This is a genomic window from Streptomyces sp. NPDC044921 (assembly GCF_056432865.1).
Genome location: NZ_JBWKIF010000002.1, coordinates 410,142 through 465,012 on the forward strand (window position 1 = coordinate 410,142; position 54,871 = coordinate 465,012).

The 54,871-nt window shown below is 73.5% G+C and carries 53 protein-coding genes and 4 pseudogenes (1 of these 57 running past the window's edge); 31 read left to right on the forward strand and 26 right to left on the reverse strand.

Annotated elements, in window-relative coordinates; genetic code table 11:
• The first annotated feature begins 227 nt into the window (after positions 1-227).
• Positions 228-1,193: a YihY/virulence factor BrkB family protein gene (locus tag AC07DA_RS04520; protein ID WP_479124500.1), complete on the forward strand. Its 966-nt coding sequence runs from the start codon at positions 228-230 to the stop codon at positions 1,191-1,193.
• A gap of 37 nt (positions 1,194-1,230) precedes the next feature.
• On the opposite strand, the gene AC07DA_RS04525 is transcribed toward AC07DA_RS04520, so the two are convergent.
• On the reverse strand, positions 1,231-1,656 hold the full coding sequence (locus AC07DA_RS04525) for a DUF6003 family protein (protein ID WP_479124501.1): 426 nt from the start codon (positions 1,654-1,656) through the stop codon (positions 1,231-1,233).
• 67 nt (positions 1,657-1,723) lie between these two features.
• Positions 1,724-2,380 carry a LysE family translocator gene (locus AC07DA_RS04530; protein ID WP_479124503.1) on the reverse strand — a complete coding sequence of 219 codons (657 nt, stop codon included), beginning with the start codon at positions 2,378-2,380 and terminating at the stop codon, positions 1,724-1,726.
• 141 nt (positions 2,381-2,521) lie between these two features.
• On the opposite strand from AC07DA_RS04530, the gene AC07DA_RS04535 reads away from it, so the two are divergent.
• Together AC07DA_RS04535 and AC07DA_RS04540 are read left to right on the forward strand one after the other, a co-directional pair.
• Positions 2,522-3,313 (forward strand): SDR family NAD(P)-dependent oxidoreductase, encoded by a 792-nt coding sequence (locus AC07DA_RS04535; RefSeq protein WP_479124505.1) that lies wholly within the window; start codon positions 2,522-2,524, stop codon positions 3,311-3,313.
• 30 nt (positions 3,314-3,343) lie between these two features.
• Positions 3,344-3,958: a dihydrofolate reductase family protein gene (locus AC07DA_RS04540; RefSeq protein ID WP_479124507.1), complete on the forward strand. Its 615-nt coding sequence runs from the start codon at positions 3,344-3,346 to the stop codon at positions 3,956-3,958.
• Positions 3,959-4,017: 59 nt separating this feature from the next.
• Here AC07DA_RS04540 and AC07DA_RS04545 read toward each other — a convergent pair whose 3' ends face one another.
• Complete coding sequence (locus AC07DA_RS04545) at positions 4,018-4,728, reverse strand: GAF and ANTAR domain-containing protein (protein WP_479124509.1); 711 nt, start codon at positions 4,726-4,728, stop codon at positions 4,018-4,020.
• A 193-nt stretch (positions 4,729-4,921) separates the two neighbouring features.
• Positions 4,922-5,362, reverse strand: coding sequence for a MarR family winged helix-turn-helix transcriptional regulator (locus tag AC07DA_RS04550; protein ID WP_479124511.1), 441 nt, complete (start codon positions 5,360-5,362; stop codon positions 4,922-4,924).
• A gap of 102 nt (positions 5,363-5,464) precedes the next feature.
• Between AC07DA_RS04550 and AC07DA_RS04555 the strand changes: the two genes are divergently transcribed.
• The 4 genes from AC07DA_RS04555 (at position 5,465) to AC07DA_RS04570 (ending at position 10,033) form a co-directional block, all read left to right on the forward strand.
• Positions 5,465-6,121, forward strand: coding sequence for a maleylpyruvate isomerase family mycothiol-dependent enzyme (locus tag AC07DA_RS04555; protein WP_479124513.1), 657 nt, complete (start codon positions 5,465-5,467; stop codon positions 6,119-6,121).
• A 379-nt stretch (positions 6,122-6,500) separates the two neighbouring features.
• Entirely contained in the window at positions 6,501-6,887 is a 387-nt protein-coding gene (locus AC07DA_RS04560) for a nuclear transport factor 2 family protein (RefSeq protein WP_479124515.1), read from the forward strand.
• 210 nt (positions 6,888-7,097) lie between these two features.
• Positions 7,098-9,173: a glycosyltransferase family 2 protein gene (locus AC07DA_RS04565; protein WP_479124516.1), complete on the forward strand. Its 2,076-nt coding sequence runs from the start codon at positions 7,098-7,100 to the stop codon at positions 9,171-9,173.
• 296 nt (positions 9,174-9,469) lie between these two features.
• Positions 9,470-10,033 (forward strand): snapalysin family zinc-dependent metalloprotease, encoded by a 564-nt coding sequence (locus AC07DA_RS04570; protein WP_479124518.1) that lies wholly within the window; start codon positions 9,470-9,472, stop codon positions 10,031-10,033.
• Between the two features lie 38 nt (positions 10,034-10,071).
• Here the strand turns inward: AC07DA_RS04570 and AC07DA_RS04575 are convergent, their stop codons facing one another.
• Positions 10,072-11,619, reverse strand: a complete 1,548-nt coding sequence (locus tag AC07DA_RS04575; protein ID WP_479124520.1) for an extracellular catalytic domain type 1 short-chain-length polyhydroxyalkanoate depolymerase — start codon at positions 11,617-11,619, stop codon at positions 10,072-10,074.
• A 345-nt stretch (positions 11,620-11,964) separates the two neighbouring features.
• Between AC07DA_RS04575 and AC07DA_RS04580 the strand changes: the two genes are divergently transcribed.
• On the forward strand, positions 11,965-13,374 hold the full coding sequence (locus tag AC07DA_RS04580; RefSeq protein ID WP_479124522.1) for a tannase/feruloyl esterase family alpha/beta hydrolase: 1,410 nt from the start codon (positions 11,965-11,967) through the stop codon (positions 13,372-13,374).
• Between the two features lie 15 nt (positions 13,375-13,389).
• Here AC07DA_RS04580 and AC07DA_RS04585 read toward each other — a convergent pair whose 3' ends face one another.
• Positions 13,390-13,719 carry a helix-turn-helix transcriptional regulator gene (locus AC07DA_RS04585; RefSeq protein ID WP_479124524.1) on the reverse strand — a complete coding sequence of 110 codons (330 nt, stop codon included), beginning with the start codon at positions 13,717-13,719 and terminating at the stop codon, positions 13,390-13,392.
• Positions 13,720-13,795: 76 nt separating this feature from the next.
• Here AC07DA_RS04585 and AC07DA_RS04590 point away from each other — a divergent pair, with 76 nt between their 5' ends.
• Both AC07DA_RS04590 and AC07DA_RS04595 read left to right on the forward strand, forming a co-directional pair.
• Positions 13,796-14,227: an STAS domain-containing protein gene (locus AC07DA_RS04590; protein WP_479124526.1), complete on the forward strand. Its 432-nt coding sequence runs from the start codon at positions 13,796-13,798 to the stop codon at positions 14,225-14,227.
• Positions 14,228-14,408: 181 nt separating this feature from the next.
• Positions 14,409-15,641, forward strand: a complete 1,233-nt coding sequence (locus tag AC07DA_RS04595; protein ID WP_479124529.1) for a PP2C family protein-serine/threonine phosphatase — start codon at positions 14,409-14,411, stop codon at positions 15,639-15,641.
• A 76-nt stretch (positions 15,642-15,717) separates the two neighbouring features.
• Here AC07DA_RS04595 and AC07DA_RS04600 read toward each other — a convergent pair whose 3' ends face one another.
• Positions 15,718-17,706, reverse strand: a complete 1,989-nt coding sequence (locus AC07DA_RS04600; RefSeq protein ID WP_479124531.1) for a protein-arginine deiminase domain-containing protein — start codon at positions 17,704-17,706, stop codon at positions 15,718-15,720.
• 139 nt (positions 17,707-17,845) lie between these two features.
• On the opposite strand from AC07DA_RS04600, the gene AC07DA_RS04605 reads away from it, so the two are divergent.
• On the forward strand, positions 17,846-18,112 hold the full coding sequence (locus tag AC07DA_RS04605; RefSeq protein ID WP_479124533.1) for a DUF6199 family natural product biosynthesis protein: 267 nt from the start codon (positions 17,846-17,848) through the stop codon (positions 18,110-18,112).
• A gap of 34 nt (positions 18,113-18,146) precedes the next feature.
• Here the strand turns inward: AC07DA_RS04605 and AC07DA_RS04610 are convergent, their stop codons facing one another.
• Positions 18,147-19,052: an NAD-dependent protein deacetylase gene (locus tag AC07DA_RS04610; protein ID WP_479124535.1), complete on the reverse strand. Its 906-nt coding sequence runs from the start codon at positions 19,050-19,052 to the stop codon at positions 18,147-18,149.
• Between the two features lie 125 nt (positions 19,053-19,177).
• Entirely contained in the window at positions 19,178-19,606 is a 429-nt protein-coding gene (locus tag AC07DA_RS04615; RefSeq protein ID WP_479124536.1) for a hypothetical protein, read from the reverse strand.
• A gap of 83 nt (positions 19,607-19,689) precedes the next feature.
• On the opposite strand from AC07DA_RS04615, the gene AC07DA_RS04620 reads away from it, so the two are divergent.
• From AC07DA_RS04620 to AC07DA_RS04640, 5 genes are all read left to right on the forward strand, one after another.
• Positions 19,690-20,385 carry a helix-turn-helix transcriptional regulator gene (locus tag AC07DA_RS04620; protein WP_479124719.1) on the forward strand — a complete coding sequence of 232 codons (696 nt, stop codon included), beginning with the start codon at positions 19,690-19,692 and terminating at the stop codon, positions 20,383-20,385.
• Between the two features lie 140 nt (positions 20,386-20,525).
• Entirely contained in the window at positions 20,526-21,572 is a 1,047-nt protein-coding gene (locus tag AC07DA_RS04625; protein ID WP_479124538.1) for a glucose 1-dehydrogenase, read from the forward strand.
• Between the two features lie 36 nt (positions 21,573-21,608).
• A complete protein-coding gene (locus AC07DA_RS04630; RefSeq protein ID WP_479124540.1) occupies positions 21,609-22,148 on the forward strand; it encodes a gluconokinase in 540 nt (179 codons plus the stop codon).
• Positions 22,149-22,176: 28 nt separating this feature from the next.
• Positions 22,177-22,938 carry an alpha/beta fold hydrolase gene (locus tag AC07DA_RS04635; protein WP_479124541.1) on the forward strand — a complete coding sequence of 254 codons (762 nt, stop codon included), beginning with the start codon at positions 22,177-22,179 and terminating at the stop codon, positions 22,936-22,938.
• 146 nt (positions 22,939-23,084) lie between these two features.
• Complete coding sequence (locus AC07DA_RS04640) at positions 23,085-23,747, forward strand: SDR family oxidoreductase (protein WP_479124543.1); 663 nt, start codon at positions 23,085-23,087, stop codon at positions 23,745-23,747.
• A 66-nt stretch (positions 23,748-23,813) separates the two neighbouring features.
• Here the strand turns inward: AC07DA_RS04640 and AC07DA_RS04645 are convergent, their stop codons facing one another.
• A complete protein-coding gene (locus AC07DA_RS04645; protein ID WP_479124545.1) occupies positions 23,814-24,575 on the reverse strand; it encodes a DeoR/GlpR family DNA-binding transcription regulator in 762 nt (253 codons plus the stop codon).
• A gap of 88 nt (positions 24,576-24,663) precedes the next feature.
• Here AC07DA_RS04645 and AC07DA_RS04650 point away from each other — a divergent pair, with 88 nt between their 5' ends.
• Positions 24,664-25,848, forward strand: coding sequence for an MFS transporter (locus tag AC07DA_RS04650; RefSeq protein ID WP_479124547.1), 1,185 nt, complete (start codon positions 24,664-24,666; stop codon positions 25,846-25,848).
• Between the two features lie 42 nt (positions 25,849-25,890).
• Here the strand turns inward: AC07DA_RS04650 and AC07DA_RS04655 are convergent, their stop codons facing one another.
• Together AC07DA_RS04655 and AC07DA_RS04660 are read right to left on the reverse strand one after the other, a co-directional pair.
• Entirely contained in the window at positions 25,891-26,547 is a 657-nt protein-coding gene (locus AC07DA_RS04655; RefSeq protein WP_479124548.1) for a TetR/AcrR family transcriptional regulator, read from the reverse strand.
• A gap of 30 nt (positions 26,548-26,577) precedes the next feature.
• The gene (locus tag AC07DA_RS04660; RefSeq protein ID WP_479124550.1) at positions 26,578-26,982 is read right to left on the reverse strand and encodes a PaaI family thioesterase; all 405 of its coding nucleotides are present in this window, start codon (positions 26,980-26,982) and stop codon (positions 26,578-26,580) included.
• 356 nt (positions 26,983-27,338) lie between these two features.
• Here AC07DA_RS04660 and rph point away from each other — a divergent pair, with 356 nt between their 5' ends.
• Positions 27,339-29,936 carry a rifamycin-inactivating phosphotransferase gene (gene rph, locus AC07DA_RS04665; protein ID WP_479124552.1) on the forward strand — a complete coding sequence of 866 codons (2,598 nt, stop codon included), beginning with the start codon at positions 27,339-27,341 and terminating at the stop codon, positions 29,934-29,936.
• 48 nt (positions 29,937-29,984) lie between these two features.
• Here rph and AC07DA_RS04670 read toward each other — a convergent pair whose 3' ends face one another.
• Positions 29,985-30,812, reverse strand: coding sequence for a tat (twin-arginine translocation) pathway signal sequence (locus AC07DA_RS04670; RefSeq protein ID WP_479124554.1), 828 nt, complete (start codon positions 30,810-30,812; stop codon positions 29,985-29,987).
• Positions 30,813-31,152: 340 nt separating this feature from the next.
• Between AC07DA_RS04670 and AC07DA_RS04675 the strand changes: the two genes are divergently transcribed.
• The gene (locus tag AC07DA_RS04675) at positions 31,153-32,232 is read left to right on the forward strand and encodes an enoyl-CoA hydratase/isomerase family protein (RefSeq protein ID WP_479124555.1); all 1,080 of its coding nucleotides are present in this window, start codon (positions 31,153-31,155) and stop codon (positions 32,230-32,232) included.
• A 109-nt stretch (positions 32,233-32,341) separates the two neighbouring features.
• On the opposite strand, the pseudogene AC07DA_RS04680 reads toward AC07DA_RS04675, so the two are convergent.
• A pseudogene (locus AC07DA_RS04680) lies at positions 32,342-33,097 on the reverse strand (VWA domain-containing protein); the annotation flags it as partial.
• A 154-nt stretch (positions 33,098-33,251) separates the two neighbouring features.
• On the opposite strand from AC07DA_RS04680, the gene AC07DA_RS04685 reads away from it, so the two are divergent.
• Positions 33,252-33,530 carry a GlsB/YeaQ/YmgE family stress response membrane protein gene (locus tag AC07DA_RS04685; protein ID WP_479124557.1) on the forward strand — a complete coding sequence of 93 codons (279 nt, stop codon included), beginning with the start codon at positions 33,252-33,254 and terminating at the stop codon, positions 33,528-33,530.
• A 137-nt stretch (positions 33,531-33,667) separates the two neighbouring features.
• On the opposite strand, the gene AC07DA_RS04690 is transcribed toward AC07DA_RS04685, so the two are convergent.
• The gene (locus AC07DA_RS04690; protein ID WP_479124721.1) at positions 33,668-35,563 is read right to left on the reverse strand and encodes a rhamnogalacturonan lyase; all 1,896 of its coding nucleotides are present in this window, start codon (positions 35,561-35,563) and stop codon (positions 33,668-33,670) included.
• Between the two features lie 762 nt (positions 35,564-36,325).
• Between AC07DA_RS04690 and AC07DA_RS04695 the strand changes: the two genes are divergently transcribed.
• The 3 genes from AC07DA_RS04695 (at position 36,326) to AC07DA_RS04705 (ending at position 38,088) form a co-directional block, all read left to right on the forward strand.
• Positions 36,326-36,784: a GDSL-type esterase/lipase family protein gene (locus AC07DA_RS04695; protein ID WP_479124559.1), complete on the forward strand. Its 459-nt coding sequence runs from the start codon at positions 36,326-36,328 to the stop codon at positions 36,782-36,784.
• Between the two features lie 6 nt (positions 36,785-36,790).
• Positions 36,791-37,039 carry a hypothetical protein gene (locus AC07DA_RS04700; RefSeq protein ID WP_479124560.1) on the forward strand — a complete coding sequence of 83 codons (249 nt, stop codon included), beginning with the start codon at positions 36,791-36,793 and terminating at the stop codon, positions 37,037-37,039.
• Between the two features lie 110 nt (positions 37,040-37,149).
• Positions 37,150-38,088, forward strand: a complete 939-nt coding sequence (locus AC07DA_RS04705) for a serine hydrolase domain-containing protein (RefSeq protein ID WP_479124561.1) — start codon at positions 37,150-37,152, stop codon at positions 38,086-38,088.
• Between the two features lie 131 nt (positions 38,089-38,219).
• On the opposite strand, the gene AC07DA_RS04710 is transcribed toward AC07DA_RS04705, so the two are convergent.
• Positions 38,220-38,594: a hypothetical protein gene (locus AC07DA_RS04710; RefSeq protein ID WP_479124562.1), complete on the reverse strand. Its 375-nt coding sequence runs from the start codon at positions 38,592-38,594 to the stop codon at positions 38,220-38,222.
• Positions 38,595-39,063: 469 nt separating this feature from the next.
• Between AC07DA_RS04710 and AC07DA_RS04715 the strand changes: the two genes are divergently transcribed.
• Positions 39,064-39,747, forward strand: coding sequence for an adenosylcobinamide amidohydrolase (locus AC07DA_RS04715; protein ID WP_479124564.1), 684 nt, complete (start codon positions 39,064-39,066; stop codon positions 39,745-39,747).
• 52 nt (positions 39,748-39,799) lie between these two features.
• Here the strand turns inward: AC07DA_RS04715 and AC07DA_RS04720 are convergent.
• A pseudogene (locus tag AC07DA_RS04720) lies at positions 39,800-41,733 on the reverse strand (AfsR/SARP family transcriptional regulator).
• 122 nt (positions 41,734-41,855) lie between these two features.
• Here AC07DA_RS04720 and AC07DA_RS04725 point away from each other — a divergent pair.
• Positions 41,856-42,734, forward strand: coding sequence for an alpha/beta fold hydrolase (locus tag AC07DA_RS04725; RefSeq protein ID WP_479124566.1), 879 nt, complete (start codon positions 41,856-41,858; stop codon positions 42,732-42,734).
• Positions 42,735-42,780: 46 nt separating this feature from the next.
• On the opposite strand, the gene AC07DA_RS04730 is transcribed toward AC07DA_RS04725, so the two are convergent.
• The 3 genes from AC07DA_RS04730 to AC07DA_RS04740 all read right to left on the reverse strand — a co-directional run bounded on the left by AC07DA_RS04730 (position 42,781) and on the right by AC07DA_RS04740 (position 46,655).
• Complete coding sequence (locus AC07DA_RS04730) at positions 42,781-43,719, reverse strand: peptidoglycan-binding domain-containing protein (RefSeq protein WP_479124568.1); 939 nt, start codon at positions 43,717-43,719, stop codon at positions 42,781-42,783.
• A gap of 395 nt (positions 43,720-44,114) precedes the next feature.
• On the reverse strand, positions 44,115-45,359 hold the full coding sequence (locus AC07DA_RS04735) for a serine hydrolase domain-containing protein (RefSeq protein WP_479124570.1): 1,245 nt from the start codon (positions 45,357-45,359) through the stop codon (positions 44,115-44,117).
• Between the two features lie 120 nt (positions 45,360-45,479).
• Complete coding sequence (locus AC07DA_RS04740; protein ID WP_479124572.1) at positions 45,480-46,655, reverse strand: spore photoproduct lyase family protein; 1,176 nt, start codon at positions 46,653-46,655, stop codon at positions 45,480-45,482.
• A gap of 174 nt (positions 46,656-46,829) precedes the next feature.
• On the opposite strand from AC07DA_RS04740, the gene AC07DA_RS04745 reads away from it, so the two are divergent.
• On the forward strand, positions 46,830-47,006 hold the full coding sequence (locus AC07DA_RS04745) for a hypothetical protein (RefSeq protein WP_479124574.1): 177 nt from the start codon (positions 46,830-46,832) through the stop codon (positions 47,004-47,006).
• A gap of 37 nt (positions 47,007-47,043) precedes the next feature.
• Here AC07DA_RS04745 and AC07DA_RS04750 read toward each other — a convergent pair whose 3' ends face one another.
• Positions 47,044-47,679 (reverse strand): hypothetical protein, encoded by a 636-nt coding sequence (locus tag AC07DA_RS04750; RefSeq protein WP_479124575.1) that lies wholly within the window; start codon positions 47,677-47,679, stop codon positions 47,044-47,046.
• Between the two features lie 415 nt (positions 47,680-48,094).
• Between AC07DA_RS04750 and AC07DA_RS04755 the strand changes: the two genes are divergently transcribed.
• Positions 48,095-48,817 carry a tetratricopeptide repeat protein gene (locus tag AC07DA_RS04755; protein WP_479124576.1) on the forward strand — a complete coding sequence of 241 codons (723 nt, stop codon included), beginning with the start codon at positions 48,095-48,097 and terminating at the stop codon, positions 48,815-48,817.
• Here AC07DA_RS04755 and AC07DA_RS04760 read toward each other — a convergent pair.
• The 3 genes and pseudogenes from AC07DA_RS04760 to AC07DA_RS04770 form a co-directional block, all read right to left on the reverse strand.
• A complete protein-coding gene (locus AC07DA_RS04760; protein WP_479124578.1) occupies positions 48,747-49,037 on the reverse strand; it encodes a cysteine hydrolase family protein in 291 nt (96 codons plus the stop codon). The two genes, AC07DA_RS04755 and AC07DA_RS04760, sit on opposite strands and share 71 nt — an antisense overlap.
• Positions 49,038-49,272: 235 nt before the next feature.
• Positions 49,273-49,880: pseudogene (locus tag AC07DA_RS04765) on the reverse strand (SDR family oxidoreductase); the annotation flags it as partial.
• Between the two features lie 166 nt (positions 49,881-50,046).
• Positions 50,047-50,885, reverse strand: a pseudogene (locus AC07DA_RS04770) (SDR family oxidoreductase).
• Between the two features lie 166 nt (positions 50,886-51,051).
• Here AC07DA_RS04770 and AC07DA_RS04775 point away from each other — a divergent pair.
• Both AC07DA_RS04775 and AC07DA_RS04780 read left to right on the forward strand, forming a co-directional pair.
• Positions 51,052-51,528, forward strand: coding sequence for a MarR family winged helix-turn-helix transcriptional regulator (locus AC07DA_RS04775; RefSeq protein WP_479124580.1), 477 nt, complete (start codon positions 51,052-51,054; stop codon positions 51,526-51,528).
• Positions 51,529-51,837: 309 nt separating this feature from the next.
• Positions 51,838-52,113 carry an Atu4866 domain-containing protein gene (locus AC07DA_RS04780; protein WP_479124582.1) on the forward strand — a complete coding sequence of 92 codons (276 nt, stop codon included), beginning with the start codon at positions 51,838-51,840 and terminating at the stop codon, positions 52,111-52,113.
• A gap of 30 nt (positions 52,114-52,143) precedes the next feature.
• Here AC07DA_RS04780 and AC07DA_RS04785 read toward each other — a convergent pair whose 3' ends face one another.
• A complete protein-coding gene (locus tag AC07DA_RS04785; RefSeq protein ID WP_479124583.1) occupies positions 52,144-52,674 on the reverse strand; it encodes an alpha/beta hydrolase fold domain-containing protein in 531 nt (176 codons plus the stop codon).
• A 133-nt stretch (positions 52,675-52,807) separates the two neighbouring features.
• Between AC07DA_RS04785 and AC07DA_RS04790 the strand changes: the two genes are divergently transcribed.
• A complete protein-coding gene (locus AC07DA_RS04790; protein ID WP_479124585.1) occupies positions 52,808-53,125 on the forward strand; it encodes a GNAT family N-acetyltransferase in 318 nt (105 codons plus the stop codon).
• 63 nt (positions 53,126-53,188) lie between these two features.
• On the opposite strand, the gene AC07DA_RS04795 is transcribed toward AC07DA_RS04790, so the two are convergent.
• On the reverse strand, positions 53,189-54,067 hold the full coding sequence (locus AC07DA_RS04795; protein WP_479124587.1) for a helix-turn-helix transcriptional regulator: 879 nt from the start codon (positions 54,065-54,067) through the stop codon (positions 53,189-53,191).
• Positions 54,068-54,184: 117 nt separating this feature from the next.
• Between AC07DA_RS04795 and AC07DA_RS04800 the strand changes: the two genes are divergently transcribed.
• A protein-coding gene (locus AC07DA_RS04800) for a helix-turn-helix transcriptional regulator (protein ID WP_479124589.1) crosses the window boundary here: on the forward strand, positions 54,185-54,871 show its 5' portion. It continues 168 nt past the right edge of the window; only the first 687 of its 855 coding nucleotides appear in the window; its start codon is at positions 54,185-54,187; the stop codon falls past the right edge of the window.

The window sequence follows — 54,871 nt, forward strand, 5'->3', positions numbered from 1 at the left end:
CCTACCCCCCCCCCCCCCCCCCCCCCCCCCCCCCCCCCCCCCCCCCCCCCCCCCCCCCGGGCCCCCCCCCCCCCCCCCCCCCCCCCCCCCCCCCTGCCGGGGGGACACGCGGAACGGGGCGCGTACGGAGTCCGGCCCGTGAGGTGGTGGAAACTCCGAGGTCGCACGGGAAGCCTCACGGGGCAACCGGACAGGGAACAGCCGTACGACGAGGGAGCGTCCACACCATGGGTACAGCCGTCCACGTCCCCCAGACCCGGGACATGATCGGGGAGGAGCTCTCCGGCGACGAGGCGTTCACCGCGCTGCGCCACTACGGGGGACTGCGGCTGCTGACCGACTCCTTCGCCCGCTTCCGTTACGCCGACGGGTTCACCAACGCGCGGGCCCTCGCCTTCCAGGTGGTGCTCGGGCTCGTCCCCTGCACCGTGGCGCTCGTCGGACTCGCCACGTCCGTGCACACCGAGGGCGTGGGCCGGGTCGTCGAACTCACCCTCGGCCGGATCGTGCCGGGCGCCAGCGCGGAGATCGTCCAGGACGCGTTCGACGGGACGCGGCGCACCGCCCACGGCGACGTCTGGGGCACCCTGGCACTCTGGCTCGGCCTCGGCTTCGCCCTGCTCAACCTCGCCTCGGCGATGGCCCAGATCGAGCGCGGAGCCAACCGCATCTACGGCATCGAACGCGACCGGCCCTTCCCGCGCAAGTACGGGCGGGCCGTCCTGCTCGCGCTGGCCGCCGGGCTGCCCCTGGTGCTCGGCTTCGTCGTCCTCGTCGCCGGCGAGGCCGTGGGCGACGCGGTGGCGGACACGGCCGGCTGGAAGGACGGCGGCCTGCCCTGGTGGGGCGTGCTCGACATCCCCGTGGGGCTCGCGCTCGCCTGGATCGCCTCCGCCGTGATCTTCCGCTGGTCCCCCCGCCGCGTCCAGCCCGGCTACACCTGGCTGGCCTTCGGCTCGGCCGTCCACCTGCTGCTGTGGGTGTCGGCCACCTGGCTGCTCGCGCTCTACGTGGAGGAGAGCGGCGCCTTCGGTGCCGTGTACGGGCCGCTCACCGCGTTCATCGCCCTGCTGCTGTGGGCCAACCTCACCGCCGTGGCCCTCTTCCTCGGCATCGCCTTCGCCGCCCAGCTGGAAGCGGCCCGCGCCGGCATCACCTCCGCCGTCCGGCCGGATCCCGGGCCGGGCAGGTGAGAGGCGACCGGCGAGGGCCGCTCGCCGGGCCCCGGCTTCAGCGGCCCGCCGCCGCGGTCACCGTGGCGGGGTCCACGCCGGTCAGCTCGACCACGCGGTGCGGGGGCACTCCGGCGGCCAGCGCCCGCCCGATCAGACCGTCCCGGCCGTCCGCGCAGTCGCGGTAGGCCAGCAGCTCCTCCTCGATCCCGGCGAGCGACTCCGGAGCCATCCGGTGACGTACTCGGCTCAACTCCTCGTCGCTCAGCGGCACGGGCAGCCGCTCCGCCTCCTCGGGCACGGCCGCCGTCTCCTCCGGCGGCAGCAGGCGCAGCTGCGGGGAGGTCGGCACGGCGCCGTGGGCGTCCAGCCAGGCCCGCACCGCCGGCGTCTCCATGCACGCGAGGTCACCGACGGCGGCGGGGGCCACCCCGAGCGGCACGGACGGGTCGTCCAGCAGGAACAGGTAGGCGTCGTCGGTCATCCTCGGCTCCTTCCAACGTAATCTGATCGACGTCCCTTTACCCCGCGGTGCCCGGAATACCGCCCGGTCACGCGGCGGCCACCGACACGCCGATGGCGATGAACAGCCAGCCGGTGCCCAGCTCCCAGCGGTGCCGGACCACCGGCCTGGCGAGCAGCGCGCGCAGGCGCGCGGCGACGAGCACGAGGGCGAACCAGTACCCGACGCCGATCAGCACGTCCAGGACGCCCAGCAGGAAGATCTGGCGCGTCACGGAACCGCCGCCGTCGACGAACTGCGGCAGCACGCTCAGGAAGAACAGCGCGGCCTTGGGGTTGAGCACGTTGGTGAGGAACCCCTGCGCGAAGCCCTCCCGCAGGCGCCCCGGTCCTGCCCCGTCCGCCCGGGCCGCGGCGGACGCCTGCTCCGCAGGCCCGGGCCTCCGGGCGCGCTCCCGTGCGGCACGGCGGGCCGCCAGGACGGCCCGTACGCCGAGGAAGACGAGGTAGGCCGCGCCCAGCAGCCGGATCCCGTCGAACGCCAGTGGCGAGCGCGTGGCGATCGCCGACAGCCCGGCGGCAGCGGCCAGCATGTGCACACACAGCCCCGTCTGGGCACCCAGGGCAGCGGCCCTGCCCTTGGCGGGGTCCTCGGCCGCGGATCTGACGACGACGAGGAAGTCGGGGCCGGGCACCACATAGGCGATCAGCACCACACCGAGGAAACCGACCAGATCGACCGTCATCCGAAGCCTCCGCTCGCCGCCCGTGAGGTGACGGCCCGGCCGGGTACCCCGATGCCGCACTGGGCAGCAAGATGCCGCGCACACCTCCCACGACAGTCCGGACGGTCTCGGGCACCGCACACCGGCTTGTACGGTCGGCGCATGACGGACACCAGGCGTTTCGAGGGGTACGGGGTACTGGTCACCGGTGGGGCCCGCGGCATCGGCGCCGCCACCGCGCGGCGGCTGGCACGGGAGGGAGCGCGGGTCCTGGTGGCCGACCGGGACGCGGCCGAGGCGACGCGGACCGCGCGGGCACTGCGCGAGGCGGGGCTGCACGCCGAGGGGATCGCGTGCGACGTGGCCGACCGGGAGGCCGTCGAGGCCGCCGTCACCCACGCCGTGGACGCCTTCGGCTCACTCGACGCGCTGGTCAACTGCGCCGCCCACTGCTCGCCCGACGCGCCCCTCTTCGAGGACGAACCGGACGAGTCGTGGGCCCGCGACCTGGACGTCACCCTGACCGGCGCGTACCGCTGCTGCCGCGCCGCCCTGCCGCACCTGGCCGCCTCCGGCCGGGGCGCGATCGTCTCCATCGGGTCGGTCAACGGCCTGCAGGACTTCGGCAACCACGCCTACAGCGCGGCCAAGGCCGGTCTGGGCTCCCTCACCCGCACGCTGGCGGGCCACGCCGCCGCCCGTGGCGTCCGTGTCAACCTGGTCGCGCCGGGCACCGTGCGCACCAGTGCCTGGGAGGGCCGTAACGAGGACCTCGAAGCGGTACGCGGGCTGTACCCGCTCGGCCGGGTCGGCGAGCCGGAGGACATCGCGGCGGCCGTCGCGTTCCTCGCCTCGTCCGACGCCTCCTGGATCACCGGCACCACCCTCGTCGTCGACGGCGGCCTCACCGCCGTCAGCACCGGTTTCCACCGGGCGCTGCGGGCTGAGCGATGAGTTCCGGTGGCGGATCGGGTCCGCCCCGGTATGACACGCATCGTCGCCGACATCTCGGTCTCCCTCGACGGTTTCGTCACCGGCCCCGACCCCGGCCCCGGCAACGGCCTGGGCACCGGCGGCGAGGCCCTGCACACCTGGGCGTTCTCCGACGACCCGGACGACCGGCGGGTCCTGAGCGAGGCCACGGCCCGCTCGGGCGCCGTCGTCCTCGGGCGCCGGCTCTTCGACGTGGTCGACGGGCCGCACGGCTGGGACGACACCACCGGCTACGGCGCGGGTGAGGTCGGCCGGCCCGCGTTCGTCGTCGTGACGAGCTCACCGCCTTCGTCCGTGCGGCTGACCGACCTCGACTGGACGTTCGTCACCACCGGCGTGGCCGACGCCGTCGCCGTGGCGCGCCGGCGCGCCGAGGAGGCGTCGTCACGCAGCGGCGAGGACCTCGACGTCGTCGTCATGGGGGGCGCCGCCACGATCGCCGCGGCCCTGCGGTCCGCCCTGGTCGACACGCTGTCCCTGCACCTCGCCCCCGTCGTGCTGGGCGACGGGACGCCCCTGTTCACCGGCATGACCCCCCGCGCCCTGGTGCGGCGCGGCGTCGTCGCGACGACGACGGCCACGCACCTGACCTACGACGTCCTGTGACGGGGAGCGCGCCGCCCGCGAAGCCCCGGCCCGGGCGGCCGGTCCGCACCGCCCACCGCCTACGGCCGACCGGGCGGTTCGCGCAGGATGTCCGTGGTGATGTCCGCCAGCGGCCTGCCGGTGCGGAAGGCCTCGGCGCGCATCAGGGCCAGCGCGTCCTCCTGGCTGATCCCGCGCCGCGTCACCAGGGCGCCGACGGCACGCGCGGTGTCGAACCAGTGCGCGCGGACGACGTCCTGCGGTTCCCAGTCCGGCGCCCGCGAGCCGGTGAGGAGCATCTCGCGGGTCGTCATGAGCGCGGCCGTCACCGCGTCGGCCACCTGGGACGCCTGGGCCAGCGCCTCCTCACCGAGCGCGTGGGGCCGCAGCGCCAGCAGGTCGACGGTGCCGAGCACGTAGTCGCCGAAGAAGAGGGGCAGGGCGTACACGGACGCGACCCGGGGCAGTCTCTCGCGCACGGTCGCCCCGAACAGGGGCCAGGGTGTCAGCTCCCGGCGCAGGTCGTGGACCGCCACGGCTTCGCCGGTGCGTGCGGCGCTGACGCAGGGCCCCTCCAGCAGCGTGAACTGGATGTCCTCCAGTGTCAGAGCGGCCTCGTCGGACGCGGCCAGCAACTGCCGGGACGGGGTGTCGGTGAGCAGCGAGAGGGTGGCCCCGTCCATGCCGAGCCCTTCGCACACCGCCTCGCACACCCGTCGCGGCACCTCTTCGACGGGCGCGTTCGCCGCGGCTTCCGCGACCATCCGTGCCGCCTTGTCCGCGGCCGTCATCCGGTCTCCCCGTGTGCCGGGAACCGCTCGTGCTCATGAAGGACCATGCGAGCGAAGTACCCGCCCCGGGCGGGGGGATGCCGCCGGAACGCCGCACACGGCACCGGGGTGGACGGCCCGCCGCACGGGCGGGCGCCGCCCGGGATCACCGGCCCCGGGCCACCCCGTGCGGGAGGCGACCACCGGCGGACCTCTAGGCCCAGGGGTCCGTGATCTCCCGCAGCAGGGTCAGGGCCTCCCGCAGCTGTCTCATCCGCCGCTTCCCGAGGTGCTCCTCCCACTCCCTCTCCACCTCCGCGACCACCGCGTCGGCGACCTCCTTGGCCGCCCGGGCCTTCTCCGCGCCGCACACCAGCCGGGCCCGCTTGTCGGTCGGGTCGGGCACCCGGGTGACGTACCCCGACTTCTCCAGCTGGTCGACGAGGAAGCCCGCGGTCTGCTTGGTGATCTGGGCCTGCTCGGCCAGCTCGGTGAGGCGTGTGCCGTGGGGGCCGATGCGCTGCATGACCCGGGCCTGGGCGGGCGTGAAGTCGTCGAAACCGGCCTCGGCCAGCGCGGCGAAGACGCGGTTCTCCAGCGCCCGGTAGGGCAGGAACAGGAGCACCCCGGTGTTGAGCTCGCTCTCCGTCACCATGCCCGGCCCACTTCCCGCACCATCGTCGGTTCTCGCCCCGCTTCCTTGACATTGGTCAGATTCCCTGACTACTTTGGTCAGAGAATCTTACCACTTGAGTGGGTGGTCACCGTGGGCGCAGTGCTGGACACCGACGAGCTCTGGCGGATCGTCGACCAGGAGCGGACGAGCCTGGCCGACCTGCTGGAGGGCCTGAGCCCCGACGAGTGGGAGAGGCCCACGCGGTGCGGGGACTGGCGGGTGCGGGACGTGGCCGCGCACCTGACCATCGCGGCGCGTTTCTCGTACGGGCAGGTCGTACGGGAGATGGTGCGGGCGCGCGGGAACTGGAACCGGATGATCCGCGACTCGGCGGTGCGCGAGGCCGCCCGGCCCGTCGCCGAGATCGTCGCCAACCTCCGCTCGATCGTCGGCTCCCGGCGCCTGGCCCCCACCACCTCACCCCACGAACCGCTCCTCGACCTGCTGGTCCACGGCCAGGACATCGCCCTCGCCCTGGGCCGGACGCGCGCCATGCCCCGGGCCGCGGCCCGCGACGCCGCCGACCGGGTGTGGACCATGCGCTTCCCGCCCCGCCCGTGGCCCCTGCCCAAGGCCCGGCTCGTCGCCACCGACATCGACTGGGCGCGCGGGACCGGCCCCGAGATCCGCGGCCCGATCGGGGCCCTGCTCCTGCTGCTCACCGGCCGCCCGGAAGCGGCCCGGGAGTGGGCCGAACGCACCGGGGAGCCGTGGACGGGGGTCGCGACTCCCCGGTGACACGGCCGCCGCCCGGCCCGGTTCCCGGCCGACGCGTCGGTAAGGGCCCGGCCCGGCCGTGGCAGCCGGTTCCCGCTCCCCGCGAGGGCCCGGCCGCCCTCGGCGGGCCGTACGCCGCGTCGAACGCCCGCACGGGACGACGCCGAGCGCGCGAGCGACAGCCCGGTCGCCAGGGCCGAGCGGTGGCCCCGGCGCGGCGCGGGCCGCGGACCGTGTTCTCGTCCCAGGACGGCGATCCACCGGCTGAGCACGGGCTGCGCGAGGGAAGCTCGCGCGCGGCCCGTCCCGAACCCGGCGCCTCGATTCCGCGCTCACAGGCACCGGGGACGCGCTGGAAACCGGGTTGCGGCAGGTGGGTGAACCCGGTGACCATGCGCGCATGGAGCGTGAGACGGACGAGGTGAACCAGGCGATCGCGGCCGAACTGCGGCTCGTCGACCCGCGCGTGCGGGCGTCGCGGTCCCGGGCGGCGGAACTGCTCGACCCGGAGTTCGTCGAGGTCGGCGCCTCCGGCCGGCGCTGGACCCGCGAGCAGCTGCTCGCCGCGCTGCCGGACATGGCGGGCAGCCAGGAGGAGGGTCCCCGGTACCGGCCGTCGGACATCACGGGTGTCTCCCTGGCCCCCGGGCTGGTGCACCTCACGTACGAGACCCTGCTCGACGGCAGGCGGGCGCGCCGGAGTTCGCTGTGGCGCAGGCAGGGTGACGGGACGGACTGGCGGCTGTACTACCACCAGGCCACTCCGGTCCCGCCGCGGGCCGGCTAGCGGAGCCGTCGCGGGGGGCGCCGGCGGGGGTGCCGCGGTGGACCGCCGGGGTCCGGCGCCCGGCACGCCCGAACCGGTGGTTCGCGCCCCCGACGGCGTAACGAGCACCCGCACCCGGGGCGGCGCTCCCACGCCCCGCCGGAGACTCACGGGAGAGCGGCCGGCAGCCGACGGCCCCCACCACCGGAGAGCACCGGCCTGGGAGTGATCATGCTCAGTACCACCCCGCCACGCGTCAGCGTGATCATCCCCGCGTACAACTCCATGCCGGAGCTGACCAGGTGCGTCACCTCCGCCATGGAGCAGACCCTCGGCCTGGAGCGGTTGGAGATCCTCGCGATCGACGACGGCTCCACCGACGGCACCGCGGCCGAACTGGACCGGCTCGCCCGCGCCTGTCCCCGCCTGCACGTGGTGCACCAGCCCAACAGCGGGGGAGCCGGAGGCCCGCGCAACACCGGCCTCGACCTGGCCACCGGCGACTACGTCTTCTTCCTCGACTCCGACGACTACCTGGGACCCGACGCCCTGCGCCGCATGGTCGCCATGGCGGACGAGAACCGTACCGACGTCGTCCTCGGCAAGATGGTGTCCGTGGGCGGGCGGGCCGTACCCACGGCCGTCTTCTCGCACAACCAGCACCGGACCGACGTCTTCTCGTCCCTCGCCTACCGCACCCTGGGCTGCTGGAAGCTGTTCCGGCGCTCCCTGATCGAGCGGCTGGGGCTGCGCTTCCCGCCCTACCGCAACTGCGAGGACAAGCCGTTCACCGCCGCGGCCTACCTCAACGCGAACGGCATCTCCGTGGTCGCCGACTACGACTGCTACTACTCGCGCAACCGGCAGAACGGCAACAACCTCACCCGCACCGCGGCCGACCTCGTCCACCGCATGGACGGCACGCGGCTGTGTTTCGAGACGGTCGCCCGCTACGTCGAACCCGGCCCGCGCCGGGACCGGATCATGCGCCGCCACGTGGAGTGGGAACTGTGCGGGCCGCTGCGGGCCCTGCTGCCCCGGGAGGACGAGCGGGAGGCGCGGGAGCGCTTCTACCCGCAGTTCCGGGACTGGGCCGTGCGCTACGCGACCGACGGGGTGGTCCAGCAGATCGCCCCGCCGGACCGGCTGATCGTCCACCTCCTGCGCGCCGACCGGTACGAGGACCTCATGACGGTGGTCCGGCACGCCAAGCAGGACGAGACGCGCGGGCACCTCGTCGACAAAGGGCACGTCTACTGGCGGCACCCCTTCTTCCGGGACCCCGCGAAAGCGGTCCCGGACACCTGCTTCGACGTCACGGACCGGCTGCCCGTCCGCCACGGCCTGACCGAAGCGGCGTGGACCGGCGACGGCGCCCGGCTCCGCCTGTCCGGCCACGCCCGCATCGATTCCCTCGGGCCCCTGGAGCCCACCACCCGTCTGATCCTGCGGCCACGCGGCTTCCCGCACCCCGACCTGCGCCTGCCCGTGCGCGTCGGCACCGCCGCGCACCGGTCCGCCGCGCAACGGTCCGGCCCGCACAGGGGCGGTGACACGGACCCGGCGGCGGCCTTCACCGCCGTCCTGGACCTCGCCACCGTGGACTCGGGCGCCCCGCTCGGCACGGGAGTGTGGGACCTGCACCTGGAGGTGCGCGCCGACGGAGTCGCCCGGACCGTCAGGGTCCGGCAGGCCCGCACCGACGACCAGGACGGCGGCCGGACGGACCCACCCCCGCGAGAGCTGCACGGCGCCTCCCGGCCCGGAGGGACTCCCACCACCGCACGGCCCTTCCTCACCCCGCACGGCAACCTCTCCCTGGAGATCCGGCCCACGCCCGCCGCACCGCCCTGCCAGGTGACCGAGGTCGCCTGGGACACGTCCGCCCGGGGCACGCTCGTCGTCGGCGGACGCCTGAGCGCCGAGGCCGTCCGCCTCGCCACCGCCATGACGCTCCGAGCGGAGGACGACACCGGTCTGGCGCGGGAGGTGCCCCTGCGCTACACACCGGCCGGCGGTCAGACCGGGTTCACCGCCCGGCTGCCGGTCAGGGAACTGCCCCCGGGCCGGTGGACGTTGACCCTCCGCACGGACCCGACCCGGGGAGCGGGCGACCCGAAGCACCGCCTTCCCGTCCCGCCCCCGCGGACACTCACCGGGACCCGCTGGTTCCGCGCGTCCCGGTTCGGCCGCCCCTACTACGCCAAGCCCCTCCCGCGGGATTCACGAAGCACGCTGGTGCTGCGGGTGGCGCCGGTCCGGCTGACGGCCGCCCTGCGGCGACGCCTGCGCGGACGCCGGGGCTGACACCGCCCGTCCGTCCCTGCCCCGCCGCCCGAACAGCCCCTCGGACCGGTGACTCCGGCCGGGCTGGTTCTTCGCCCACTCCGTCCCGGTGTTCGCGACGGGGGCGACTTCCGCGTCCGGAGCGGCGCGGTCGTCGGTGCCCGCAAGGCCGTCGCGTGCGACGCGCTTCCCGCGCTTCCTGTCCGGCACGCGGCCCCGAAGGCGGTGCGCATTGACGGATTCATCACCGCGCCCACGGGGCAGTCACCCCTGGATGTCATGAGCACGACTGCCCTTCCCCCACGAGGAGGTCGATCATGCACGTGCGTACGCTGACAGGAGGCCTGGCCGCCGCCTGTCTGGTCACCCTGTCCCTGACGAGCGGTCAGGCGGCGGCCGCCTCCCCCGGCCCGGCCGCCGCGCCCCTCGCCGCCCGTGTCCTGACCTACGACGCCGCCGGCGCCGCCGAGTTCAAGGCCGCCGTCGACCGGGGCGCGGCGGTCTGGAACGCGAGCGTCGACGCCGTCGAACTGCGGCCCGTAGCCGCCGGGCAGCGCGCGAACATACGCGTGCTGGCGGACAACGGCTGGCCGCGCGCCCTGCCCACCACCCTGGGCAACGGCACGGTCTACATCGGACGCCAAGCCGTGAACCAGGGCTACGACACGATCCGGATCTCGTCCCACGAACTCGGCCACATCCTGGGCCTGCCCGACCGCAAGCCCGGTCCGTGTTCCAGTCTGATGTCCGGCTCCAGCGCGGGCACCGCGTGCACCAACCCGTATCCGAACGCGGCGGAGAAGGCGGAGGTCGAGGGCAACTTCGGCGGCGCCCTCACCGAGCACGCCCCGGCGGTCCGCGCCGAGCTCATCGTGGACTGACGCTCACCGCTGCCCACCGGTGGACGGCACCGCGCGGCTCAGCCCGGACAGCCGGTGTCGTCCACCACGTAGTAGCCAGGCGAGGTCTGTTTGAGGGTGTGCCGGATGAACGTGTTCCACAGCCCCATGGCCTGGCCGGAGCCCCTGGCGTAGGTGTTGCCGCCGCTCTGGTAGGCCCGCCCGGCGACCGTGTGGTCGTAGTTGGCGGCCGTGTGGCAGGTGGGCGTGAAGCCGGTGGTGGTCGCGGCCACCACCGGGGACACGCGGCCTTCCGCGCCCGCGGGGTCCACGGCCACCACGCTGTAGCGGTACGTGGTACCCGTGTCCAGACCGGTGTCGGTGTAGGAGGACGAGGTCGTGGCGCCCGCCCTCGCGCCGTCGCGGCGCACGAGGTACGAGGCGGCGCCGTCGACCGGCTGCCAGCTCAGGGAGACGGAGGAGTCGGTGGCCCGGGTGACCGTCAGGCCCGTGGGCGCCGGCAGGGCGTCGCCGCCCTGCTCGGCGTCGAGCCCCCAGAACCGGGCGGTGTGGTAACTGGAACAGATGGTGTCGAGGTAGTAGGTGCCGGTGCTGCCGCACTGCCCGGGGCCGCTGCCCGGGTCGACCGCGAGCCCGTGCCCCATACCGGAGACCGTGTAGACCTCCACGGCGGGACGGCCCGAGGCGTCCTCGTACACGCTCCGCGAGGTGCCCCCGCCCAGGCTCTCGGTGCGTGCGGGGGTCTGGCCGATGCCCCACACGTCGGTCCACTGGTCGCGCAGCTCACCGGCGTTGGCGGGCACGACGGTGGTGTCCGCGGTGCCCTGCCAGATCGCGACGCGCGGCCAGGAGCCCGTACCGGCGGGAGCGGCGGCGCGCACCAGGTCCCCCCACTGCGCGGGAGTCCGGTCCGGCGGGCTGTACATGCAGGTGTACGCCGCCGGCACGCTGCTCGCGCAGCGCGCGGGCAGCCCGGAGGCGACGGCCCCGCCCGCGAACACCTCGGGGTAGGCGGCGAGCAGGTTCGCGGTCATGGCGCCGCCCGCGGACAGGCCGGTGATGTGGACCCGCCGGGGGTCGCCGCCGTACAGCGACAGGGCCGTGCCGGCCATCTGCCGGACCGACAGGGCCTCGCCCTGACCACGGACGCTGTCGCCCGGCTCGAACCAGTTGAAGCAGGAGTTGGCGTTGTTGGCACCGCTCGTCTGCGGGAGGACCAGCGCGAAGCCGTACGCGTCGGCCAACTCGGGCCACCCCGAGTGCGCGTAGTAGTCCTGGGCGCTCTGGGTGCAGCCGTGCAGGGCGAGGACGACCGGGGCGCCGGCCGGCAGTCCGTCGGGCACATACGTGTACATCGACAGGTTGCCGGGGTTGCTGCCGAAGCCGGTGACCTGGGTGAGGCCGGCGGCGGCCGTCCGGGGTTCCGCGGTGGCCGCCCGGGGTTCCACGGCAGCCGTCCGGGGCTCCAGGGCGGATGCCGGAGGCCCGGCGGTGAGCAGGCCCGCGCTCAGGGCCAGGGCCCCCGCGGCGGCGGTGACCCACCGGCGCCGTCGGCGGCCGGAGCGGCGGCTTCCGGTGAGGCGGAACGCGGTGTGCGACTGTCCCATGACGACGGCCTCCTGGTGGGGGGAACACTGCGCGTCGCCGCCCCCGAGAGCCCCGGGACCGGCGTGCCGTGCATCATCGGGGCGTTCCCGCCGGCGTCGACATGGGCCGGGCCGCCATGTGTGGCGTGGATGTGTGTGACGGCGCTCTATGGCTCGGACGGTATTCGTGCGTGTAGGGCAGGGCCGCACCGGCGAAGAGCTCAGGCGCCCGCCCGGTGACCGGCCTGGCACCGGCACCCATGGTGAGGCGGTCGAAGGTGGTCGCCGGACCCATAGGCCGCGGCCGATCGCCGTCCTAACCTCCCGCGCGTCCCTGTACGCACACCGCGACCGCGGAGGCACCGCATGCGCCTTTCCACCCACCCCCTGGACCGCTCCCGGCGACGACGGTGGCCGGCGGCCACCCTGGCGCTGGCCGCCCTCGCCCTCATCCCCGCGCCCGCCACCGCGGCATCGGAGGGCTGCGCCGCACACCTCACGCGCGTGCGCGTACCGGGAGCCGAGCACCAGCGGGCCGCGTGCCTGGCGGACCTGACCACGGCCGGCACGATCGCCTCGGGACACACCGACCCGGCCGACTGGGCCGGGCTCACGCCGAAGGACCTGGCCGTCCCCAGCGAGGTCCCCGGCGTCCAGATCGACGGCTACTTCCCCGACACCTCCACCACCAACACCAACCACGGCTGGCGGCACGACGCCCAGTTCGTCATCCGCCTGCCCGACCGGTGGAACGGCGGCCTGGTGGTCGCGGGCACCCCCGGCAACCGCGAGCAGTACGCCAACGACCGGGCCATCGCCGACTGGGTGCTCTCCCGCGGCTACGCCTACGCCGCCACCGACAAGGGAAACACCGGCCTCGCCTTCCACCGGGACGGCGCACGGCCCGGAGACGCCATCGCCGAGTGGAACGACCGGCTCACCCAGCTCACCCGCGCCGCCCGGGCCACGGCCGCCCGGCACTACCACCGCCCGCCGGCCCGCACGCTGGTGACCGGCATGTCCAACGGCGGCTACCTGGTGCGCTGGCAACTGGAGAACCACCCCGAGCTCTACGACGGGGGAGTGGACTGGGAGGGCACCCTCTGGCGGCCCGACGGCCCCACCCTCCTGCACTTCCTGCCCCAGGCGCTGCGCCACTACCCCGATCACGCCGCCGGGGGAGCCCGGGCCCGTGCGGCGCGCGAGGCCCTGCACGCCGCCGGTTTCCCGCCCGGGTCCGAGTTCCTCTGGCCGTACCACCACCAGGTCTACTGGGACCTGACCCAGCGCGTCTACCGCGAGGAACTGGACCCCTCGTTCGACGGACCGACCGAGGCGGGCACGCCGTTCTGCGCGCCCGGCGCACCGGCCTGTGACGCCGACTACGACTACGCCTCCAGGCCCGGCGAGGTCGCGAGGGCCGTGGAGAGGATCGGACTGACCGGGCGGATCGGCAAGCCGCTGCTCACCCTGCACGGCACCCTGGACGTCCTGCTGCCGATCAGCCGGGACTCCGACGTCTACGCCCGCATGGTGCGCGAGGCGGGCCGCGGCCCACTGCACCGCTACTACCGCGTCGAGGGCGGTACCCATACCGATGCCCTGGCCGACACCCACCCGGACCGCCTGCGCCCGCTCACCCCGTGCCACCGGACGGCCTTCGCGGCGCTGGAGAAGTGGCTCGTCTCAGGAGACCGCCCACCGGCCTCCCGCACGGTGGCCCGGCCCACCGGGACCGACCCGGCGACGCTGGCGAACAGCTGCTCCCTGAGCTGATCGCACCCGCCGTCGTCAGGGGGCTACCGGCTTCCTGGTGCGTTCGGTCTCGTCCTGGACCAGCAGGGAGAGCAGGGACGCGACCGGGAGGCCGGCCTCGGCCGGGTGCCGCAGCACCTTGTCGGGCTCCACGCGGTAGGTGTTGGTGCGCCCTTCACGGGTGTGGGACAGGTACCCGGCCCGCTCCAGGTCGGAGATGATGCGCGAGACGGCACGCTCGGTGAGCCGGCAGCGGGCGGCGATCTCGCGGATGCGGACGTTCGGGTTGTCGGCGATGGCCGCCAGGACACGCGCGTGGCTGGTGATGAACGTCCATCCGGTGTGTGATTCGGGCACTCCAACCATGCTCGGCATTTTAAGGGGGGCGTTGCCAGAACACAGATACATGACATACTTTTCCGGCAATGGATGACGTGCTCCCGTGAGGGAGAACCGCAGGGAGGAGCCCGAGGTGCCCTGGGACGAAGCCGCCGGACCGGCACTGATGAGCAGCAGTGGGGCGTCCCTTCCGGAACAGGCCGCCGGGACCGCCGCACCCGGAACCGCGGTGCTGCAGTACGGACGGCGAGGGGCCCGGGTCGTCGTCGCGCGCGGCGCCTACGACATGGACTCGATCAGGCCCCTGGCCGACGCGCTCGGGACCGCCGCCCGCAACCATCCGAAAGTGATCCTGGACGCCTCCGGTGTGACGTTCGCGGACTCGACGTTTTTGAACCTGCTGATCCTCACCCACCAGGCGACCGCCCTGCGCGTGGTCGCGCCGTCGCCCCCGGTGCGGCGGCTCTGCGAGATCACCGGCGTCGACGGCCTGCTGGAACTGCGCGACACGGTCGAGGACGCCGCCGCGACGTAAGGGCGTCCGCGGCCGGCCACCCGCCCCCGCGGGCAGCGTGCGGGACCCCGCCTGCCGGACCGGGAAGCGGTCCCGCGGCCCGGACGGCTACCGTGGAGGACGTGCTGGAGCCCTGCCGTGAGCCGGAACCGGGACCGGTGACGTCCGTCGAGGCGGTCACCGCCCTCCTCGGGACCCGCCGATGACCCCCGGAACCGGCGGCGGCCGGGCCTACGACGACGACGGGACGTTCCCGGTCCTGCTGGAGGACAGTACCGAGGACCTGTACGAGCACGCCCCGTGCGGGTTCCTGTCCACCCTGCTGGACGGGAGGATCACCAAGGTCAACGCCACCCTGCTGGACTGGCTCGGCCACCGGCGCGCGGACCTGGTCGGCCGCAGGACCTTCGCCGACCTCCTCACCCCCGGCGGCCGGCTGTACCACGAGACCCACTTCGCGCCGCTGCTGCGCATGCAGGGCGAGATCAGCGGCATCGCGCTGGAGCTCAGGACGGCCGACGGCGGCCGTCTGCCGGTCCTGGTGACCTCGACCGTCAAGAGGGACAGCGAGGGACGGCCCCTGCTGATCCGCACCACCGTCTTCGACGCCCGCGACCGCCGCTCCTACGAGGAGGAGCTGCTGCGCGCCCGGCAGGAGTCCGAGCGCGAACGCAAACGCCTCCAGCAGCTCGCCGCCACCCTGCAGGCGACGCTGCTGCCGCCGGCCCTGGAGAACGTGCCGGGCCTGGACGTGGCCGCCCACTACCACATCGCCTCGGCGGACGAGGTCGGCGGCGACTTCTACGACCTGTTCCCCCTCGCCGCGGGCACCTGGGGCCTCTTCCTCGGCGACGTCTGCGGCAAGGGCGCCACCGCGGCAGCCGTCACCTCCCTGGCCCGCTACACCCTGCGCGCCGCGGCCGTCTACGACCCCGACCCGGCCGCCGTGCTGAGCAACCTCAACACCGTCCTCCACCACGAGTACTCCAGCGCCGACGATCCCCGGTTCTGCACCGTCGTCTTCGGCCTGCTCACCCCCGACAGCGACGGCAGCGGCTTCCACATCACCCTGGCCAGCGGCGGCCACCCGCCCGCGCTGCTCCTCCGCGCCGACGGAACGGCCGACTTCCTGCCCACCCCCGGGGGCCAGCTCGTCGGCGTCCTGCCCGACGCCGCGATCGCCACCACCGCCTTCCGCCTCGCACCCGGCGACACCCTGCTCCTGCACACCGACGGCCTGACCGAAGCGCACACCGGGGCGAGCGGCGGCGACCGCTACGGTGACGACGCCCTCCTCGACTTCGTCCGGGCGCTGGCCCCGACCACCGCGCGGCACGCCGTCGCCGCCGTCCGCGACCTCCTCGACGCGCTCGGTCCCGGCGTGGACGACGACGCCGCCGTCCTCGCCGTCCACGCGCCCGCACAGCGCTGGTGAGGTCAGCCGCCAAACGCGGGGTCCACGGACGCCACCACCGCCGTGCCGCCGAGCCGGCCGGTGAACTCCCCTCCGCCTACGCGCCGTCGCGACGTGCCGCCGGGCCCTGCCACCACGCGGCCGTCGCGTCGCGCAGGGTGTTGGTGCCGCAGTGCACCTCGCCCATCCCGAGGTGGTACGTGTACCAGTCGTCGATGTACGACACCTTCATGCCCACCTGCCGGTAGGCGGCGGTCACGGCCTCGGTGAAGACGTCCTTGCCGCCGATGACCGGCCCCCACTGGCGCGGGGCGAGGTAGCGGTCGCGTGCCAGCAGCACGCCGTTGACCGCGCCGGGCACGTACGCGCTGGTCGTCACCGTCTCCGGGGCCGCCGCCCGCGCGGTGGCCGGGTTCTCGGCGAGCCACTTCTGCTGGCCGAAGTCACCGAGGCTGTCCACCAGGCCGGAGCCGGCGCCCATGCGCGTCAGGCGCGGCACGGGAACCTCCCGTCCCTCGGCGGTGAAGGCCTCCGAGTCACGGGTGTACAGCGCGGGGACCCGCACGACCTCCTCGTCGGTGATCCCCGTCTCGCGCTTGAGGACCTCCAGGTTGGCGGCGATGCGCCGCGCCGCCATCTCGTTGTCGGCCACCAGGTGACGGGAGGCGAGCGCCTGGTCGATGGTCTCCTTGGGCGCCGGGCTGTCGCTGCGGCCGGGGACGGAGAACATCTTCGTCCTGCCGTGGCCGTCGCGCTGGGCGTCGCGCAGCAGCCGCAGCCCCGCCTGCGGGTCGGCGAGGCCGATGCGCCAGCCGCGCGGGGTGTCGGCGGGCAGGAACTGCACGAACTCGTCGACGTGCCCCACGCCCAGCCAGGAGGTGTCCAGCAGCAGCGGGTCCTGCAGGCCCTGCGACGCGAGCAGGGTGCGCATCACCTTCGACGGCCGCGCCCCGCTGTCCTTGCGCTCGCCCATGATGATCCGCCCGGCCGGGTAGGAACGGCCGTTGTGCGTGTAGGGCGGGATGGTCTCCAGGTTTCCCATGGAGTTGAGCGACCAGTCGTCGGGCTCCGCCCGGTCGGTGACCTGCACGACACCGACGTCGCGGCCGCGCACCTTCTCGAACAGCTCCCGGCCGGCGTCCCGGTCCGGCTGGGCGGAACGCAGCATCACGCGCATCACGTGCCGCCGGCCGCCCGGCCCGGTCATGCTGACGTAGGCCGGTTCGACGAAGTCCTGGGCCCAGGGGTCGGCGTACTTGGTGAACTTGACCAGCGGCGTGCCGATCCCGGCCTGCTCGACCTCCTTCGCGAGCTCGGCGACGAACTTCTGCTGCAGACGGCTGTACGGGCCCTGCCCCTGGACCTCGGTCACCATCACCTGCTGGGTGTTCTGCAGGTGATGGTGGGTCAGCAGAGGGGCGACGCGCAGGGTCACGGCGTCGGAGGTGGACTTCCCGCCGGAGGTCACCGTCAGCCGGACCACCGCGCGGCCGTCCCACTTCGCTCGGTTGCGGACCACGTCGGTGGCCTCCACGCCGAACTCCGCACCGGCACGCAACTCGGCCGCGGTCAGCCGGGTCTGGGCCGTCACCAGCACCCAGGTGCCGGCGCGCTTGAGGAAGAGGCGCGCGCGGTCGCCCCCCGTGGTGATCTTGAGCGTGCCCTTGGCGTCCGCGGGAAGGCCCGGCAGGGGCACGGAACGGATCCGGGCGAGGTCGGCGGCGTCCTCGGTCCCGTTGACCTTCGTGTCGGAGCCGTCGTTGCACGCGGCCAGCTTCGCGTCGGACAGCGGTCTGCCGCCGGGCCCGGTGACGGGGCACCGCCTGGCGTCGTCGTCGATGTTGGGCAGGTAGACGGCGCCGCGCTCGACGGACCAGCCGTCCTCGCCGTTCTTGTCGCTGCCACCGGTGACATCGACCCGCCCGTCGCGGTTCACATCCGCCCGCAGATCGGCACGTCCCGCCACGTCGGCGGCGGACGCGGGGCCGGCCGGGCCGGCCAGGACGGACCCCGCGGCGGCGATGGCCAGCACCACCGAACCGGCGGGGTAAAGACGCGGACGTATACGTCGTGTACGTGAACGCACAGCACGTTCCTCTCAGTTGCGGGCTTTCGCCCTGCAAGAGGAAGGACGGTGGCTGTGCGTTCACTGTGGGACGCGAGTTGAGTCGTCCGTCTTCGGCCGGCCCCGGTTTCCCGGCGGGACAGGCGGACATCCGGTGTTCATGTCCTACGCGTCGATGGTGCAGACCGCTTCCGGGGACGGCGGTTCCAGTCCCGCCCTCGTCCCGATCCTGTGTCTCTTCCTGCTCATGGGCCTGGTCCAGGTGATATGCCCTCAGCTGCTCTGGCGGCTGAACAGCCGGCTCCAGCGCGGCTGGGTGAAGAACCCCGAGGCGACCGAGCCGACGGCGAAGGGGTACGCGATGCAGCGCGTGGTCGGGGTGCTCTTCCTGGCCGTGGCCACCTGGATGCTGCTGCGGGCGGTGTGAGCGGGGCAGGGCGGCGCCGAAGTCCCGCCCCCGGTCACGGGATCGGTGCCGTCTGCTGGCCCACGGCGATGCCCAGCCGGTCCGCCACGGCCGTGAGGGCCGTGCCCAGGGGGAGCGAAACCCGGGTGAGGGCGTGCCGGTCGCCCCGGGTCGGGTCCCGGTTGACGATGAGCACCGGCGTTCCGGCCTGCGCCGCCTGACGGACGAAGCGCAGCCCGGACATCACCGTCAGCGAGGACCCCAGGACCAGCAGCGAGGCCGCGGCACGGACCAGCGCGCGGCAGTGCTCGACGCGCTGCGGCGGAACGGCCTCGCCGAAGAACACCACGTCCGGTTTGAGGATGCCGCCGCAGAGCGCGCAGGGCACCACCCGGAAACCGGCGACCTGCTCGTCGGTGAGGTCGGCGTCTCCGTCCGGGTTGATGCCGGCGGCCACGGGCTCGAACCCCGGATTGGCCTCCTCCAGCCGCCGGGCCAGCTCGCGGCGCGGGCTGCGGGCGCCGCACGACAGGCAGACCACCCGGTCCAGGGCCCCGTGGAGTTCCACGACGTCCTCGCTGCCGGCGGCCTGGTGCAGGCCGTCCACGTTCTGGGTGATGACGCCCGAGAGCAGGCCGTGCCGCCCGAACGCGGCCACGGCCCGGTGCCCGGCGTTGGGGCGGGCCCGGCCGAAGGTGCGCCAGCCGAGGTGGCTGCGCGCCCAGTACCGGCGCCTGGCCTGCGCGCCGCCCACGAAGTCCTGGTAGGTCATCGGCGTGTGCCTGCTCAGGCTCCCGCCCTCGCCCCGGTAGTCGGGGATGCCCGACTCCGTGGAGATGCCCGCACCGCTGAGCACCAGTACGCCGCCGGTGCGGAGCGCGTCGGCGACCGGCTCCAGGTCCGTGGTGCCGGGCCGCGGGTCCTCGTCGGGGGTCCAGCTCAGGGTGGGGCGCATGCGCATGCCGTCAGGGTACGGAACCGCGGCCCCCGACGGGGATGGCGCCGAGTGGGGCGGCCTCGCCGGTGCGGGCGGGTGAACTCGGGCCCGGTCGGTCACCCGCCCCCGGTGCGTCCCGGCGGGCGGCGTCAGCCCGATCGCCGAGGGCCGTGGTAGCGCACCGCGAGCCGCGCCAGCGCGACGGCGCCGAGCAGCAGTCCGAAGTCGCGCAGGGCGATGTCGTAGTACCCGGGGACGCTCAGCAGGTTGACGATGACGCCGGAGAGCCAGCCGGCCACCAGCCAGCCGCCGAACCGGGGGGCCACGGCGACGACGGCGCCCGCGAGGATCTCGACCACCCCGACGGCGTACATGGCGGCCTGGGCGCTGCCCGGGACCAGGTCGTCGAGCCACGGGGCGAGGTAGGCGGGCCAGTCCACGAGCAGGTTGGCGAACTTGTCCAGCCCGAACAGGACGGGGGCCGCGGTGAACCCGGCGCGCAGGATCCAGAAGGCCTGGTGGGCGGGGTCGGCCGTCAGGCCGCGCCGGGGTGCGAGGGACGTGGTGGTGGACGACATGACGCCCTCCTTCTATCGACAACTTTCACTGTCGATAGAAGCGCGCTCCGTTTCTTTAGTCAATGGCCGTGGGTTTTACACTGGTGTTCGTGGAGCACTCCGAGGAAGCACCCGGCACCGGCACGGCACCCGGCGGTGACGTCTCCGCCGTCGCCGCCCTGGACGAGCCGACGCGGCGGCGGCTGTACGAGCACGTGGTGCGCCGGACTGGCCCCGTCGGCCGGGACGACGCCGCCCGGGCCCTCGGGCTGGCGCGGCAGACGGCGGCCTTCCACCTGGACCGGCTGGCGTCCGAAGGGCTGCTGGAGGTCGTGTACGAGCGGCGCAGCGGACGCAGCGGCCCGGGAGCCGGGCGGCCCGCCAAGCTCTACCGCCGCTCCGGCCGCGAGGTCAGCGTCAGCCTCCCCGAGCGGCACTACGAACTGGCCGGCCGGCTGCTCGCCCGCGCCGTGGAGGAGGCCGAGGCCACGGGCGAGCCGGTCCGCGGGGTGCTGCACCGCGCGGCGACGGAACTGGGCGGGCAACTGGGCGCGGACGCGACGGCCGGCGTGACGGACCTGCTGGAGCGCCACGGCTACGAGCCGCGCCCCGAGGGGGACGCGATCGTGCTGGGCAACTGCCCCTTCCATGCCCTGGCCCGCGAGCACACCGAGACGGTGTGCGGTATGAACCTGCACCTGCTGCGCGGGGTGCTCGCCGCGCTCGGCGACAGCGGTCTCGAAGCCGAGCTCGCGCCGGCCCCGGACGGGTGCTGCGTGCGGCTGCGGCCCGCCGCCTGAAGCGCGCCGTGGTTCCGCCCGGACACGGCCGTGTCCACTCCGAGCCGTCCGGCAGGGGCTGAAACCCCCGTCACGGGACACACGGTCGGACAGCGGCGCGTACCAGTTCCGCGCCGACCGAGCGAGGGACGAGGTGAGCGATGCGTGCGGTGACGGTACGGCCCGGCAGCAAGGACTCCACAGCGGTGGAGGAGGTCCCCGACCCGGCCCCGGCCCCCGGCGAGCTGCTGGTGGACGGCCTGGCGATGGGCGTGTGCGGAACCGACAAGGAGATCGTCCGGGGCGAGTACGGCACGGCCCCGCCCGGCCGTGACCGGCTGGTCCTGGGACACGAGTCCCTCGGACGGGTGCGGCAGGCGCCGCCCGGAAGCGGCTTCTCGGCCGGTGACCTGGTCGCCGGGGTGGTGCGCCGCCCGGACCCCGAACCCTGCGGCGCGTGCGCCCGCGGCGAGTTCGACATGTGCCGCAACGGCCGCTACACCGAACGCGGCATCAAGGAGATCGACGGCTACGGCGCCGAGGCGTGGTGCGTGGAGGCCGACTACGCGGTGAAACTGGAGCCGCACCTGGACCGCGCCGGGGTGCTCATGGAACCGACCACCGTGGTGGCCAAGGCATGGGAGCAGATCGAACGCGTCGGCGGCCGTTCGTGGTTCGAGCCGCGGCGCGTCCTGGTGACCGGGGCGGGGCCCATCGGCCTGCTGGCCGCCCTCCTCGGCACGCAGCGGGGCCTGGACGTGCACGTCCTCGACCGGGTGTCCGACGGCCCCAAGCCCGGCCTGGTACGGGACCTGGGCGCCACCTACCACGCCGACGACGTCGAGCGGATCGTCACCGCCGTACGCCCGGACGTCGTCATCGAGGCGACCGGCGCCAACGAGCCCGTGCTCGCGGCGCTGACCGGCACCGCCCCCTACGGAGTGGTGTGCCTGACCGGGGTGTCACCCGCCGGGCGCAGGATGACCGTGGACGCGGGCGCCCTCAACCGGGAGATCGTGCTGCAGAACGACGCGGTGGTCGGCTCGGTCAACGCCAATCTGCGCCACTACCGGCAGGCCGCCGACGCGCTGGCCCGGGCCGACCTGTCGTGGCTGGAGCGGGTGATCACCCGGCGTGTGCCGCTGGAGCGCGCCACGGAGGCGTTCACACCGCGACCGGACGACGTCAAGGTGGTCATCGAGCTCTAGACGGTGAACGACGAGATCCCGAAGGGAAGGTTCTGGATGTCTCACAGCTCCGCTCCGCTGGTCGTGGTCATGGGCGTGTCGGGCTCCGGGAAGACCACGGTGGGCCGCGCGCTGGCACGGAGCCTGGGCGTCACCTACGCCGAGGGGGACGACTTCCACCCCGCGGCCAACGTGGCGAAGATGCGGGCCGGCCACCCTCTGGACGACGAGGACCGCCGCCCCTGGCTGGACGAGATCGCACGCTGGCTGACGGAGCACGCGGACAGCGGAGGCGTGGTGGCCTGCTCGGCGCTGAAGCGGCGCTACCGGGACCGGCTGGCCTCCGCCGCGCCGCACGTGTTCTTCCTGCACCTCGACGGCTCGCCCGAGCTGATCGCCGCCCGGATCTCCGCCAGGCGGGGCCACTTCATGCCGCCCGACCTGCTCCGCAGCCAGCTCGCCGACCTCGAACCGCTGGGCAGGGACGAAACGGGGGCGGCCGTCCCGATCGACGGCACACCCGAGCGGACCGCCGAGCTGGCCCGAGCCGCCGTCGTCCCTCCCGCCGCGTCCGCCGGGGCCGACGCGGGTCCATGACACGCGCGGGGCCGGGTACCCGCCGGGCATGCCGCAGCCGCCCCCGCACCTGTACGTGGGCCACGACCGTGTCGGCGCGGCCGTGGTGCGCAGTGCGGGGACGCCGCGAGCGGACCGGCGGGGCGTTCCGGTCGTGCTGGTCCCGGGCCTGGGCGCGCCGGGCTACCTGCTGCGCACGCTCGGACACTGTGCCCGGTCGGGCCCGGCACGGCTGCTGGACGTGCCGGGCTTCCGCGATCCGGCCGGGCCCGTCTGCCCGGAGACGCTCGGGGCGCTGGCCGACACGGTGGCGCGGTGGCTGGCCGTCGTCCCACGGGAGCCCGTGGTGCTCGCCGGGCACTCCACCGGCGCGCAGGTGGCGCTGCACGCGGCCGTACGCGCCCCGGAGCGAGTCCGGTCCCTCGTCCTGCTCTCCCCGACCTTCCCGCCCCACCTGCGGCGGTTGCGCCCGCTCCTGGGCGCGCTCGCCCGCACGGCGGTCCACGAGGCGCCGGACGTCGTGCCGACCGTGCTGCCCTCCTACCTCGGGGCCGGTCCGCGCCGACTGCTGAACTGCGTCCGCTCGGCGCAGGCCGACGCGCCCGAGGACGTTGTGCCCTCGGTGACCTGCCCGGTCACCGTCGTGGCGGGGGAGCGGGACGGGCTGTGCCCACCGGACTGGGCCGGGCTCCTGGCCCGCCGGGCAGCCGCCGGGCGCGTCCTGCCGGTCCCGGGCGCGCACGCGTTCCCCCACCCCCATCCCGCCGTCACCGCCGGCATTCTGGAGGGGGCCCGCACCGGGGGACCGTGACACGAACGCCGGCGCACGCCTTCCCGGGAGCAGTGCGGGCGGCGCCCCGCGACCCCCGACGCAGGAATACCCGTGTGGGCGCGGTCGGTTGACCGCTGGTGCATCGGCCCCGCGACGGAGCCGGAACGTCCCGCAGAGAGAACGGAGTGTCCACCGTGGACGTGTTCGTCATCGGCATCACCGGCAAGGTCGGCGGCCTGCTCACGCAGCAGCTGCTCTCGCGGGGGGACTCCGTCCACGGGCTCGTACGCCGGCAGGAGCAGCGGGCCGAACTCACCGCACGCGGCGTGCGCGCACACGTCGGTGATCTCTCCACCATGACCGCGGAGCAACTGGCCGCGGCGTTCGGTGGCGTCGACGTGATCGTCTTCAGCGCCGGATCGAACGGCGGCAGCAGGGAGGTCACGAGGGCCGTCGACGGCGACGGCGTCGTCAAGGCGATGGACGCGGCACGCCTGGCGGGTGTGGAGCGCTTCGCGCTGGTGTCGGTGCTGCCCGAGTCCTGGCGGGAACGCGACCTCGGCGACGAGGTCGAGTACTACTTCGCCGTGAAGAAGGGCGCGGACGTCGCGCTCAGCCGCAGCGACCTGAACTGGCTGATCCTGCGTCCGTCCCTCCTCCTGGACGGTCCGGGCACCGGCACCGTGTCCCTCGGACCGGCCGGGTTCCACGGCGAGATCACCCGTGAGGACGTGGCCGCCACGCTCGCCGAGCTGCTGCACGAGCCCGGGATCGGCCGGCAGATCCTCGAACTCGACGCGGGCCCGACACCCATCGCGGAGGCGGTCCGGGCGAACGTCCGCCGCTGATGCTCCGTCAGATCGGCGGCAGAGCAGGGCAGTCGTCCGCCCCGACCGTCTCGGCGCCGGGCGGTTTCAGACTCGCCTGAGCGTGATGCCGCGGCCCGCGAGCGCCTCGGTCTCGTCGGCGGGGGCGGCGGTGTCGGTGACGAGCACGTGCACCAGCGTCGCGGGGCCGACATGGGCCTGCGTGGTGCGGCCGAGTTTGCTGCCGTCGGCGGCGGCGACGACGCGGCGCGCCGAAGTGATGGCCGCCTTCTTCACCGCCGCTTCGTCGAGGTCGTAGGCGGTCATGCCGTCGTCGGCGGTCAGGCCGCAGCAGCCCAGGACGGCGGTGTCGAAACGCAGCGCCGCCAGGGAGGCGAGGGTGAGGGGGCCGGTGAGGGCTCCCTCACCGGCCCGGGGGCGCCCTCCGGGAACCAGGAGCCGGGTCGGCTCGGGAGCGTCACCGAGGACCGCGATCGCCTGGAGGGACAGCGGCATCACGGTGACCGGCCGCCCGTGCAGCAGGCGGGCGACTTCCAGGCAGGTCGTACCGCTGTCGAGCAGGACGGTCTCGCCGTCGTCGACGAGTGCGGCCACCTCCGCCGCGATCCGGCGTTTGGCGTCGACCGCTTCGTGGGCGCGCAGTGCGAAGGGAGGCTCCTCGCCGCGCAGGAGGAGGGTGCGCGCGCCGCCGCGGAACCGTTCCAGGACGCCCTGCGCGGCCAGGTGGTCCAGGTCGCGACGGACGGTCATCTCCGAGGCGCCGGTCAGTCCGGCGAGCTCGGCGACAGTGGCCGTACCCGTCCGCTGAACGGCCTGGGCGATCAGTCGGTGACGTTCCGCGGTGCTCATACGGTGATTCAACACCACGCTGACCGCACAGGAGTCATGTTCGTAAATCAGTGTTTCAAGCACGACGGGTGTTCGTTATGGTGAGCGCATGGAAAGAGCGCTGCGGGTAGCTCGCGTTGCGACATTTGTCTATTTCATCCTCAATGGCACCTTGCTGGGTATGTGGGTGGTGCAGATCCCCGCCATCGAGGAGCGCGTGGGCATCAGCCACGCGGCCCTGGGCGGATTCCTCGTGCTGCTGGGGGCGGGGGCCTTCCTCGGCATGCAGGCCGGCGGGCGCCTGTCCGACCGGCTCGGCACGCGCGCCGTCGTTCCGCCGGCCGGCGTGCTGTGCGGCGCGACCCTGGTGCTGCCCGGACTCGCCCGGGAGCCGTGGACCCTGGGAGCCGCCCTGCTGCTGTTCGGCTTCGGCAACGGCACCCTGGACGTCAGCATGAACGCCCATGCCGTACAGGTGGAGAAGGCCTACGGGCGGCCTGTCATGTCGGCGTTCCACGCCACGTTCTCCGTGGGCGGTGTCCTGGCCGCGCTCGCGGGCGCCGCGGCCGTCGACGCCGGCTGGGAACCGGCCGCGACGCTGGGCGCCGCCGCGGGGACCGGCGTCGTCGTCGCCCTGGTGGCGGCCCGCGGCCTCCTGCCCGCCGGGCCGGCCGCCCCCGCCCAGGCCGCCGGGGGCGAGGCCGCGGGGAAACGCCCTGTGCCCGGCCGGATCTGGCTCCTCGCCGTCCTGGCCCTGCTGGTCATGCTGTGCGAGGGAGCCGCCAACGACTGGAGTGTCCTCCACCTGGAGGACGTACTGGACGCGCCGGAGAGCACCGCCGCCTTCGCCTACGGGACGTATGCCGCCACCATGACCGCGGGCCGGCTCCTGGCGGACCGGGTCTCCGCGCGCTTCGGACCGGTCGCCGTCCTGCGCCACGGGGCCGCGCTGGCCGCCGTCGGCATCACGGCCGTGGCCCTCTCGCCCTGGATCTGGGCGGCGCTGGCCGGCTGGGCGCTGTTCGGGCTGGGCCTGTCCGGCTGCATCCCGCAGTTGTTCAGCGCCGCCGGGCACGCCGACCCCTCGGCCGCGGGCACCAACGTCTCCCGTGTCGCCGGGCTCGGCTACATCGGCATGCTCGCGGGTCCCGCCGTGATCGGCTGGATGACCCGCCTGATGGCGCTGAACCACACCTTCCTGCTGCTCACCCTGTTCTGCGTGACCGCCGCCGCCGCGGCCGGCGTCCTGCGCCCCGCCCCGGACCGGCCGCGCACGGTCGAGCCGACCTCCTGACCGCCTGTGCGGCGCGACCTGACCACGCGTCGCGCAGGCTTCTCACGCCGTTCGGCGCGACCGCGTCACGGCGGCCAGGGAAGGCGGCCCGGGCGCGCGGGAAGCGGTGAGGAGGGCGCCGTGGACGGCTGAGGAGGCCGCTTGCCGGACGTAGCGGGCGACGTCGGACGGCCACACGTCGTGCTCCTGGTGGATGAGCAGGGACACGGCTCCGTGGACACCGGCACACAGCAGTCTCGCGGTCTCGGTCGGGCTGTCGACCGGCACCCCGGAGTCGAGACAGGCCTTCACCTTCTCCCGGAAGTGCCGGAAGCACGCGTCCGCGTTCCGGCGGCTGGCCTCCGTGGCCTCCCCGGCCATCACCAGGCGGTACTGGGCGGGGTGGCGCAGTCCGAAGGAGATGTAGGCGACACAGTTCTCGAAGAGCGCCGTCACGGGGTCCGGGACCGTACGGGACACGGCTTCCAGCTCGGCGAAGAGCGACGTCCACACGCGCAGGCACGTCGCGTGGACGAGTTCCGTCTTCGAGGAGAAGTGGAGGTAGACGGCCGGCGGGCTGACGTCCGCCCGGGCCGCCACCGCGCGAATCGTCAGCGCCTGGGCGCCGCCCTCTTCGAGCAGTTCGCCGGCGATGTCGAGGAACCGGTCCTTCAGCAGCCCGCCCCGGCCCTTGGCGGCGCGCACGCGTGAGCTGGTCACAGCGGGAACCCCCCGGCAGGTGAGACGGGGTCAGGACGACTGCGGCCGCACCGCGGTGATCACCTGGGTCACCCGGGCGCACAGGTCGCCCGTGGCGTCATGGATGTCGACCTGCACGACGGTGTTGCGCCCGACCCGCAAGGGACCGGCCGTCGCCACGACGTCCGTGCGGGCCGGCCGCAGGAAGTGGGTGGTCGACTCCACGGTGGCCGGTGCGGCGCCGGGCGGGCCGTTGAGGGCGGCGCACACGGCGGCGCAGACGTCGGCGAGCCCCATCAGCGCTCCGCCGTGGAGCCCGCCGCCCACCGTGGACAGGGAGACGTCGTGCGCCAACCTGGCCCGGACGCCGGCTGCCGTGATCTCGTCGAACACCACTCCGAGCGTCCTGGCGTACGGCGCGAGCGCGTAGACCTCTTCGGCGTCGATCGTCAGCATGGGCCACCCCTGTCTACGGCGTGAGTTAACGTCGTTAAGTTAACGACGTTAACTCCAGGGCGTCAACCGGCTCGTTCGGGGCTCGCAGCGATGTGACGACCTCGGGAACACGGCGCGCTCGGGGGCGTTGGCCGGCCGGTCGGTGCCGGACGGGCGGCGCGCCGACAGGCGGCAGAAAACAGCAAAGGCAAGGAGATTTCTCCTTGCCTGTCTCACGTTATAGCGCACCGGGGGGCTTGCGGCAAGGCCCCCGGCACGGCGCAGAATCGACGGCCGAGACCAGGACCTGCGGAAACGGGGCACCCCATGCGTCAGTTGTCGTCACAGCGGAACACGGCCACCGCGGAGGTGCCGCGATGAACGGGCGGTACGTGCTGGACCTCCGGGACATCGACAAGACACAGGTCGCGGTCGCCGGCGGCAAGGGCGCCCACCTGGGCGAGCTGTCACGGATCGAGGGCGTGCGCGTCCCGGACGGCTTCTGCGTGACGACGGACGCCTTCCGGCGGACCATGGCCCGAGCCGCCTCCCTCGAGGAGGAACTCGACCGCCTGGCACGCGTCGATCCGGACGACCGCGAGACGATCCGCGTCCTCGGCGCGCGGATCCGCCACACCATCGAGGAGACCCCTCTCCCGGACGACGTCGCGGCGTCGGTCACCCGCGCGCTCGCGCTGCTCGGGGAGGAGGCCGCCTGTGCCGTGCGCTCCAGCGCGACGGCGGAGGACCTGCCGACGGCCTCGTTCGCCGGCCAGCAGGACACGTACCTCAACGTCGTGGGAACGCCGTCGGTCCTGCGGCACCTCAGCCGGTGCTGGGCCTCGCTGTTCACCGAGCGGGCCGTCACCTACCGCCGGCGCCACGGCATCGACGACCGCACGGTCCAGATGGCCGTCGTCGTCCAGCGGATGGTCTTCCCGCAGGCGGCCGGCATCCTGTTCACGGCCGACCCCGTCACGGGCAACCGCAGGGTCGCCACCGTGGACGCCGGTTTCGGCCTCGGGGAGGCCCTGGTCTCCGGCCTGGTCGACCCGGACGTCTTCACGGTGCGCGACGGCGAGGTCGTCGCCCGTACCATCGCCGCCAAACAGCGCGCCGTACAGGCCCTGCCGGGCGGTGGCACGCACCAGGTGGACATCGACGCGCAGCGGCAGCGGCAACCGGCGCTGACCGATGCGCAGGCGGTGCGTCTCGTGCGGCTCGGACGGCGGATCGAGGCGCACTTCGGCCGTCCCCAGGACATCGAATGGTGCCTGGTCGGCGACGACTTCCGGATCGTCCAGAGCCGGCCGGTCACGACCCTGTTCCCGGTCCCCGAGACCGGCGACGACGACAACCACGTGTACGTCTCCGTCGGGCACCAGCAGATGATGACCGATCCCATGAAGCCCCTGGGGCTCTCCATGTGGCGGCTGACGGCCCTGACGCCGATGCACGAGGCCGGCGGCAGGCTGTTCGTCGACGTCACCCGGCGCCTGGCCTCGCCCGCGAGCCGCGCCGCCCTGCTGGACCTCGTGGGCAGGGGCGACCCACTGGTCCGGGACGCCCTGGAGACCGTCCTGGAGCGGGGCGACTTCGTCCCGTCGCTCCCGGACACGGAGCCCGGCGGAGTGCCGGGCGGAGGGGCCCCGAGCCCGATCGAGACCGATCCGGCCGTCGTGACCGGGCTGATCGAGCGCAGCCGGGCGTCCATCGCCGCGCTGAGGCGCGAGATCCGGACGAAGAGCGGTCCCGCGCTGTTCGACTTCCTGCTCGAGGCCTTCGAGGAGCACAAGCGGGTGCTGGGCGACCGCCTGAGCATGCAGGTGATCATGGCCGGCATGGAGGCCACGTGGTGGCTCAACGACACGTTGCGAAAGTGGCTGGGGGAGAAGAACGCGGCTGACACGCTCACGCTGTCCGCCCCCGGCAACATCACGTCGGAGATGGGACTCGAACTCCTGGACGTCGCCGATGTCATCCGCCCGCACCCCCAGGTGGTCGCCTTCCTGCAGGGCGTCGAGGACGAGGACTTCCTGGACGAGCTGGCGAAACTCCCCGGCGGGAGCGAGGCACGCGACGCGATCGAGGCCTACCTCGACCGGTACGGCATGCGCTGTGCCGGAGAGATCGACATCACCCGGCCGCGCTGGCGCGAGAGCCCGGGCACGCTCGTGCCGGCGATCCTCGACAACGTCAGGAACTTCACACCGGGCGCCGCCCGGCGGCGTTTCGAGCAAGGACGCAGGCAGGCGCTGGAGAAGGAACAGGACGTACTGGCACGGCTGCGGGCCCTGCCGGACGGGGACCGGAAGGCCGACGAGGCCCAGCGGATGATCGACCGGGTCCGCACGTTCATCGGCTACCGCGAGTACCCCAAGTACGACATCGTCAGCCGCTACTTCGTCTACAAGCAGGCCCTGATGGAGGAGGCCGGGCGACTCGTGCGGGACGGCGTGCTCGCCGAGCGGGAGGACGTCTTCTACCTCACGTTCCAGGAGTTCCACGAGGTGGTGCGCTCGGGACGGGTGGACGCCGCACTCGTCCGGCAGCGCAAGGACGCCTTCCGCTCGTACCAGGCGCTCACCCCGCCGCGGGTGCTCACCTCGGACGGCGAGGCCGTCAACGGGGCCTACCGGCGCGAGGACGTGCCGGCCGGAGCCCTGATCGGGCTGGCGGTCTCCGCCGGGACGGTCGAGGGCAGGGCCCGTGTCGTCCTGGACATGGCACAAGCCGATCTGGAGGCGGGCGACATCCTGGTCACGGCCCACACGGACCCCAGCTGGACGCCCCTTTTCGTCGGTGTCGCGGGCCTGGTCACGGAGGTCGGCGGCCTCATGACCCACGGCGCGGTGATCGCCCGGGAGTACGGCCTGCCGGCCGTGGTCGGGGTGGACCGGGCCACCCGCCTGATCCGGGACGGCCAGCGCATCCGCGTGCACGGCGGCGACGGGTACGTCGAGCTCCTGCCGTGACCGTCCCCGAAGGGCTCCGCGGGAGCCCGGCGGCACGAGGCGGGCGTTTCACCACGCTCCCTCGAAGAAGGCGGCGAGTGCCTCGGGCGAGTGTGCCGCACTGGTGGTGTTCGCCAGGGCTATGACCAGGGCGAGGACCGCCAGTACAGCCGAAGCGGCGGCGCCGAGTGCGAGCGCGCGCCTCGACGGTGTGTCGCGCGTGATCCTGCGCCGTCTCCAGAGGGCGGCGCAGGCACCGGCCAGGGTGAGCGCGAGCACGGCGGCCATCGCGGCCAGGACCGCGTGATAGAGGGCGAAGTCCCTGATCATGAAGGCGAGGGCGGGCGAGGGTCGGCCCGTGGGGTGGTCCGCGATCTGGCGGCGGATCTCCGACACGGTGGCGGCGGCCTCACCGGCACCGGCGTCGGTGAGCACGGGCAGCAGCGACGCGAAGGGCGCTGCCGCTCCCTGTGCGTTGGCCACCAGGCCGACGAGGGCGAAGGGCCCGAGCAGCGCGACGAGCACCCCGGGCGGCACGGTCCTGAGCCGGCCGGGCCGGCCGGCCCGCTGCCGCGACCACCGCCACAGGACGACACCGAGCAGCACGACCGCGGCGAGGAGGAGCGCGGAGACACCGGGCTTGACCAGGTGGAAACGGAACCAGAAGCCGACCGCGCCGTCCAGCTCCCGGGGGAAGCCCTGGCGGCCGGAGTCCCAGTAGGCGACCATGCCCCGGCGGAGCGACCCCCCGACGTTCCCGGCATGAACGCCGTCGTGGGTCAGCGCGTTCGGCAGGAGGAAGAACGCGGCCAGGAGAACCGCGATCACCGCGGTCAGGACGCCGACCTGCCGCCTGGGTGCGGAGGTACGGCGGGGCGGATGCGCGAGGCGGTTCATGCGAGGGCCTTGGCAGGAGAGGCGGCGGCGTCGGGTACGCGGGGCCGGGGGGCAGCAACCCCTGGACCAGGACGCTGACGGGACGGGCGGCGACCGGTCTGTGGGGCCTTCCCCCCGTTTGCGGGTGGGGTCAGCCCCGGCGGCGCGGCTGCCGCCGGGGCCGGCCCCACCCCGCCGGACCGGCCGGACAGGCCATCAGGCACCGTGGGAACCCGGCGACGGGACGATGCGTCGCCGGCACGGGGACGGACGACGTGTCCTCTGCCGTCGTCCGCCAGAACCGGAAGGGGAACCGCACCATGCGCGTCGTCCTGGCCCATGACCCGGGAGAGGGGCTCCGATGAGCGGAACCGAGGAACCCGTCCTGTTCCACACCACAGGACGCGCCGCCCGCATCACGCTCAACCGGCCCCGGGCCCTCAACGCCCTCACGCACACGATGGTCCGCCGCATCGACGAGGCGCTCACCGCCTGGGAGACCGACCCGGCCGTGGAGACCGTCGTCATCACCGGGGCGGGGGAGCGGGGCCTGTGCGCCGGCGGCGACATCCGCGCCATCCACGACGACGCCCGCGACGGGGACGGCTCCGCCTCCCGCGCGTTCTGGCGCGACGAGTACCGCCTCAACGCCCGGATCGCCCGGTACCCCAAGCCCTACCTCGCCGTGATGGACGGCATCGTGATGGGCGGCGGGGTCGGCGTCTCGGCCCACGGCAGCGTCCGCGTCGTCACCGAGCGGTCCCAGGTGGCCATGCCCGAGACCGGCATCGGGTTCGTGCCGGACGTCGGCGGCACGTATCTGCTCGCCCGGGCGCCCGGCGAGTCGGGCACCCACCTCGCCCTGACCGGGTCCCGGATCGGCGCCGCCGACGCACTGCTGTGCGGGCTCGCCGACCACTACGTGCCCTCGGCCTCGCTGGGCCCCCTCCTCGACTCCCTGGCCGAACTGCCCGTGGGCGAGGCGCTGGCCGGCGTCGTACGGACCCCGCCGCCGGGCGCCCTGGCCGACCGGCGGGACTGGATCGACACCTGCTACGCGGCCGGCACCGTCGAGGAGATCGCGCACCGGCTGCTCGCTCACGGCGACCCCGCGGCGAAGGAGGCCGCCGAGACCCTGCTCGCCAAGTCGCCGACCGCCCTGAAGGTGACGCTCGCGTCCCTGCGCCGGGCCCGGGCCCTCGGCACGCTGGAGCGCGTCCTGGACCAGGAGTACCGCGTGTCCTGCGCCGCCCTCGGCACGCCCGACCTGGTCGAGGGGATCCGCGCCCAGGTCGTCGACAAGGACCGCAGGCCGCGCTGGTCGCCGAGGACTCTCGCCGAGGTCACGGACGCCGACGTCGAGCGCTTCTTCACCCCTTCCCGCGTGAGCGAACTCGGCCTCGCGGAGCAGGGCGAGGCCGGCGCGGACCATCTCCCGTGAGCGTCTCCCGTGAGCACGGTCGGCGCCGGCCCCTCACGGGCTCGGCCGTCCATCCGCCCGGCGTGCCACCCGCGCGCGCCGGGCGGCCGGTACAGGCATCCTCCGGCTGTCAGAGCATGAGCAGCAGCCGCGTGTGGGCCACGAGCTTGCGGTTGACGCTGGTGCTCTGCACGAAGATGGTGAAGTGGTCGTTGTGGTCCGGCTTGACGCGCACCTCCGTGTTCGGCAGGCCCAGCAGGGCCCGGGCGGACGGACCCGTGTACACACGGTCGGTCTTCTTCTCCAGCACCGCTATCTGCTTCTGCGCCTGGATCTTCTCGGACTTGCTCAGCTGGTAGAACGCCGCACCCGTGCGGTACGTGTGCCCGCACTCGGTGACCCACTCCCGGATCGCCGCGTCGCGCGCCACCGGAATCAACTGGTACTTCGACGGATCGGCCGGGGCGAGCCCGGCCGCCTCGATGGTGTCCTGGTTGATCGCGTCCGCGCCGGTGGAGAGCACCGCCCGCGATCCCCGGATGCCCCGCGCGCGGCCCACCATGAAGTTCTCCGTGGCCTGCCGGATGACCTGCCCGGCCTCCTCCAGCCCCTGGGTGCTGGTGGCGTCCCATATGGCGATGTTGTCCTTCGGGAAGCCGCACTGCATGGCCTCGCGCTTGCCCATCTGGTCCGGCACCAGGACGGCCAGCGTCCAGTTGTCCTGCTCGGTCTCCATCATGCGGGCCACGGCGTGCACCAGTTCCCGCGGATCCCGGCTGGGGGAGTCCTCGCAGCGGTGGCTCGCGTTCTCCTGTCCGTCCGTCAGCACGAACGTCAGGAAGCTGTGGTCGCCGTGAAGTTGAGCCGTCCGCGTCAGCTCCCGCTGGCGTCCAGCACAAGAGCAACGTGGTTGATGTGATTCTGGCAATCGATCTTGTCCGCCGCGGACCGAGCTTTATGAGACAGAGACGTTTGTTCGGGCCGGATCTGTGCACCCGATGAGCTAACACCGTCTTTATACGAGGAAGCGGAGACGCATTATGGGCATCATTGCTTGGATCATCATCGGGCTGCTCGCCGGCGCCATCGCCAAGGCTCTGATGCCGGGCAAGGACCCCGGCGGCATCGTCATCACCATGCTCATCGGTATCGCCGGTGGTCTGCTCGGCGGCTGGCTCGGCAAGGTCATCTTCGGCGTCGACTCCGTCGACGGCTTCTTCGAACTCTCCACCTGGATCGCCGCGATCGTCGGCTCCATGATCCTGCTCGCCCTCTACCGCCTCGTCACCGGCAACCGGCGCACGCACCGTCACGCGTGACCCGTCGAAGGCACGGACCTTCGGCTGTACCTGCGCGGCGCCCACTCCTGCGGACAGGAGTGGGCGCCGCGCACGTGCGGGGGCAGACCTCCGATGGGCGGGCAGCGCTCCGGTGGGCCTGCGCGGCTCCCGTGGGCTCAGGGCGTGTAGACCGTCGGCCGGGGCGGCGTCGGCATGGCGTTGCCGAGGAAGAAGCTCGGGTGCGGGGGCTGGTTGTAGGCGGTGTTCTGCCAGGCCAGGGCCGTGCGGTACTGGGTGTCGTGCAGCAGCGTGGTGATGCGGCTGCCGGTCTGGTGGGGCGTGCTGTAGATCCGCAGGGCCGTGTTGCCGCTGGTGCGCCAGATGACCTCCTCGCGCCAGTCGCCGAGGATGTCGCCGGACAGCACCGGGGTGGACTTCGTGCCGTTGTTTGAGGAGACCCCGGAGCCGGTCAGCAGGCGGGTGTCGCCGGAGGTGCCGTACTTGTCGATGCGGGTGCCGTCGAGCAGCTCACGGACGGGGTCACCGTCCCACCACGACAGGAAGTTGACGCTGGAGGGCTTCCGGCCGAGGGAGGCTCCGGTGGCCGAACGCAGTGTGGTGTCGGCGGCCGACCACGCCTCGGCGCCCGCGCTGCCCGCGTAGACGTCGGCGGCGACACCCCGGCCGTTGTCGGAGCCGGACGCCGTCTGCCACAGGATCTGGCCGGTACGGGCGTCGGCCATCCACGAACCGGGCTTGCTCGAGTCCTCGGAGACCTTGAAGTACTCCAGGCCCGCACGGGAGGGGTTGAGGTCCCCGACGTGGCCGGCGTCGCCGTGGCCGAGCCGCGTGGTCCACAGACCGCTGCCGTTGTCGTCCACCGTCATCGCGCCGTAGACGATCTCGTCCCTGCCGTCGGCGTCCACGTCGGCGACGGACAGGCTGTGGTTGCCCTGCCCGTCGTAGCCCTTGCCGCTGTTGGTGGAGGAGGTGGTGTCGAAGGTCCAGCGGCGGGTGAAGGCGCCGTTGCGCCAGTCCCAGGCGGCGATCACCGTCCGGGTGTAGTATCCCCGCGCCATGATCAGGGAGGGGCGGGAGCCGTCGAGGTAGGCCGTGCCCGCCAGGAAGCGGTCGACGCGGTTGCCGTAGGAGTCGCCCCAGGAGGAGACGGTGCCCCGGCCCGGGACGTAGTCGACGCTCTGCATCGCCTTGCCGGTCTGGCCGTTGAACATCGTCAGGAACTCGGGCCCGGACAGGACGTAGCCGCTGGAGTTGCGGTGGTCGGCCGAGGAGCTGCCGATGACCGCGCCGGTGCCGTCCCGGGTGCCGTCGGCGGTCTTCATGGCGACCTCGGCCTTGCCGTCGCCGTCGTAGTCGTACACCTGGAACTGCGTGTAGTGGGCGCCGGAGCGGATGTTGCGGCCCAGGTCGATGCGCCACAGCCGGGTGCCGTCGAGTCTGACGCCGTCGACGATCGTGTTGCCGGTGTAGCCGGACTGGGAGTTGTCCTTGGCGTTGGTGGGCTGCCACTTCAGGACGATGTCGAGCGCGCCGTCCCCGTCGAGGTCGCCGACCGAGGCGTCGTTGGCCTCGTAGGTGTACGCCACTCCGTCCGGGGTGGTGCCGCCGGCGGGCGGGGATATGGGGACGTCCTTGTAGCCGGTGCGGAACTGGACCGCGCGGGCGGACGCGGCCTGCTCCGTGCCGTTGACCACCGCGCGGACCGTGTAGTCGGCCGAGTCCGCGGCCCCGGCGTCGAAGTAGTTCGTCGAGGCGGTGAGGGGCGAGGAGTTGAGTCTGGTGCCGCCCCGGTAGACGTTGAACGAGACGTCGTTCGGGTCGGTGGCCAGCCAGCGCCAGGACACGAGGTTTCCGTTGCCGGTGTGGACGCTGGTGAGGCCCCGGTCGAGCTTCTCGACCTGGCGGGCGGTCGCCGCCTGGGCGGTCCGGGGCAGGGCGACGAGCGTGGAGACGGCCAGGGCCGCGGCACAGATGCCGCCGAGGAGCCGGCCGCCCGGCCGGTGGGGTGCTCGCCACGGGCGTGGCGTGGTGCGGGGACGCTGTTCTGGCACGATCACGGTGGCCTCCGGGGCGTGGGGGGTGTGGGAACGCTCCCACGAGGGGGAGGTTAGGAACGGGCCGATTGCGCGTCAAGGATTCTGTCGCATCGACTGTTCGCCACTGTTCGACCCTGTTCGGAACCGTGAGTTTTTCCCGTCCGGCGGATTGACAGCCGGTGGGGGCGCCCAGAACACTGCGTCGGGCGAACCGGCCCCAACCCGGTTCGCCCGTAGTCGAATTGCCTCGACGAGCCCCGTACGGCACCTTCCGCGCAGTCAGGGACGCGACCGTGATGAAGACGACCGGCCGGAGCCGTCGCGACCCGCACCTGCACCGTTCGCGCGCGCCGGCCCGCGGGGCGGCCGACCGGGGAGGGCGGCACCGGCAACCCCGGATCCGGACCGGCGGCCTGGTGCTGCGACCGGGCGAGGCCGCCCCCCAGGGAGGAACCGATGAGGAACGTACGGACCGCCGTCATCGCCGCGCTGACGATCGCCCTGTCGAGCCCCGGACTCGGCGCGGCCTCCGCCGCCGGGAGTACGGGTGGGTCCTCCACGGCCGCGGCGCACTGCTCTGCCGCGCACGGTGAGGCGACAACCGCGGCACGGACGGCACCTGCGCGGGGCGCGCCCACCGCGCCCGCCGCACGCAGTGCGCCCACTGTGCGGACGGCGCCCGCCGTACGGAGCGCATCCGCTGCCCGGACGGCCGCTGCGTCGCGCACGGCCCCCGCTTCACGCGCAGCCGTCGCCCCGCGCGCGGCCGCCCAGCCGGTGACCGTATGGCTGGCCGGCGACTCCACCGTGGCCAACCCGGGCTCGGCGGCCTGCCCGGTCGGCTGGGGCAGCCGGTTCGACGCCTTGTTCAACGCCGATGTCACCGTCAGGAACCAGGCCGTGGGCGGCCGCAGCATCCAGACCTGGATGTACGAGGGGAACGTCAGCGGCACCCTGGGCACCGACGGCGAGTGCCGCCTCACGTCCAGCGCGTACTCGTCACGCTGGCAGGGGATGCTGAACGCGAGCACCGGCATGAAGGCCGGCGACTACCTGTTCATCCAGTTCGGCATCAACGACTCCTCCTCGACCTGCCCCCGGCACGTCGGCCCCGCCCGCTACCGCCAGTTGATGACCACGATGGTGCAGGCCGCCCAGGCCAGGGGAGCGCGCCCGGTACTGCTCACCCCGGTCGCCGCCCTCACCTGCTCCGGCAGCACGGCGACGAAGAACTGAGGCTTCGTGGGCGAGACCTACGCCGTCGGATCCGCCACCGGGGCCCCGGTCGTCGACCTGCAGTCGCTCAGCGTCTCGCTCTACAACGGCCTGCGCTTCTGCCCGCACGACGGCGACTTCGGCTCCGGGCCCGTGGGCGCCTTCTTCTGCAACGACCGCACCCACTTCGAAACCTACGGTGCGCAGCGGATCGCCGGTCTGGTCGCGGGCGACGTCCGCAGGCAGAACCTGCCGCTCGCCGCGTATCTCGAGTAAGGGCCGGATGCGGCTCGCGGGACTCCGATGGAAGGGGCGTGCGCCGATAAACGGTTTGTGCGCCGACGGCTCAGGCGAGGACGATGCCGCCGAACGGATGGAGGGGATCGTTGACCATCGACGACGCCGTTGCCGAGGCGGACGCACGCATCCGGCGGGAACCGGCCTTCGCACACACCGAACACCTCGTGGTGGCGCACCGCGACCGCGTCGTCGCCGCCCACGCGTACGGCCGACGGGCGGTGGACGAACCGGGGGACATCTTCTCCGTCACCAAGAGCGTGCTCTCCACCCTCGTCGGCTGCGCGATCAGGGACGGCCGCCTCCGACTCGGCACGACGGTGGGCGACTTGCTCCACGAGGTCGCCCCCGAGACGGCGGACCGTCACGTCTCCCTGCGGCATCTGCTGACCATGACCCGCGGCACCGACCCCTCCGGGGAGTGGGACATCGACGCCGTCATGCGACTCCCCGGCGGCTGGACGCGCAAGCTCCTGACGGCCCCCCGGCTGTCTGAGCCCGGCCGGTGGTTCCGGTACGACAACGGCGCCTCCCATGTCCTGGCGGCCTGCCTGGCCCGCGCGCTGGGCGAGGACGTGGAGACGTACCCCGCGCGGCGACTCTTCAGCCGGCTCGGCATCACCCGCCGGCACTGGCCGCGCGACCCGGACGGACTGCCGTACGGTTTCGGCCAGTTGTGCCTGTCCGCGCTCGACCTCCTCGCACTGGGCCGTCTGTGGTGCGCGGGAGGGGTCGCCCCGGACGGGCGGCGGCTGTTCGACGCCGGGTACGCCGCCGAGGCCACGCGCCCGCACACCGGCGGAGGCCCGCCGGAGTGCGTGGGCTACGGGTACCTGTGGTGGGTGACGGAGATGGCCGGACACCGGACGTTCTTCGCCGGGGGCTACGCGGGGCAACACGTCGTGGTCGTTCCCACGCTCGGCCTCGTCACGGTGACGACGGGATCGGAGGCGGCGCTGCGTCCCGGCTGGCGGCCCGCCGTCGAGGTGGTGCCCGACATCGTGGCCGCAGCGGGCCGGGCCGCCTAGATCCCACACGAACGCACAGCCGGTGACCGTACGCGGCGAGGAGTCCCAGGCCTCCTGCGGCCACCCCGTCCTGGGAACGCTCCCAGGGCGGGCCGGGCCGCGCCGGCCGGTGGCACGGCCAGTCCCGTGGGTCACGCCAGCAGCATGCGCGTCCAGACCACGGCAAGGAACACGCAGGCGAGCGTGAACAGGCCCTGGACGACGGCGGTGACCGGCATCCGCAGACGGGCGTGCACGACGGCGCTCGTCGCGGCCACGGCCGGGAACCCCCAGACGACGAGCCACAACAGGAAGGGAACGTCGGAGCGCGCGGTGGGCGGGGAGTGCGGGGACGGCGCGGTGCCCAAGCCGACCACGAGGAACAGGATGACGGCGACGACGACGATGACCGCGTCCGCGACCAGAAGCAGCAGGGCGACCGCGATGTCGACCAGCCGGGAGGGGCGGTCACGGGTCGCGGGGTGCGCCGGGGTGTCGTCGTCGCGGTCCGCGGCCGGTGTGGTCATGACCCGACTGCACCACGGAACGGGCACTTCCGCCCCCGGCGGGAAGGCACGGGACAGGCACACTCGTGCCCGGCCCCGCACCCCGGCGAGCCGTCCTCCTCCCGCGCCCCCCGGCGTGCGAGGCATGAACCCGGTCTCGGCCGTCGGTGCCGGCGCCCCCGGCGCAGGGCCGGGCGAGGACACGTGAGGGCCCTGTCGCTGGTCGCCCTGTCGGAGGACCGCGACCGCCTGTCAACGCTCCGTCGGTCCGGACGTTGGGTTCCCGCTCGAAGCGTGAGCGGTTCGCCACGCCTCGCCGGCATCGGCGACGGGCCCGTGCCCGCACGGCGGCCGACACCCGTGCCCGCACGGCGGCCGACGCCCGTGCACCGGTGCCGGGTCTCCGCGCGACCGGTCCGCGCTGGACGACCGCGTCGCTGCGGCGCGGCATAGGATCGGCCGGTTCCCGACCTGAAGGAGTCCCCGTCCGGTGACCGCCGTCCTTCCCCCGCCCCGCCCCGCCGCTCCGGCACTCCTGTCTGTCGAGCACGTCACGCGCGTCGAGAACGGCGAGCGGCTGCACGGTCTGCTGTGGCGGGCGGGCGACGACTGGCGGATGATCAGCAGCGCGGTGCTCGGCGGCGGCATCGGCGAGCGCGCATGGGTCCTCAACGCGCAGGTGCCGCACGGGTACCGGCGCACCGATCCGGATCGGCACCTCGCCGCCCTGGCCCGGGAGGCAGGCGCCCGCGGGGAGGGCGTCGGGTTGATGACGGCCGCCGACGTCCGGAAGCACGGGATCCACCGCGACGGTGGCGTGGAGGCGGTCGTCACCGCGGGGCTCGGGGTGCGGGGCTGGGCCGCCTCCCCCGCCGGGGGCACGCGCGCACCGGTGCGGCCGGGCACCGTCAACATCGTCGTCGCACTGCCCGTGGCGCTGACCGACGCGGCCCTGGTCAACGCGGTCGCCACCGCCACCGAAGCCAAGGTCCAGGCGCTGCTGGAGACCGGCCACGACTGCTCCGGCACCCCCACCGACGCGGTGTGCGTCGCCGCGCGAACAGAACCCGGCCAGGAGGAGGTCCAGGCCTTCATGGGCCCTCGCTCCCGTTGGGGTTCCCGTCTGGCCCGCGCCGTTCACGGCGCCGTGCGGAACGCCGCTTCCCCCGGGTGACGGTCCATCAGCGACTCGCGTCGGAGCGGAGTCCGCAGCCGGCCGGCGGCGCTCATCCGTCTGCCGCGCAGGCCTCGGCCTCCGCCAGGTAGCGTGCCATGGGGCCGAGGGTCAGCATGCCGCTCGCGGCGCCCGCGTGTTCCGTACGGGCCGCGCGCAGGGCGGCAGCGGCACGTGCGGCCATGCCGGGCTCGCCGAGCCGCGCGGCGGCCCTGGCGGTCAGGCACCACAGGGCCTCCTGCACGTGGTCACGCGGTGGCTCGGGCACCGCGGCCAGGGCGGCACGCGCCTGCTCGTCCCGCTCCTGCGCGAGCAGCACGAGGGGCAGGGCCCAGGGCCGGTACGGGCCCCAGTCGAGGCGCGGGTCGGTGGGGGCGGGCCGGTCGTGCAGCAGCCGCAGGCCCAGGAGCGCGAGCGGGAACAGGCCGCGGTGCAGCCCCGGCATGCCGGCTGTCCGCAGGGCGTCCTCGGCGGCGCGGTAGTGCGCCGCCGCCGTGGCGGCGGCCGGTCCGCCCGGTTCGGTGCTGCGCGCGGCCGCCACCCGGGCCCGGAACCACCCGGTGAGGACGGGGACGAGCGGCGCCTCGGCGAGGGCGGCGAGCCGTTCGGCGGACTCGGCGTGCGAGGCGGCGGCGTCAAGGTCGCCGAGCGCCGAGGCGGACTGCAGGCGGACGAGCCGGCCGAGCACGGCGAACTCCGGCAGCCCGTGCCGGGTGGCCAGGTCGAGGATCTCGGCGCCGATCCCGTCCCGTACCGCGGCGAGCCCGGGACGGGCGAAGGACTGCAGGAACACCCCGTTGAGGGCGAACGCCAGCAGGGCGGGGTCGGCCAGCTCCCGTGCCAGCGCCTCCGCCTGCCGGGCGGATTTCCGGGCGTACGCCAGCCCGGGCTCCGTCAGGTCGGCGCCGCGGCTCTCGACGGCGACCGTGGCCAGCAGCCGGGCGGCGAGGTCGGCGGGGCGGCCGGGGCCGAGCGCGGTGAGTGTGCGCTCGGCGGCCGCGACGACGGCCCGGGACTGTTCGGGATCGTCGGCCCGGCTCCAGAGGGCCGGTACGTCGTAGGCGCCGATGACGCGCGCGGTGAGGAAGAGGTCGCCGGTGCGTTCCGCCGCCGTGACGGCGGCGAGGCGGTCGCGCCGGGAGTGGACCAGGGCCTCGCCTCCCGCCAGCGCGAGGGTGCGGGCCAGATCCACGGTGGTGCGCGGGCCGAGCCGGAGTCCGGAGCCGGTCCATGACGTCCGTGCGGCCACGCCGGGTACGGCTCCGTTGAGGAGGTCCGTCTCCAGGTTCCGCAGGTCGGGGCCGGGGTCGAGGCCGAGCTGACCGACGAGCATCGCGCGGGCGCGGCGGAGGGTGGCCAGTGCGTCGGCCTGGCGGCCCGCGCGGTGCAGGGCCCGGGCGAGCAGCCCCCACGCCGGTTCCCGCCAGGGATGCTCCGCGACGTGGGCCTCAGTTCGGCGACCAGGTCGGCCCCCTCCCCGGAGTCGAGGAGGATGCGGGCGCGCAGTTCCACCCCGTCCAGCCTCAGCTCCTCCAGCCGGGTCCGCTCGCGCTGCGCCCAGGCGGAGCCGGTCACGTCGGCGTAGGCGGGCCCGCGCCAGGCCGCGAGGACCGTGCCGAGGCCGGTGACGGCGGCCGGGTCGTGCCGCGCGCGGGCCAGGGTGTCCTGGAAGCGGAGGACGTCCACGTCCTCACGTGGCAGGCGCAGCGCGTAGCCGGGGCCCTCGGTGACGAGGAAGCGCGGCGGGACGCGGGGCGGCCGGGCGGGTTCGAGGGCGCGGCGCAGCGCGGCGACGAACGTACGCACGGCGCCCACGGCGCGGGCCGGCGGGTCGGTCCACAGGTCGTCGACGAGGGTGTCGGTCGGGACCATCCGCCCCTCGGCGGCGACGAGCCGGGCGAGCACCTCGCGATGACGCGGGCCGCCCAGGCCGACCGGACCGTCGTCGTCGAAGGCCCGCACGGCACCGAGTACGTCGATTCGCATGCCCCCATCCTCCGTGCCGGGGGCGGGTCCCGCCCAGCCGTACTGATCGGCTGCTGATCGCCCTCGCCCAGGCTGGTCCGGTCAGTCCCACTCCCACTCCCTCACCCGGAAGACGGTTCCTCATGACGCTCACTCCTCACGGCTTCGACCACGTGCGCCTGCCCGGTGCGGACGGGGTGGAGCTGGCTGCCGCCGTCGGCGGCAGCGGCAGCCCGGTCGTGCTGTTGCACGGTTTCCCGCAGACCCACCTGATGTGGCGGCACGTCGCCGAGCGGCTCGTCGCCGAGCACACCGTGATCTGTCCCGACCTGCGCGGCTACGGCGCCAGCGACAAGCCGGCGGCCACCGGCCCCGAGGTGTACGCCAAGCGCACCATGGCCGCCGACGTGGTGGCCCTGGCGACGGCCCTCGGCCACGAGCACTTCGCCCTCGTCGGCCACGACCGGGGCGCCCTGGTCGCCTTCCGGGCGGGCCTGGACCACCCGGAGACCATCACGCACCTGGGCCTCCTCGACATCGTGCCGACGCTCGACATGTGGGACGTCCTGCACGGCGTCCCGGCGGCGGTCGGCTACCACCTGTTCCTCATGGCGCAACCGCCGGGCCTGCCGGAGACGATGATCGCCAACAGCGCGGACGCCTTCTTCGGCTCGTTCCTCGACGCCTGGGCCGGCGACCCGGACCTCCTGCCCCGGGAGATCCGGGCCGAGTACCTGCGGGCCAGCGCCGCCGCGGTGACGTCGATCGTCGCCGACTACCGGGCCTCGGCGGGCATCGACGTCGCGCACGACCAGGCGGACCTGGACGCCGGCTCGCAGCTGGCCATGCCGGTGACGGTGGTCCAGCAGGACTGGGGCGCACGCCTCGGCTACGACGCCGCCGGGGTGTGGCGCGCGTGGGCGCCGGACCTGGACCACCGGCTCACCCGGGCCGGGCACTTCATGGCCGAGGAGGTGCCCGACGAGATCACGGCGGCGATCCGGGACCTGCTGACCCGCTGAGCCCACCCGCCCGCCGCGTCAGGAGGAAGGCCACGGCGGGTGACTCCTACCGGTAGCGGATGTGCAGGTGGTTGTCGTGGTTCGGGTAACTCGTCGTGAGCCCTTCCGAGATCAGCTGGGGGTCGTTGAAGTAGACCAGTTCGACGTGCCCGGGGGCCTTGGCCCGGATCTCCTGCACCAGGCGGCGGGTGGCCGCGCGGTCGTACGTCGCGGACTGCCAGGTGATGCGGCCGGCGGTGCACTGCGCCGAGTCGGTGCGGATCGGCCACACGTCGATGTCCAGCCCCACCTCGTGGCTGGCGTGGCCGGGGATGTCCCCGCCGTGCTCGAAGCTCGCGTCGCCGACCGGCAGGGGACCGTTCCCCGTACCCGAGAAGGCGGCGGCGGCCGCTTCGAGCTGGGCGACGGCGCCCGCCGTCGCCCAGTGCGCGTCCGCGTTGCCGTCGGGGCTCTGCGCGCACAGGGTGCCCGGACCGAAGTCGATCTTCTCGTAGTGCCACAGCAGGTTCTTCCAGGTGGCCGGTCCGACGATGCCGTCCGCACCGATCCCGGCGTGTGACTGGAAGGCGCGGACCGCCGCCTGCGTGGCAGCCCCGAACATCCCGTCCACCGGGAGGCCCGCCGACCGCTTCGCGTTGAGCAGCGTCTGGACGGCCCGCACCGCGGGACCGTCGTCGCCCTGCCGTACGGTGACGACGAGCGCCCCCCAGGTGGCGGGCCCGACGACGCCGTCGGCCGTCAGCCCGGCGGACTGCTGGAAGGCCACGACGGCGCTGCGGGTGCCGGAGCCGAAGACGCCGTCCGTGGGCACCGGGCGGCCGCGCGCGGCCAGCAGATGCTGCAGCGCGAGGACGTCGGTGCCCCGGTTGCCGTCGCTCGTCAGCGGGAACGCGGCCTGCGGGAACGCCTGAGCGGGCAGGCCCGTTCCGATGAGGAGCGCGGCCACCGCCGCGAACAGCGTGATGGCGCGGCCCAGTTGTCTCATGATGTCTTCCTGGCCTTCCTGACTGAGGGGTGTCCCGGGTGGCTGAGCCGTGGGCCGGAGGCCGCGGCTGGGCGCGGAGCAGGAGCGGCCGGTGCGTCCGTCGACGTGGGTGTGGTCGTCGTGGCCGGGGCAGCCCGGGCCGGGGATTTCCGCCGAAGCGGTGCGAGCGGGCCTGTCGCGCGAGTCGGCGGAGCGTCGGGGCGCCGCACGGGCCGACCGCGTCACCGTATGCCTCCGCCCTGAGTCCCCGTCCCCGCGAGGGGCCGAGCCGAGTGTGGCGCCGCCGAGGCGACGCTGTCCACACCCTCACCCTGTGCCACAGGACCAGACCACCGGCGTGGCGGACCACGCAAGGAACGGGCGCGCGCGGCGGCCGGGGACGGACGAACGGTGGCTCAGCGGCGACGCCCGCGGAGCAGCGCGCAGACGGCGTCCTCCTCGATCGTGCGCAGCCGCTCCAGGAGAGCGGGATCGAGTGTCCTGTTCACCTGGGTGGTGAGTGAGACGGTGAGGGACATGCGGCCGTCGGGCGTCGCGGCGATCAGCTGGGTGTAGCCGGGGAAGTTCCCGGTGTGGCCGAGCACGGTCCCGCAGCGGGTGTCGTAGCGGAAGATGCCGAGGCCCGCCCTGTTGCGGCCGGGGCCGGCCGGCTCGGAGGCGCCCTCGATCCAGCGGCGCTGCTCGCGCACCACGGCCTCCGACGTCAGCCGGCCGGCGGCGTAGCCGCGGATGAAGCGCGTCATGTCCCGCGGCGTGGAGACGATCCCGCCCGAGGCCCACACCCCGGACGCGCTGAGCACCTCACTGACGTCCTCCGGCGGCGCGGGCGGCTCGACGGCGTAGCCGTGCATGTAGGGCTCGGGCATCTCGTGGCCCAGGGGGAGACTGGTGTCGCGCAGGCCGAGCGGACGGGTGACGATCCGCTCCAGGAGGTGCTCGTACGGCCACCGGGTCGCGGCCTCCGCCATCAGCGCGACGGCGATGTTGTCGGAGTTGGAGTACCTGTACTGCGACCCCGGCCGGAACCGCAGCGGTTGGTCCGCGACGAAGTCCAGCAGCCGGTGCGGGTCGAAGGTGCGGCGCGGGTCCGCCCGCACCAGTTCGAGGAACGCGGGGTCCTCGCTGAAGTCGGGCAGCCCGCTCGTGTGGTTCAGCAACTGCCGCAGGGTGACCGACCGCCAGGCCCGCGGCAGCCGGGGCAGGGTGCGGCCGAGGCTGCTGTCGAGGCCGAGTACGCCCTCCTGCACCAGACGCAGTGCCACGGCACCGCTGAACGCCTTCGCCGTGCTGGCGATCCGCATGTGGTCGGTCGGCTCGATCGGGCGGCCGGACTCCAGGTCGGCGACACCGGCGCGCAGGACACGGGGTGCGCCGTCCCGCTGCAGTACGACGATGACACCCGGCGGTCCTCCGGGCGTGCTGACCAGCTCGTCGAGCTGCCTGCGCAGGGCGTGCTCGCCCGCGCCGCCGGGGCCGCCCGCCGCGGCGTCCGCGACGGGGGCGTGGAGCAGCCCGCCGAGACAGCAGGCGCCGAGCAGGGCGACCAGGGGCAGGCGGAGGCGGAGCCGGTGGCGGGGACGGGGACGGGGACGGGTGCCGGTGCGGGCACGGGCCCGGGGCAGGGGACCGGCAGAAGGCATGAGCGGCATGAGGGCTCCGGCAGACTCGGCGGGCGGGGCACCCTCAGCTTCGGCGGGCGTACCCGGACGCGCTCGGCGAGCTTGCCCCGTCCGGCCGCACGGCCGGCGGCACCGGGCCACTCAGAAGGCGTAGCGGACCCGCAGCCAGGGCGCGCGCTGGTCGATCAGGGTGCGCAGGGACCGCACCGCCTCGCCCTTGACCTGGTTGCGGTAACGCACGTTCAGCGCGCCGTTCTCGGAGCGCTTGGCCTGCTGCAGCTCCGGCCGCCACAGGACGTCCTCGGCCCGGGGGTGCCAGCCGACGTTGACCTCGTGCAGCTCCTGGTTGTGGGTGAGCATGATCACCTCCGCCGCCGCCTGCTCCTTCACCCGCCGCGGCAGGACGTCGTCCAGGTGCGTGAGCAGCTCGGCCCAGGCGTCCTGCCAGCCGGGGCGGACGACCACGGGGGAGAGGTTGAAGTGCACCTCGTACCCGGCGTCCAGGAAATCCGCCGCCGCGCCGATCCGCTCGGCGACGGGCGAGGTGCGCACATCGAGCAGGCGGGCGTCGTCCGGCGGCATCAGGGAGAAGCGGACGCGGGTGCGGCCCCGCGGGTCCAGGGTCAGCAGGTCGGGATTGACGAACTTGGTGGCGAAGGACGCCTTGGCCGCCGGCCACTGCCGGAAGGCGTGCACCAGATCAGCGGTGTTGTCGCAGATCAGCGCGTCCACCGAGCAGTCGCCGTTCTCGCCGATGTCGTACACCCATGCCTCGGGGTCGCACTGGTTCGGCTCGGGCTTGCGGCCCTGCCGAGCCACGTGCCGGCCCAGGTGGGCGATGATCCGCTCGATGTTGGTGAAGACGGTGACGGGGTTGGCGTACCCCTTGCGCCGGGGCACGTAGCAGTAGGCGCAGGCCATGGCGCAGCCGTTGGAGGCACCCGGAGCGATCCAGTCGGCCGACCGCCCGTTGGGGCGTGTGGTGAGGGTCTTCTTCTCGCCCAGGACCAGCGTCTCGCCCTTGACGCGCACCCAGCGCTCGACGTTGCCCTCGTTGCCGTGCAGCCCGGGAATGCGCCAGTGGGAGTCCACCGTGATCACCTGCGCGTCGGGGAACCGGGAGGTGACCTGTCTCCCGCGCGGGGACGCGGCGGCCGCGGGCTCGGCGTAGATCTCCCGCACGGGCAGCAGCCTGCGGGCCGCGGCGGAGCTGCGGAAGGAAGGGCGCCGGCCTGACTCGGCGGGCCTGGGGGTGAGGGCGTCGAGCCCGAACAGCGCGTCGGAGTCGTCGTCCGGGGTGCCGGACGGGTGGTGCATGTGTGCTCCCGTACACAGGGGTGCGGAGGGGGCGAGCGGCCCCGCCCTTTCCACTGTACGGGGCACACATCGCCGCCGCGTCCCGCCGGGCCCGGCCGTGCGTGAGCGGAACCGCCGGGGGCATACGCGAGACAGCAACCCTCGGCAGGCACATCCCACCCAAGGAGGCACACCGTGCTGGGCATCATCGCGGCGGTCCTGTTCTTCCTCGCCTTCCTCATCAACGCGGCGGAGATCTCCACGAACGACGTCTTCACCTCGACCAACGTCATGCTGATCGGACTCGCGCTGCTCGCCCTGCAGGTCGCGGGGGTCGGCAGCGGCTGGGCGGCACGGGGCCGCAGGCGCTGACCGGCCCGGGGGCAGGGGCTGGGCAGCCCCTGCGCCGTCAGGCGTCCGCGGCCTCGGACTGTGCCCCGGCGCCGGAGGCACCCGCCGCTTTGTCGGCGGGTGCGGAGTAGAAGACGGACCTGCCCTGCTTGGAGCGCTCGGCCTGGCTCTTGGCCACGAGTCCCTCGAGCGTGACGCGTACGACCTTCGCGGAGATGTCACGATCGGGGTGGGCCTGGCCGAGCGCGGAGGAGATCTCCGCGGCGGAGCGCGGTTCCTTCTGCTCGGCGAGATGGCGCCGGATGAGCTCGACGAGCGTCGGCTCGGCCGTCTTGGCGGCGGCCGCCTTCCTGGCCGCGGGCTTCCTGGCCGCGTTCTTCGCCGGCGCGGTGGTGGACTTGCGCGCCTTCTGCTTTGCGCCGGCCGCCGCGCCGGCCTTCTTCCGCCGCGGCGAGGGCACGGCGGCACCCTTGGACCCGGTGACTGGCACGGCCGGCGCCTGCGTGATGCCGAGCGCCTGTTGCATGCTCACCAGGACGCCGTGGTCGCGCTGCACGGACGCCAGCTGCTCCTGCAGCGAGGCGATTTCCGCGGTGATGCGCTCCTGCTCCTTGACGTTGGCTTCCAGGTCGCTGTTGACCTGGGTGATGTACTGCGTGGCCAGTTCGGTGGTGGACGTCGTCGTCTCGGGCATGGTGCTGTCCTTTCCTCGGCGTGGGAGGCGTGCGGCGGGTGACACCTGTCGCGATGGCCGCGGGACGCCTTGGTGTAGAGCATGGTACGGACCGGCGGAGGCGATTGTTCCCGCCCTGTTGTCTCCTTCGCCCTGCGCGGGGCGCGACTTGTCCCGGGTGCGTCCCGCCGGTGTCACCCAGCGCACGGGAATCGGCCCGACGGCGTACGGACGCGCCGGGTTGACGGTTGTGTGGTGCGGTCGGGGGCGGCGGGCGGACCGACACCGGCGGGTGGGTCCGGCAACGGGGAACCCGGACGCCGTGGCAGTGCGATCATCGGGCGTATGACCGACTTCGGTTCCGTGTGCGCAGACGTGATCACGCCGTCACCTCGTGCCGCACGCACGGACACCACCGACTTGAGGGGATGACGGCGTGGCCGAGCCGCACCGCACTCCGGCACCTCGTCAACTTCCGTACGGTGAGGTGCGGCCCGCCGCCGGGGCACTGGTCGACGCCGCGCGGAGCAACGGCGACACGGCGTGCGAGGGCCGCGCCCGGTACGCGCTGGGGCACGCCCTCGCCGAGGTCGGGCGCCTGGCGGAGGCGGAGGACCAGATCGACCGTGCCGCCGCCCTGTGCGAACGCAGCGGCGACCGCCTCACCCTGGCCTACGCCCAGAACGTACGCGGCTACCTCACCTACGCCCGGCAGGGCGCCCGGGCCGGCCGGGAGAGCCTGGAGGCCGCGGTGCGCACCGCGGAGGGACTGGACGAGGACAGCTGGGCCCTCGTCGCCATCATCCAGGGCAACGTCGTCCAGGTGCGCGCGGGCATGGGAGACGTCGACGAGGAGCTGCTGCGCACAGCCGAGCGCCAGGTGGAGCTGAACCGGGCCGAGGGGCACACCCACAACGAGGCCTGGGCGCTCAACCGCCTGGGCCAGGTCCTGCATCTCCTCGGTGAGCACGACGGGGCCCTGTCCGCCTTCCGTCCGGTGCTGGACCTCCTGCGGGAGTCAGAGCACCACCAGGCCGTGGCGCGCACGCACACCGGCATGGCGCAGGCGTACCTGTCCCTGGGACGTCTCACCGAGGCCGCGCACCACGCCCGGGTGGCGGTCGCGTTGTGCCGGGGGTCCCGTCCAGCTGGTGGATGAGGTGGCCGCCGCGGTCCTCCACCACGGTGGTCAGGATGGTGGGTACGTCGAACAGCTTGGCGCCCTTCGCCAGGGCGGTGACGTTGTTGACGACCAGGCTCGCGTCCATGCTGCGCATGCCGGCGAACTGGGCGCCCTGGTGGTCGATGAGCAGCATGACCGACTTCTCGGGCTCCAGCAGGGCGTCGAGACCGGTGTAGGTGATGCCGTTGGCTGCCATGTCGTCTCCGTGGTCGTATCGGACGCGGCCCCGGACCGCGGCCGCCACCGACGACCCTCCCAGGCACACTCCCCTCCCGGCATCGGCAACCACTACGTAGCCAAGCTCCCTCCACGCCAGGGCAGTTGAGCAGACGTGCCGCACGCGGCGGTGGGGAGGAGCAGTGGGCGGCTGCTCCTCCCCACCCGGGCACGAGGGGTGTGACGGTGCTAGATGGCCTGGGCGGTGGGCAGGACGGTGATCTCGTGTCGACCATGCCGGGTTCGATGGTGGCGACGCGGACCATCTTGCGCCCGAGTTCGACGCGGAGCAGCCGGGTGAGGTGGCTGATGTAGGCCTTGGTGCCCGAGTAGACGGAGAACTTCTCCAGGATGCGGGTCGCGGCGATGGAGGAGGTGTTGATCAGGTCGGCGGGCCTGCCGTCGCCGCGGACGCGGTGAGGTGGGGCAGGAAGGCGGCGATGACGTTCATCAGGCCGGCGATGTTGAGGTTGATCTGGCGCTGCCAGTCGTCGACCTCGAGTTCCTCGATCCCGGAGATGAGCTGGACACCGGCGTTGTTGAAGACGAGGTCGGCCCGGCCGAGGCGGTCGGTGACCTGCTCGGCGGTGGCCATGACGGCGTCGCGGTCGGTGACGTCGACGGCCAGGGCGACCGCGGTGCCGCCGACGGCCCCGATGCCCTCCACGAGGGCGTCGAGCCGGTCCTTGCGGCGGGCCAGGACGGCGACGGAGGCGCCCAGTCGGGCGAGACGTTCGGCGGTCGCCGCGCCCATGCCGCTGGAGGCGCCGGAGACGACGGCCACGCGGCCGGCCAGGGGAGTACCGGTGAGCAGTGCAGACATGAGGGAACCTCGATCCGTGTACGTGTGCGTGTGCGTGTGCGCGTGGAGGTGCGGGTGCCTGTGCGTGCGAGGGGGCGGGGGAGGGGGGACAGGCCGGGCCGGGCGGGGGTGAGGGGTGTTCCGCCCAGTCGGGTGAGAAGGCCTGGGGGCGCGCCGGTCCCGTGGGTCAGGCGGCGTCGTCGTGGCCCGTGGCCGCGGACTTCTCGCGCCAGGGCTCCAGGTCGTCGCGGATCTGCCGGATCTTGACCTCGAGGCGTTCGAGGGTGTCACGGCCCAGGTACAGGTGGGTGGGCAGCTTCCGCCCGGAGGCGACCTCGACGATGAGGGCCGCGCCCTTGACCGGGTCGCCGAGCTGGGCGTGGTTGGCCTTCTCGATCCAGTCCAGCGTCACGTGCGCCGGGGTGCCGTCGTAGTCCGCGATGCGGTCGGCGGCCACCGACAGGGAGCTGGAGTCCAGGAAGTCGGTCCGGAACACGCCGGGTTCGACCACCATGGACTGGATGCCGAAGGGGGCCACCTCCATCGACAGCGCCTCGCTGATGCCGGCGACGGCGAACTTGGACGCCGAGTACAGGCTGACCCCGGGCTCACCCTCGAAGCTGGAGCGCGAGCCGATGTGCACCAGCTTGCCGGAGCCCTGCCGGCGCATGACGGGCAGGACGGCGCGGGTGACGTTGACGAGACCGAAGGCGTTCAGGGCGAAGAGGGACCGCGCCTCGGCGTCGGTGATCTCCTCCAGGGCGCCGAGCAGTCCGCGCCCGGCGTTGTTCACCAGGACGTCGATCCGGCCGAAACGGTCCACCGCCGCCTCGACCGCGCGCGGAATGCTGTCGTTGTCGGTGACGTCCAGCGCGACCGGGAAGACGTCGTCGGACGACTTCAGGTCATCGGGCACACGCTCCGGATGACGGCGGCGACCACCACCTTGTTTCCGTCGGGCAAAGCGGCACGAGCGATTTCCGCACCAATTCCGCGGGAGGCGCCGGTGACGAACCAGATAGCCATGGGAAATGCCTTTCCATTTGCTTGCCCCGTGCGGGGTTTTCCTGCTTTCGCATTCGAGTCTGCCCGGGCGCCGATGGGGCATGAAGGCTGCGCTTGTCCTGGGTGTGCCGCTCCCAGGATGCGCGCATTGATTAATGACATGTCAACAATCTGGTAGGGTGGGCACATGCCCGAACCGCGATGGCTGGCCCCGCACGAGGCCGAGATCTGGTCCACCTACCGCCGGCTGAGCCGTGAGCTCCAGCGTGCCCAGGACCAGCAACTGCAACGGGACTCCGGCATCTCCGCAGCCGACTACGCCCTCCTCGCCCCCCTGTCGGAGTCCGAGGGCGGCGTGCTGCGCGCCCGTGATCTCGGCGCGGAGGTCGGCTGGGAGCGGAGTCGGCTCTCCCATCAGATCAGCCGCATGGAGAAACGCGGACTGGTCGCACGGGAAGCGTGCGAGGACGACGCGCGGGGCGCGATGGTGCGACTGACGGAAAAGGGCCGCGCGACCATCGAAGCGGCGGCGCCCGGACACGCGGAAACCGTGCGGAAGCTGTTTTTCGATCCGCTGGACGCCGACGAAGTGAGAACACTCGGTGTATCCCTGGGGCGGATCATGGCCGCCGTTGAGGGACGCGACGAGAGCCCCGCCCCGTAGATCTCCGGGGGATCCAGGTTCCAGCACTTCGGCCTGACGGCCCTGGCCGCTTCAGGCCGTCAGGCGCCGCTGATCGCCGAGTGCCACCTGTTCCCGCTGGAGCCCGTCCGCGCGTGGACCGGTCCCCCCCCAGCCGGACGCGCGGCTGCTCCACCAGCGCGGTGACGGCACGTTCGCACTGGACGGGCACGTCGTCGGCATGAAGCACCGCATGACCAAGTGGCAGTACCTCTTGTCGGAGACCGGGTGCGCGACTCCCAGGAAGGACCCGGCCTGGCCGGCCCGCCGACGGTCGGCGACCGTCGAGACATGAACACCGACACACCTCACCCCTTCGTCGGCACGTGGGTCACCGCCGACGGCCACATCCGCCAGGAACTGCTTCCCGACGGCCGCTACGACGAGGCCCGGGGCGGCCGCAAGAGCGCCTACACCGGCCGCTACACCGTCACGGGCAACCACATCGACTACGTCGACGACACCGGTTTCACCGCCACCGGCGACGTGCGCGACGGCGTGCTCTACCACGAACACCTCGTCCTCTACCGAGAGGACGACACCCCGTCACCGGCCGGCACGTCATGAGCCGTGTCCGGCCGGTGACGCGGCCCGCCGTCACACCATGCGCCCGTCGAGGACGCCCGCCTCCGCGCCGGTGACACGGGCGTCCAGGAAGGACAGCAACGCGGACTGCCAGTGCGGCAGCACCGTGGGCAGGCCCGTGCCTCCGTGCGGCGCGTCGGGGAGATGGTCCGCCGTCCCCACCCCGAACAGGACCGGCGGCAGGCCGGTCAGGTCGGCGTAGAGAGGGGACAGGTCCGGGTCGCGCCGCTGGGCCGGGGACAGCTCCGGGTGCGTCAGGTCCCTCATGCCGCGCAGCACGTCGTGGTCCGTCTCCTGCTGGGCGCTGGGGGTGCCCGCGAGGTAGGTCGTACACGCCAACTCCAGGACCGCCGCGGCGAATCGGTGCGCCGTCCCGCGTCGGCGCAGGCGCAGCAGGGTCGCCGCGGCGAGGTCGGCTCCTGCGGGTCGGCGCCCGCCTCGATGAGGGCGCCACGCAGGGACGGTGCCTCGGGGCACACCGGTCCGGTCGGCCGGCGGAATTGCCGGGAGCGTGCCTTGAGGGACAATGGCCGTCCAGGTCACCCCCTCCGCCCGGGGCGGTGGAACGCCCTAGGCGACCATCGCCGATGCGTGCCGCGGGCGGCGCCGAGCACAGTGGCAGCCGGCCGGCCGCCCTCGGCGACGAGGCGGGGGCCGCTCAGAAACGGAGACATTCATGGCGGATGCCAAGTCCGACGTCACCATCGTCCGGGACGACGCCGACCATCGCCTCGAGGCCCGCGTGGACGGGCAGCTCGCGGGGATCGCCGAGTACATACCGGCCAAGCAGGTGATCGCCTTCGTCCACACCGAGGTCGAGCCCGCGTACGAGGGCCGCGGCGTGGGATCGGCGCTGGCCAGGGCGGCGTTGGACATGGCCAGGGACGCGGACACCAAGTTCCTCGCCGTGTGCCCCTTCATCGCCGGCTGGGCCGCCCGGCACCCCGAGTACGAGCCGTGGAACTACCGGCCGACCAGCCGGGTCGTGGACTGATCCGGCCCGCGGCCGGTGCCCGTATCGCACAGGCGAGCACCGGCCGGCTCGTCACATGACGGGTCACCCGCCCCCGGCGGCTGGTCCGGAGCCGGGTGACGCGGGAGTCCGAGCGGGCACCGGCGGTGTGGTTCTGGCCCTGAGCGCCTCGAAGGCCGCCGCCGTCGGGCCGGCCGGTTCGGCCTGGTAGACGACCAGTTGCTGGTGCGGGGCGCCGTTGACGGTGAACGCGGCGAACCTGATGTGCAGATCACCCACCTCGGGATGTCTGAGGTGCTTGCCCTCCTGCGACTTGCTCTTGACCTCGTGCAACCGCCAGAGTGCCGCGAACTCCTCGCTGGCGCCGCTCAGTTCCGTGACCACCTCGGTGATCCTCCGCGCCTGCGGATCGTGGCCGTAGGCGGCCCTGAGCTCGGCGACGCAGGAGTGCGCCGCGCGTTCCCATTCCTGGTAGAACGCGCGGCCCGCGGGATCGACGAAGACCATCCGGGCGAGGTTGTCGAACCGCTCGAACCCGCTGTGCAGGGCGGTGGCCAGGGAGTTCGCCGCCAGGACGTCGAGGGCGGGTCCGAGGACGAACGCCGGGGTGTGCTCCCAGCCGTCCATCAGCTCCAGCAACTGCCGGCTGACGTCCTCCTGCCCGCCCTGGTCGCGCGGACGCCGCGTGGCGGCGACGACCAGCCGGTTGAGATGGCCCGTGGCCTCCGCGTCCAGTCTCAGCGCCTGCGCCACCGCTTCGACGACCTGCGGGGACGGACTCCGCTCCCGTCCCTGCTCCAGCCTGACGTAGTAGTCGGAGCTGACACCGGCCAGGAGCGCCACTTCCTCCCGGCGCAGTCCCGGCACCCGCCGTCGCCCGTGCTCGGGCAGTCCGACGTCGTGCGGCTTCAGGGCCTCTCGACGGGCTCTGAGAAAGTCACCCAAGGGTGTCCCATTGCTCATGCCCCCAGGCTAGACATGTTCCGGCCGCTGAGAAGGCCGGTGAGAGCGGCGATCCTGGGTGCGACGCACCCACGCTCGGCCGGTCCTCATACGGCCTTTCCGCCCTAGCCTCGACGCATGGACGTCTCGCATCCCGACACGGTCACGGGGCTGGGCCGGTTCCTCCGCGCCCGCCGGGAACGCCTCAGCCCCGTGGAGGTGGGCATCACCAGCAGCGGCCGCCGACGGGTGCCCGGTCTCCGGCGGGACGAGGTGGCCGCCCTGGCGGGTGTCAGCACGAGCTACTACGTGCGGCTCGAACAGGGCAGAGAGGTCCGTCCCTCACGCAGGGTCCTGGACGCGGTGGCGCGTGCGCTGCGGCTCGGGGAGGAGGACACCCGCCGGATGCACGACCTGGCCGGGCCGGCCGGACGCCGGACCAGGTCCCCGGCACGGGTGGAGCGCGTCGCCCCGCACCTGCGGGAGCTGATCGACGGCTGGACCGGGACACCGGCCTTCATCATCGGGCACGCCCAGGACGTGCTGGCCACGAACGCCCTGGCCGACGCGCTGTACGCCGACTTCGCCCAGTGCGACAACGTGCTGCGCATGCTGTTCCTCGATCCGGCGGCCAGGACGTTCTACCGCAACACCGACCGCGCCAAGTACCGTGCCGTGGCCGACCTGCGGCAGACGGCCGCGGAGTCGCCCGACGATCCCCGCGTTCTCCAGCTCGTCGGTGAACTGTCCGTCCGCAGCGGCGAGTTCCGCTCACTGTGGGCGCGTGACCCCGTCCGGGTCCCGCCGTACGAGGTGAAGCGGATG

Excerpts from the sequence above, each read along its gene's own strand:
- AC07DA_RS04520 (WP_479124500.1), top strand. The coding sequence starts at position 228 with ATGGGTACAGCCGTCCACGTCCCCCAGACCCGGGACATGATCGGGGAG.
- AC07DA_RS04525 (WP_479124501.1), bottom strand. The coding sequence starts at position 1,656 with ATGACCGACGACGCCTACCTGTTCCTGCTGGACGACCCGTCCGTGCCG.
- AC07DA_RS04530 (WP_479124503.1), bottom strand. The coding sequence starts at position 2,380 with ATGACGGTCGATCTGGTCGGTTTCCTCGGTGTGGTGCTGATCGCCTAT.
- AC07DA_RS04535 (WP_479124505.1), top strand. The coding sequence starts at position 2,522 with ATGACGGACACCAGGCGTTTCGAGGGGTACGGGGTACTGGTCACCGGT.
- AC07DA_RS04540 (WP_479124507.1), top strand. The coding sequence starts at position 3,344 with ATGACACGCATCGTCGCCGACATCTCGGTCTCCCTCGACGGTTTCGTC.
- AC07DA_RS04545 (WP_479124509.1), bottom strand. The coding sequence starts at position 4,728 with ATGACGGCCGCGGACAAGGCGGCACGGATGGTCGCGGAAGCCGCGGCG.
- AC07DA_RS04550 (WP_479124511.1), bottom strand. The coding sequence starts at position 5,362 with ATGGTGACGGAGAGCGAGCTCAACACCGGGGTGCTCCTGTTCCTGCCC.
- AC07DA_RS04560 (WP_479124515.1), top strand. The coding sequence starts at position 6,501 with ATGGAGCGTGAGACGGACGAGGTGAACCAGGCGATCGCGGCCGAACTG.
- AC07DA_RS04565 (WP_479124516.1), top strand. The coding sequence starts at position 7,098 with ATGCTCAGTACCACCCCGCCACGCGTCAGCGTGATCATCCCCGCGTAC.
- AC07DA_RS04570 (WP_479124518.1), top strand. The coding sequence starts at position 9,470 with ATGCACGTGCGTACGCTGACAGGAGGCCTGGCCGCCGCCTGTCTGGTC.
- AC07DA_RS04575 (WP_479124520.1), bottom strand. The coding sequence starts at position 11,619 with ATGGGACAGTCGCACACCGCGTTCCGCCTCACCGGAAGCCGCCGCTCC.
- AC07DA_RS04580 (WP_479124522.1), top strand. The coding sequence starts at position 11,965 with ATGCGCCTTTCCACCCACCCCCTGGACCGCTCCCGGCGACGACGGTGG.
- AC07DA_RS04585 (WP_479124524.1), bottom strand. The coding sequence starts at position 13,719 with ATGGTTGGAGTGCCCGAATCACACACCGGATGGACGTTCATCACCAGC.
- AC07DA_RS04595 (WP_479124529.1), top strand. The coding sequence starts at position 14,409 with ATGACCCCCGGAACCGGCGGCGGCCGGGCCTACGACGACGACGGGACG.
- AC07DA_RS04605 (WP_479124533.1), top strand. The coding sequence starts at position 17,846 with ATGTCCTACGCGTCGATGGTGCAGACCGCTTCCGGGGACGGCGGTTCC.
- AC07DA_RS04610 (WP_479124535.1), bottom strand. The coding sequence starts at position 19,052 with ATGCGCATGCGCCCCACCCTGAGCTGGACCCCCGACGAGGACCCGCGG.
- AC07DA_RS04615 (WP_479124536.1), bottom strand. The coding sequence starts at position 19,606 with ATGTCGTCCACCACCACGTCCCTCGCACCCCGGCGCGGCCTGACGGCC.
- AC07DA_RS04625 (WP_479124538.1), top strand. The coding sequence starts at position 20,526 with ATGCGTGCGGTGACGGTACGGCCCGGCAGCAAGGACTCCACAGCGGTG.
- AC07DA_RS04630 (WP_479124540.1), top strand. The coding sequence starts at position 21,609 with ATGTCTCACAGCTCCGCTCCGCTGGTCGTGGTCATGGGCGTGTCGGGC.
- AC07DA_RS04635 (WP_479124541.1), top strand. The coding sequence starts at position 22,177 with ATGCCGCAGCCGCCCCCGCACCTGTACGTGGGCCACGACCGTGTCGGC.
- AC07DA_RS04645 (WP_479124545.1), bottom strand. The coding sequence starts at position 24,575 with ATGAGCACCGCGGAACGTCACCGACTGATCGCCCAGGCCGTTCAGCGG.
- AC07DA_RS04650 (WP_479124547.1), top strand. The coding sequence starts at position 24,664 with ATGGAAAGAGCGCTGCGGGTAGCTCGCGTTGCGACATTTGTCTATTTC.
- AC07DA_RS04660 (WP_479124550.1), bottom strand. The coding sequence starts at position 26,982 with ATGCTGACGATCGACGCCGAAGAGGTCTACGCGCTCGCGCCGTACGCC.
- rph (WP_479124552.1), top strand. The coding sequence starts at position 27,339 with ATGAACGGGCGGTACGTGCTGGACCTCCGGGACATCGACAAGACACAG.
- AC07DA_RS04670 (WP_479124554.1), bottom strand. The coding sequence starts at position 30,812 with ATGAACCGCCTCGCGCATCCGCCCCGCCGTACCTCCGCACCCAGGCGG.
- AC07DA_RS04675 (WP_479124555.1), top strand. The coding sequence starts at position 31,153 with ATGAGCGGAACCGAGGAACCCGTCCTGTTCCACACCACAGGACGCGCC.
- AC07DA_RS04685 (WP_479124557.1), top strand. The coding sequence starts at position 33,252 with ATGGGCATCATTGCTTGGATCATCATCGGGCTGCTCGCCGGCGCCATC.
- AC07DA_RS04710 (WP_479124562.1), bottom strand. The coding sequence starts at position 38,594 with ATGACCACACCGGCCGCGGACCGCGACGACGACACCCCGGCGCACCCC.
- AC07DA_RS04725 (WP_479124566.1), top strand. The coding sequence starts at position 41,856 with ATGACGCTCACTCCTCACGGCTTCGACCACGTGCGCCTGCCCGGTGCG.
- AC07DA_RS04730 (WP_479124568.1), bottom strand. The coding sequence starts at position 43,719 with ATGAGACAACTGGGCCGCGCCATCACGCTGTTCGCGGCGGTGGCCGCG.
- AC07DA_RS04735 (WP_479124570.1), bottom strand. The coding sequence starts at position 45,359 with ATGCCTTCTGCCGGTCCCCTGCCCCGGGCCCGTGCCCGCACCGGCACC.
- AC07DA_RS04740 (WP_479124572.1), bottom strand. The coding sequence starts at position 46,655 with ATGCACCACCCGTCCGGCACCCCGGACGACGACTCCGACGCGCTGTTC.
- AC07DA_RS04750 (WP_479124575.1), bottom strand. The coding sequence starts at position 47,679 with ATGCCCGAGACGACGACGTCCACCACCGAACTGGCCACGCAGTACATC.
- AC07DA_RS04760 (WP_479124578.1), bottom strand. The coding sequence starts at position 49,037 with ATGGCAGCCAACGGCATCACCTACACCGGTCTCGACGCCCTGCTGGAG.
- AC07DA_RS04775 (WP_479124580.1), top strand. The coding sequence starts at position 51,052 with ATGCCCGAACCGCGATGGCTGGCCCCGCACGAGGCCGAGATCTGGTCC.
- AC07DA_RS04780 (WP_479124582.1), top strand. The coding sequence starts at position 51,838 with ATGAACACCGACACACCTCACCCCTTCGTCGGCACGTGGGTCACCGCC.
- AC07DA_RS04790 (WP_479124585.1), top strand. The coding sequence starts at position 52,808 with ATGGCGGATGCCAAGTCCGACGTCACCATCGTCCGGGACGACGCCGAC.
- AC07DA_RS04795 (WP_479124587.1), bottom strand. The coding sequence starts at position 54,067 with ATGAGCAATGGGACACCCTTGGGTGACTTTCTCAGAGCCCGTCGAGAG.